Origin of the sequence: Streptomyces sp. NPDC006997, from assembly GCF_040635175.1 — a bacterium.
Classification (GTDB): domain Bacteria; phylum Actinomycetota; class Actinomycetes; order Streptomycetales; family Streptomycetaceae; genus Streptomyces.
In genome coordinates this window covers 1-56,033 of sequence record NZ_JBEYHH010000020.1, presented here as the reverse complement: position 1 = coordinate 56,033, position 56,033 = coordinate 1, and the positions used below count along the sequence as shown (strand labels likewise).

47 protein-coding genes and 8 pseudogenes (1 of these 55 running past the window's edge) are annotated in these 56,033 nt (G+C 74.1%); 22 read left to right on the top strand and 33 right to left on the bottom strand.

Going from position 1 to position 56,033, the window contains the following annotated elements; genetic code table 11:
* Positions 1-357, bottom strand: partial view of an ATP-binding protein gene (locus ABZ659_RS21075; RefSeq protein ID WP_360222056.1) — the 5' end (the start) only. It extends 1,938 nt beyond the left edge of the window; 357 of the gene's 2,295 nt are visible here — the first part of the coding sequence; the start codon lies at positions 355-357; the stop codon falls past the left edge of the window.
* 47 nt (positions 358-404) lie between these two features.
* On the bottom strand, positions 405-1,352 hold the full coding sequence (locus ABZ659_RS21070; RefSeq protein WP_360222053.1) for a cytochrome P450: 948 nt from the start codon (positions 1,350-1,352) through the stop codon (positions 405-407).
* A 404-nt stretch (positions 1,353-1,756) separates the two neighbouring features.
* On the opposite strand from ABZ659_RS21070, the pseudogene ABZ659_RS21065 reads away from it, so the two are divergent.
* Positions 1,757-2,080: pseudogene (locus ABZ659_RS21065) on the top strand (DUF2236 domain-containing protein); the annotation flags it as partial.
* Here ABZ659_RS21065 and ABZ659_RS21060 read toward each other — a convergent pair.
* Positions 2,053-2,202 (bottom strand): hypothetical protein, encoded by a 150-nt coding sequence (locus ABZ659_RS21060; protein ID WP_360222050.1) that lies wholly within the window; start codon positions 2,200-2,202, stop codon positions 2,053-2,055. The pseudogene ABZ659_RS21065 and the gene ABZ659_RS21060 sit on opposite strands and share 28 nt — an antisense overlap.
* 137 nt (positions 2,203-2,339) lie before the next feature.
* Here ABZ659_RS21060 and ABZ659_RS21055 point away from each other — a divergent pair, with 137 nt between their 5' ends.
* Positions 2,340-2,990: a CBS domain-containing protein gene (locus tag ABZ659_RS21055; protein ID WP_360222047.1), complete on the top strand. Its 651-nt coding sequence runs from the start codon at positions 2,340-2,342 to the stop codon at positions 2,988-2,990.
* A 1-nt stretch (position 2,991) separates the two neighbouring features.
* On the opposite strand, the gene ABZ659_RS21050 is transcribed toward ABZ659_RS21055, so the two are convergent.
* The 3 genes from ABZ659_RS21050 to ABZ659_RS21040 form a co-directional block, all read right to left on the bottom strand.
* Positions 2,992-3,678 carry a helix-turn-helix domain-containing protein gene (locus ABZ659_RS21050; RefSeq protein ID WP_360222044.1) on the bottom strand — a complete coding sequence of 229 codons (687 nt, stop codon included), beginning with the start codon at positions 3,676-3,678 and terminating at the stop codon, positions 2,992-2,994.
* Positions 3,679-3,689: 11 nt separating this feature from the next.
* A complete protein-coding gene (locus ABZ659_RS21045) occupies positions 3,690-5,360 on the bottom strand; it encodes an XRE family transcriptional regulator (protein WP_360222041.1) in 1,671 nt (556 codons plus the stop codon).
* Between the two features lie 196 nt (positions 5,361-5,556).
* On the bottom strand, positions 5,557-7,083 hold the full coding sequence (locus ABZ659_RS21040; RefSeq protein ID WP_360222038.1) for a hypothetical protein: 1,527 nt from the start codon (positions 7,081-7,083) through the stop codon (positions 5,557-5,559).
* Positions 7,084-7,246: 163 nt separating this feature from the next.
* Here ABZ659_RS21040 and ABZ659_RS21035 point away from each other — a divergent pair, with 163 nt between their 5' ends.
* The 4 genes from ABZ659_RS21035 to ABZ659_RS21020 are packed head-to-tail and all read left to right on the top strand — an operon-like array spanning position 7,247 to position 14,275.
* The gene (locus ABZ659_RS21035) at positions 7,247-10,141 is read left to right on the top strand and encodes an ATP-binding protein (protein ID WP_360222036.1); all 2,895 of its coding nucleotides are present in this window, start codon (positions 7,247-7,249) and stop codon (positions 10,139-10,141) included.
* A complete protein-coding gene (locus tag ABZ659_RS21030) occupies positions 10,138-11,172 on the top strand; it encodes a hypothetical protein (RefSeq protein WP_360222033.1) in 1,035 nt (344 codons plus the stop codon). Before ABZ659_RS21035 ends, ABZ659_RS21030 begins: the two co-directional genes overlap by 4 nt.
* Positions 11,169-12,800, top strand: a complete 1,632-nt coding sequence (locus tag ABZ659_RS21025; RefSeq protein ID WP_360222030.1) for a hypothetical protein — start codon at positions 11,169-11,171, stop codon at positions 12,798-12,800. The genes ABZ659_RS21030 and ABZ659_RS21025 overlap by 4 nt, the downstream gene beginning before the upstream one ends.
* Entirely contained in the window at positions 12,797-14,275 is a 1,479-nt protein-coding gene (locus ABZ659_RS21020) for a hypothetical protein (protein WP_360222027.1), read from the top strand. The genes ABZ659_RS21025 and ABZ659_RS21020 overlap by 4 nt, the downstream gene beginning before the upstream one ends.
* A gap of 21 nt (positions 14,276-14,296) precedes the next feature.
* On the opposite strand, the gene ABZ659_RS21015 is transcribed toward ABZ659_RS21020, so the two are convergent.
* The 10 genes from ABZ659_RS21015 to ABZ659_RS20970 form a co-directional block, all read right to left on the bottom strand.
* Positions 14,297-14,533 (bottom strand): hypothetical protein, encoded by a 237-nt coding sequence (locus ABZ659_RS21015; RefSeq protein WP_360222024.1) that lies wholly within the window; start codon positions 14,531-14,533, stop codon positions 14,297-14,299.
* 233 nt (positions 14,534-14,766) lie between these two features.
* Entirely contained in the window at positions 14,767-15,387 is a 621-nt protein-coding gene (locus ABZ659_RS21010; RefSeq protein ID WP_360222021.1) for a V-type ATP synthase subunit D, read from the bottom strand.
* Positions 15,388-15,391: 4 nt separating this feature from the next.
* On the bottom strand, positions 15,392-16,786 hold the full coding sequence (locus ABZ659_RS21005) for a V-type ATP synthase subunit B (protein WP_360222018.1): 1,395 nt from the start codon (positions 16,784-16,786) through the stop codon (positions 15,392-15,394).
* The gene (locus ABZ659_RS21000; RefSeq protein ID WP_360222015.1) at positions 16,783-18,531 is read right to left on the bottom strand and encodes a V-type ATP synthase subunit A; all 1,749 of its coding nucleotides are present in this window, start codon (positions 18,529-18,531) and stop codon (positions 16,783-16,785) included. The genes ABZ659_RS21005 and ABZ659_RS21000 overlap by 4 nt, the downstream gene beginning before the upstream one ends.
* Entirely contained in the window at positions 18,519-19,046 is a 528-nt protein-coding gene (locus ABZ659_RS20995; RefSeq protein WP_360222012.1) for a hypothetical protein, read from the bottom strand. Before ABZ659_RS20995 ends, ABZ659_RS21000 begins: the two co-directional genes overlap by 13 nt.
* Entirely contained in the window at positions 19,043-19,264 is a 222-nt protein-coding gene (locus ABZ659_RS20990) for a hypothetical protein (RefSeq protein ID WP_360222009.1), read from the bottom strand. The genes ABZ659_RS20995 and ABZ659_RS20990 overlap by 4 nt, the downstream gene beginning before the upstream one ends.
* Before the next feature lie 2 nt (positions 19,265-19,266).
* Entirely contained in the window at positions 19,267-19,692 is a 426-nt protein-coding gene (locus ABZ659_RS20985) for an ATP synthase subunit C (RefSeq protein ID WP_360222006.1), read from the bottom strand.
* Positions 19,689-21,128, bottom strand: coding sequence for a V-type ATPase 116kDa subunit family protein (locus ABZ659_RS20980; protein ID WP_360222003.1), 1,440 nt, complete (start codon positions 21,126-21,128; stop codon positions 19,689-19,691). The genes ABZ659_RS20985 and ABZ659_RS20980 overlap by 4 nt, the downstream gene beginning before the upstream one ends.
* Positions 21,112-22,038 (bottom strand): hypothetical protein, encoded by a 927-nt coding sequence (locus ABZ659_RS20975; protein ID WP_360222000.1) that lies wholly within the window; start codon positions 22,036-22,038, stop codon positions 21,112-21,114. Before ABZ659_RS20975 ends, ABZ659_RS20980 begins: the two co-directional genes overlap by 17 nt.
* Positions 22,011-22,505 carry a hypothetical protein gene (locus ABZ659_RS20970; protein WP_360221997.1) on the bottom strand — a complete coding sequence of 165 codons (495 nt, stop codon included), beginning with the start codon at positions 22,503-22,505 and terminating at the stop codon, positions 22,011-22,013. The genes ABZ659_RS20975 and ABZ659_RS20970 overlap by 28 nt, the downstream gene beginning before the upstream one ends.
* 183 nt (positions 22,506-22,688) lie before the next feature.
* Between ABZ659_RS20970 and ABZ659_RS20965 the strand changes: the two genes are divergently transcribed.
* The 4 genes and pseudogenes from ABZ659_RS20965 to ABZ659_RS20950 all read left to right on the top strand — a co-directional run bounded on the left by ABZ659_RS20965 (position 22,689) and on the right by ABZ659_RS20950 (position 24,607).
* On the top strand, positions 22,689-23,555 hold the full coding sequence (locus tag ABZ659_RS20965; protein WP_360221994.1) for a CBS domain-containing protein: 867 nt from the start codon (positions 22,689-22,691) through the stop codon (positions 23,553-23,555).
* Positions 23,556-23,791: 236 nt separating this feature from the next.
* A pseudogene (locus ABZ659_RS20960) lies at positions 23,792-23,953 on the top strand (TrkA family potassium uptake protein); the annotation flags it as partial.
* A pseudogene (locus tag ABZ659_RS20955) lies at positions 23,950-24,216 on the top strand (NAD-binding protein); the annotation flags it as partial. The pseudogenes ABZ659_RS20960 and ABZ659_RS20955, both read left to right, overlap by 4 nt.
* A gap of 181 nt (positions 24,217-24,397) precedes the next feature.
* Entirely contained in the window at positions 24,398-24,607 is a 210-nt protein-coding gene (locus ABZ659_RS20950; protein ID WP_360221991.1) for a TrkA C-terminal domain-containing protein, read from the top strand.
* Between the two features lie 4 nt (positions 24,608-24,611).
* On the opposite strand, the gene ABZ659_RS20945 is transcribed toward ABZ659_RS20950, so the two are convergent.
* On the bottom strand, positions 24,612-25,310 hold the full coding sequence (locus ABZ659_RS20945) for a DUF2202 domain-containing protein (protein WP_360221988.1): 699 nt from the start codon (positions 25,308-25,310) through the stop codon (positions 24,612-24,614).
* 154 nt (positions 25,311-25,464) lie between these two features.
* Here ABZ659_RS20945 and ABZ659_RS20940 point away from each other — a divergent pair, with 154 nt between their 5' ends.
* The 6 genes from ABZ659_RS20940 to ABZ659_RS20915 all read left to right on the top strand — a co-directional run bounded on the left by ABZ659_RS20940 (position 25,465) and on the right by ABZ659_RS20915 (position 30,792).
* Positions 25,465-26,160 carry a response regulator transcription factor gene (locus tag ABZ659_RS20940; RefSeq protein WP_360221985.1) on the top strand — a complete coding sequence of 232 codons (696 nt, stop codon included), beginning with the start codon at positions 25,465-25,467 and terminating at the stop codon, positions 26,158-26,160.
* A complete protein-coding gene (locus ABZ659_RS20935; RefSeq protein WP_360221982.1) occupies positions 26,150-27,583 on the top strand; it encodes a HAMP domain-containing sensor histidine kinase in 1,434 nt (477 codons plus the stop codon). Before ABZ659_RS20940 ends, ABZ659_RS20935 begins: the two co-directional genes overlap by 11 nt.
* 155 nt (positions 27,584-27,738) lie before the next feature.
* Entirely contained in the window at positions 27,739-28,191 is a 453-nt protein-coding gene (locus ABZ659_RS20930) for an OsmC family protein (RefSeq protein ID WP_360221979.1), read from the top strand.
* The gene (locus ABZ659_RS20925; protein WP_360221976.1) at positions 28,188-29,882 is read left to right on the top strand and encodes an aminotransferase class V-fold PLP-dependent enzyme; all 1,695 of its coding nucleotides are present in this window, start codon (positions 28,188-28,190) and stop codon (positions 29,880-29,882) included. Before ABZ659_RS20930 ends, ABZ659_RS20925 begins: the two co-directional genes overlap by 4 nt.
* Positions 29,883-29,938: 56 nt before the next feature.
* On the top strand, positions 29,939-30,295 hold the full coding sequence (locus ABZ659_RS20920; protein WP_360221973.1) for a thioredoxin domain-containing protein: 357 nt from the start codon (positions 29,939-29,941) through the stop codon (positions 30,293-30,295).
* 92 nt (positions 30,296-30,387) lie between these two features.
* Positions 30,388-30,792 carry a DUF302 domain-containing protein gene (locus tag ABZ659_RS20915; RefSeq protein ID WP_360221970.1) on the top strand — a complete coding sequence of 135 codons (405 nt, stop codon included), beginning with the start codon at positions 30,388-30,390 and terminating at the stop codon, positions 30,790-30,792.
* 49 nt (positions 30,793-30,841) lie between these two features.
* Here the strand turns inward: ABZ659_RS20915 and ABZ659_RS20910 are convergent, their stop codons facing one another.
* Positions 30,842-31,420 (bottom strand): hypothetical protein, encoded by a 579-nt coding sequence (locus ABZ659_RS20910; RefSeq protein WP_360221967.1) that lies wholly within the window; start codon positions 31,418-31,420, stop codon positions 30,842-30,844.
* Positions 31,421-31,784: 364 nt separating this feature from the next.
* Here ABZ659_RS20910 and ABZ659_RS20905 point away from each other — a divergent pair, with 364 nt between their 5' ends.
* A complete protein-coding gene (locus ABZ659_RS20905; protein ID WP_360221964.1) occupies positions 31,785-32,075 on the top strand; it encodes a DUF1876 domain-containing protein in 291 nt (96 codons plus the stop codon).
* Between the two features lie 45 nt (positions 32,076-32,120).
* Complete coding sequence (locus ABZ659_RS20900; protein WP_360221961.1) at positions 32,121-32,630, top strand: flavodoxin domain-containing protein; 510 nt, start codon at positions 32,121-32,123, stop codon at positions 32,628-32,630.
* A 29-nt stretch (positions 32,631-32,659) separates the two neighbouring features.
* Here the strand turns inward: ABZ659_RS20900 and ABZ659_RS20895 are convergent, their stop codons facing one another.
* From ABZ659_RS20895 to acsA, 5 genes and pseudogenes are all read right to left on the bottom strand, one after another.
* The gene (locus ABZ659_RS20895; protein WP_360222356.1) at positions 32,660-32,932 is read right to left on the bottom strand and encodes a phosphopantetheine-binding protein; all 273 of its coding nucleotides are present in this window, start codon (positions 32,930-32,932) and stop codon (positions 32,660-32,662) included.
* Positions 32,933-32,937: 5 nt separating this feature from the next.
* Positions 32,938-34,218 carry a 2-oxo acid dehydrogenase subunit E2 gene (locus ABZ659_RS20890; protein ID WP_360221959.1) on the bottom strand — a complete coding sequence of 427 codons (1,281 nt, stop codon included), beginning with the start codon at positions 34,216-34,218 and terminating at the stop codon, positions 32,938-32,940.
* A gap of 97 nt (positions 34,219-34,315) precedes the next feature.
* Positions 34,316-34,402, bottom strand: a pseudogene (locus ABZ659_RS20885) (biotin/lipoyl-containing protein); the annotation flags it as partial.
* Between the two features lie 28 nt (positions 34,403-34,430).
* Positions 34,431-34,646, bottom strand: a complete 216-nt coding sequence (locus ABZ659_RS20880; RefSeq protein ID WP_360222353.1) for a transketolase C-terminal domain-containing protein — start codon at positions 34,644-34,646, stop codon at positions 34,431-34,433.
* 52 nt (positions 34,647-34,698) lie between these two features.
* Positions 34,699-36,291, bottom strand: a pseudogene (gene acsA, locus ABZ659_RS20875) (acetate--CoA ligase); the annotation flags it as partial.
* Between the two features lie 672 nt (positions 36,292-36,963).
* Here acsA and ABZ659_RS20870 point away from each other — a divergent pair.
* On the top strand, positions 36,964-37,827 hold the full coding sequence (locus ABZ659_RS20870; RefSeq protein ID WP_360221956.1) for a universal stress protein: 864 nt from the start codon (positions 36,964-36,966) through the stop codon (positions 37,825-37,827).
* Positions 37,828-38,147: 320 nt separating this feature from the next.
* Here ABZ659_RS20870 and ABZ659_RS20865 read toward each other — a convergent pair whose 3' ends face one another.
* The 3 genes and pseudogenes from ABZ659_RS20865 to ABZ659_RS20855 all read right to left on the bottom strand — a co-directional run bounded on the left by ABZ659_RS20865 (position 38,148) and on the right by ABZ659_RS20855 (position 40,586).
* Positions 38,148-38,636 carry a hypothetical protein gene (locus ABZ659_RS20865; RefSeq protein WP_360221953.1) on the bottom strand — a complete coding sequence of 163 codons (489 nt, stop codon included), beginning with the start codon at positions 38,634-38,636 and terminating at the stop codon, positions 38,148-38,150.
* 25 nt (positions 38,637-38,661) lie between these two features.
* The gene (locus tag ABZ659_RS20860) at positions 38,662-39,126 is read right to left on the bottom strand and encodes an SHOCT domain-containing protein (RefSeq protein WP_360221950.1); all 465 of its coding nucleotides are present in this window, start codon (positions 39,124-39,126) and stop codon (positions 38,662-38,664) included.
* 114 nt (positions 39,127-39,240) lie between these two features.
* Positions 39,241-40,586 (bottom strand): annotated as a pseudogene (locus tag ABZ659_RS20855) (hypothetical protein).
* 681 nt (positions 40,587-41,267) lie between these two features.
* Between ABZ659_RS20855 and ABZ659_RS20850 the strand changes: the two are divergent.
* On the top strand, positions 41,268-41,909 hold the full coding sequence (locus ABZ659_RS20850) for an ion channel (protein ID WP_360221947.1): 642 nt from the start codon (positions 41,268-41,270) through the stop codon (positions 41,907-41,909).
* Positions 41,906-43,315, top strand: a complete 1,410-nt coding sequence (locus ABZ659_RS20845; protein ID WP_360221944.1) for a DUF2252 domain-containing protein — start codon at positions 41,906-41,908, stop codon at positions 43,313-43,315. The genes ABZ659_RS20850 and ABZ659_RS20845 overlap by 4 nt, the downstream gene beginning before the upstream one ends.
* A gap of 42 nt (positions 43,316-43,357) precedes the next feature.
* Here the strand turns inward: ABZ659_RS20845 and ABZ659_RS20840 are convergent, their stop codons facing one another.
* The 5 genes and pseudogenes from ABZ659_RS20840 to ABZ659_RS20820 all read right to left on the bottom strand — a co-directional run bounded on the left by ABZ659_RS20840 (position 43,358) and on the right by ABZ659_RS20820 (position 51,562).
* Positions 43,358-43,555 (bottom strand): hypothetical protein, encoded by a 198-nt coding sequence (locus ABZ659_RS20840; protein WP_360221941.1) that lies wholly within the window; start codon positions 43,553-43,555, stop codon positions 43,358-43,360.
* A 126-nt stretch (positions 43,556-43,681) separates the two neighbouring features.
* Entirely contained in the window at positions 43,682-44,215 is a 534-nt protein-coding gene (locus tag ABZ659_RS20835; protein WP_360221938.1) for a hypothetical protein, read from the bottom strand.
* 90 nt (positions 44,216-44,305) lie between these two features.
* Positions 44,306-45,088: pseudogene (locus ABZ659_RS20830) on the bottom strand (MFS transporter); the annotation flags it as partial.
* Positions 45,089-45,130: 42 nt separating this feature from the next.
* Positions 45,131-47,836, bottom strand: a complete 2,706-nt coding sequence (locus ABZ659_RS20825) for a LuxR C-terminal-related transcriptional regulator (RefSeq protein WP_360221935.1) — start codon at positions 47,834-47,836, stop codon at positions 45,131-45,133.
* Between the two features lie 381 nt (positions 47,837-48,217).
* Entirely contained in the window at positions 48,218-51,562 is a 3,345-nt protein-coding gene (locus tag ABZ659_RS20820) for a glycosyl hydrolase (protein ID WP_360221932.1), read from the bottom strand.
* A gap of 729 nt (positions 51,563-52,291) precedes the next feature.
* On the opposite strand from ABZ659_RS20820, the gene ABZ659_RS20815 reads away from it, so the two are divergent.
* Positions 52,292-53,677, top strand: coding sequence for an MFS transporter (locus ABZ659_RS20815; protein WP_360221929.1), 1,386 nt, complete (start codon positions 52,292-52,294; stop codon positions 53,675-53,677).
* Positions 53,678-53,722: 45 nt separating this feature from the next.
* Here ABZ659_RS20815 and ABZ659_RS20810 read toward each other — a convergent pair whose 3' ends face one another.
* Complete coding sequence (locus ABZ659_RS20810) at positions 53,723-55,696, bottom strand: GAF domain-containing protein (RefSeq protein ID WP_360222350.1); 1,974 nt, start codon at positions 55,694-55,696, stop codon at positions 53,723-53,725.
* 162 nt (positions 55,697-55,858) lie between these two features.
* Positions 55,859-56,033, bottom strand: a pseudogene (locus ABZ659_RS20805) (zinc ribbon domain-containing protein); the annotation flags it as partial.

The following is a 56,033-nucleotide window of genomic DNA, read 5'->3' as shown; positions in this document are numbered from 1 at the left end:
GGCGGCGAGTTCGGGAGCGAAGTGCGCGCCGAGCACGGCTGCGGCCTGCGCGAAACGGACGGTGCCGGTGCCGAGCTGCTCCAGCCGCTCGATGAGCCCGGGTCCCTTGACCGCCGCCGCGAGGTCCCGCATCACGGGCAGTTCCCCGGCGGTGCCCTTGGCCTTCCGCTCACCGAGTCTGATGGCCAGTTCGACGGCCTCGAACGGGCTGCCGCTGGTGGCCGCCCAGCACTCCTCGCAGAACGCGTCCTCGGCCTCCTCTCCCACCTGCTCCCGGACGATCCGCGCCACACCGGCCCGGGTGAGCGGCGCCAGGGTGTACGGGCGGTTCCCGTGCCGGGCGACCAGTGTCCGCAACGGGGAGGCCTCGGGCGGCAGTTCGTCGGGCCGGTAGGCGACGACGATCAGCAGCGGAAGGTCCTCGGTGCGGGAGGCGAACGAGGAGAGCCAGCCGAGGGACTGGCCATCGGCCCAGTGACGCGGCGGGTGTGGCCGAGCCGGGCCAGGTCGGCGTGGTCCGGGGCCCGGCCACCGGCGAGGACGTCGTCGACCTCCTCGTGCAGCCGTCGCTCGGCGTCGGGGTGGTCGGCGAGGAGGGCGAAGGCGGAGGCCAGGCACATCGCCGTGGTCTCGACGCCGGTGAGGAGCAGGGTGACGAGCTGGTCGTGGATCTCCCGCTCCCCCGGCGGCCCGACGCGCCCGCCGGTGTCGCCAGCGGCCTCCAGCAGGGTGGCCAGGAGGTCGTCGTGCGGAGGGCCGCCGCGCCCGCGTTCGGCGACGATCTCGGCGACGAGGGCGTGCAGCCGGGCCAGGGCGTCGCGGTAGCGCCGGTTGGCGGGGGTGGGCACTCTGAAGGGCGCGTCGAAGGGCACGACCGTGCGGACGAACAGGCCCCGTGTGACGGTGCCGAGGCAGTCGCGCACGGTGGCGGAGCGCTCGGCGTCCAGGGAGCCGGAGAACAGCAGGCGGCTGGTGGCCCGGGTCGTCAGCGCCATCATCTCCGCGGTGACGTCGACGCGTTGGCCGGGTCGCCAGGCGCGGGACAGGGCCCGTGCCTCCTGTCCCGTCAGCCGGGTGTGCCCGGCGACACGGGCGGGGCGGAACGCGGGCTGGACCAGTCTGCGCTGGCGCCGGTGGGCGTCCTGGCGGCAGGTGACGAGGCCGTCGCCCATCAGGGCGCGCAGCCGGTCGAAGAGGGGGCCTCCCTTGTCGTAGGTGTGCGGGTCCGTGAGGACCTGGCGGACCACGTGCGGATGGCAGGCCATCCAGGCGCGGACGGGGCCCAGCCGGATCTCGACGAGATCACCGCGCGCGGGAAGGGAACTCAGGAAATCCAGCGGGCGACGGAACAAGGCAATAGCATGGCTGGCGAGCGGGAATATGCCTGGCGCCGTACCCACTGTCCATATTCGCTGCGGCTCGGTCACGGCATCGGTCATCGGACACCCCCTGCCTCAGTCGACACACGGAAATCGGCGTTCCGCCACCGATACACGCTTGAATTCTTGTTCTGCCCAGTCCAACCCGGGTACGGCGCGTTGAATCCTCTGAGCGCGGGGGCGCACGGGTGCACGGAGAATCACGGGCGAACATCAGTCAACGGGAATGTGCACGGAATATTCCTTGACTTCTTCCGGGGTTCCGGCGCGGAATTCCGGCCGCCGCTTGGAGAGAGTTTCGAAGGTGACACGCAGCTCGGACTCGGGGTCCGCGCCCGGCCGCCGTTCCGGGTGCTGACGCTCACCGACCGGGCCCCGCGCTCGGCTTCCCCCGCCAGCCGCGCTGGCTGCGCACCGCCACCCACCGCGCCCTGCGGCTCCGCGCCGGGCTGATACGGCTGCTGCCGCCCCGCCCGGAGCGGCTGCCGCGTCGGCCCAGGGCGCGCAGCTACCCCTTCGGCTGGACCTTGGACGACCTCGGCCCGCACTGGTCCCGGTCCCGGCCGCTCACCCCGCTCCCGGACGAGCAGCCACCGGCCGAGGGGCAACCGGTCGAGGCGCGGCAGGCCGAGGGGCAACCGGTCGAGAGGCGACCGGTCGAGGCGCCGCCCGGTCAGGCGTCCGGCAGCGGCGCGAGGTAGCGGCGGGCGATGGCGCGGGCCTGGTCGTCGTCGTCCGTCTCGATGCAGCTCGCCGGGTAGGCGTCGTCCGTACCGCTGTCGCTCCGCGGCGGGCCGGTCGGTCCGGAGGGGTCTGGGCCCATCGGCCCGGCGCGGGGCCCGCTCAGCCCTGTGCGCCGGGGGCCGCGCCGCGGAACCTGGAGTGGAGGAGCCCGCGAGCGGCGCGGGGTCGCCATCAGGGCCGCTGTCGAGGTCCGCGACCGGTCGAGGAGGAACAGTGATGAAGGCCACCAGTATCGGCGCGGTCATGGTCGGCGACGTCGTCACGGCCGACCGGGACACCCCGCTCCAGGACGTCGTCCGCAGGCTCCGGGACCACCGTGTCAGCGGTCTGCCGGTGGTCGACGAGGACGACCGGGTCGTCGGTGTGGTCGCCGAGCGTGACCTCGTGCTGCGCGACCCGGACGGCGGGACGGCCGCGGGGGTGATGTCGGCGCCCGCCGTCACCGTCCACGCCGAGGCCCCGGTGCCCGAGGCCGCCCGGCTGATGGCCGAGCACGGCGTCAAACGGCTGCCCGTGGTCGACGAGGAGGACCGGCTCGTCGGCATGGTCACCCGCCGTGAGCTGCTCCAGGTGTTCCTGAGCACCGACGACGACATCCGGCGTGAGATCAGCCGGAAGGTCCTGACCGACGCCCTCGGCGTGCCCGCGCGGGCCGTCGACATCGCCGTGCGGGACGGCGTGGTCACGCTCACCGGCCAGTTGGAGCGGCGCAGCGACACCGCCGTGGCGGTCGGCATGACCAGCCGTCTCGGCGGTGTCGTCAGCGTGCTCGACCAGTTGTCCTACCGTGTCGACGACTCCCCTCCGCGCCCGGCGGAGGAGGCGGCGCCGCACGGTGTGACGGACGACCACGTCAGCGGGGTCTGAGTCAGGGGCCGGGGGTGCCCTCGATCAGCCGCCGCAGGGACGGCAGCAGGGCGTCGAGGTCCTGTCCGCTGCGGAAGGCGACGACGGTGGTGCCGCCGTCCCGGGTGGCCGTCTGTTCGGCGGGCCCCGGGAACAGCGCGAGCACCTCGCGCATCGCCTCGTCGACCTCCCGCACCGGGTCCGCGGACTCGTCCCGCAGCCACCGCCGCAGCACGTGGTTGTGGGCGGCGACGACCGCAGCCGCCATCAGCTCCGCCCGCAGCGAGGCGGAGGCCGTCGGGTCCCCCATCCACTCGGCGATGAACTCCCGGAACAGCCGCTGGTAGCGGGCCACGCTGGCGATCTCCCGGTCCCGCAGCACGGCGACCTTGCTGGTCAGCGCGTACCGCCGACGGGCCAGGTCGCCCTCCTCGACGTAGTGCAGCAGCACCAGGCGGACCGCGTCGGAGACGGCGACCAGCGCGGTGCTGTGGCTGGACGTCGCGAGCCGGTCCTTGATCAGCTCCAGCATCCGGTCGTGGTCGGGGAAGATCACCGCTTCCTTGGACCGGTAGTGCCGGAAGAACGTCGTACGCCCGACCCCCGCCCGTTCCGCGATGTCGTCGACGGTCGTCTGCTCGTACCCCCGCTCGTCGAAGAGGGCGAAGGCGGCGTCCGCGAGCCGGATCCGGGCGGGTGACTTGCTCATGACCGACCATCCTAGGTCGGCCCCGGGCGGTCGCCCGGCCGGACCGGTCGCCGGGGCCCCGGGACGTACGGGGGCAGGTGGGTCCACCAGCGGGCCCGGGAGCGGAGGGCCGGCGGGAGGCGGGGGTCGGCGGCGAGGAGGCGCAGCCAGTGGCGGTCGCCGCCGATGCCGAGGGCGTAGACCAGGTCGCCCAGGACGCGGACGCTGAGGTCGCTGCCCGCGTGGGCGGCGGCGCCGTGCAGGGACAGTGCCGTGGTCCAGAAGTCGTCGCCGCTGCGGCCGCCCGTGTGCGCGAGCGCGCGGGCGGCGGCGTCCGCCACGGCGGCCGGGACCCCGCCGCGCAGCACCACGCGCTCGGCCTGGCGGCGCTCCGCGGGTCCGCCGAGGATGCCCAGGGCGTGGAACAGCCGGACGGTGGCCTCGGTGTCCCGGCCGAAGCCCAGCCGGGTGATCTCACGGCCCACGGCCGTGGCGAGCGGCGCCCGGTAGGGGGTGGCGTACAGGAGCAGCAGGGCGTGCAGGCGGACGTCGAAGACCGGGTCGGTGAGCGCCTCCTCCAGCAGGACCGGCAGGGTCGTGTCGTGGAAGCGCCCGGTCTGCCGGGGCAGCAGCGACACGGCGGAACCGGCGATCCGGGCGACCAGCACCGCGAGGTGGCGTCGGGTCTCCGGCGCGACGCTCTCCGGTGGTGGGCCCGTGGCGTCGGCGCCGCCCGCCCGGGCGCGCAGGGACGGCGGCAGGCCGCCCGGATCGCGGGCGCGGGCCAGGTCGAGGACGGAGCCCGCGAGGACGCGGGTGTCGTGGAAGCGCGCGCCGGTCTCCCGGAGCAGTTCGGCCGCGTACCCGGCGACCTGCCCGACCTGGTCGGGCCGGAAGTGGCCGTGCCTGAGCTTGCGGACGCAGGCCAGCAGGGCGCCGTAGCGGGCGTCGTCGTTGGTGGGGTCCGCCAGTTGGGCCAGGACCGACCGGGCCGCGTCGGGGTGGGCGCTGCCGTCGAGCAGGCAGACCGTCTCGATGTAGGCCTGGTTGGTCGGGTCGGCGGCCCAGTCGGCGAGCGCCGCGATGGCCGCGGGGGCGCCGGAGGGGTGTCCCAGCAGGCGGTTGAACGCCTCGAAGCGCTGCCGCCAGGCGCGTCCGTCGGAGACCACGGTCTCGGTGAGCAGGCGGTGGGCGACGGCCGACCAGTCGCTGGAGCGCAGCCGCAGGCTGGAGCGGGCCGCGAGGTAGGCGGTCAGCTCGTCCCAGTCGGTGCCGGTCACGGTGTCGTGGCCGGTCACCGCGTCGAGCAGGTCGTCCACCCGGTGGCCGAGCGCGGCCAGGTGCCGCGGCGGGCGCGCGAGCGGGGCGCCCGGCGAGAGATAGCGGTTGAGGGTGTCGACGGCGCTGCTGAGGTGGTCGGGCGGCAGCGCGAGGAGTTCCTCGTAGCGGCGCACGGCGAGGTAGGGGACCTCGGTGACCGCGGTCTCCCACCGGGAGATCCTGCTCGGGTCGGCCTGGTCCGGCCAGCACCCGCCGCGGAAGGCGGCGGCGAACGCGTAGGCCCGGGTGGCCCATTCGGGAGAGGCGCCGTACAGCCGGTTGACCCGTAACAGCCAGGCCGTGCGGTGCCGCGCCGAGAGCCTGCCGCCGCCCGTCGGCGGGGTGACACCGCGGTACGGCCGTCCGCGGTCCGCGTTTACCACAGAACGCCCCCATGCGACGACCTTTGTTGCACTGTCCGCATCCGTGTGCAATCTACCGGCTGCTTGTCCGTCGTGCCCCCTAAAGTTCCTTTCGATCAACGACCTGAAGGGGGACGTACCATGATCGACACCGGCTCTGACGTCATCGGCCCCGAGGACCCCGACGACGCCTGTCACAGAAGGGCTTGACGGTCCGTCACAGCCGGCGGACGGCGGAGAGGTCACGGCGCGCCTGGGCCGCTCGGTCGCTCAGGTGCGAGGGGCGCAGCTCCGTGAAGAGGGACCGCCGTCCCCGGTTGGCGGTCTGGTCGAGCCACTCCAGGGTCCGCCAGGCGCACCGGACCTGGTCGTCCACCAGCCGGCCCGGGAGGCGGGGGTCAGCCGGGGCCGGGTCGGACGGCGGGTCGGGCAGCGACAGCAGCAGGTCGCCGTCCTGCGGCCCCCCGGCGCCGCCGCGTCGCGCGGCGAGGACCTCCTCGACACGTTCCAGGGCACGCTCGATACCGGCCCGCCACGCCCCGGTCGGTGTCCGGTCGACCGCCGTGAGTTCGCGGCGCGCCGCCCACCAGTCGAGGTAGCGGGGTGACGGGCGGACGTACAGCACCCGTGCGCGGGTGTCCCGCAGCAGGTCCAGCATGACGCGGCCGTAGTGCCGGTCGTCGGCGAACACGTACGGCCGGACCAGGACCACCGCGGGCCAGGGCTGGCCGAGCCGCTGCACCTCCTCCATATGGCGTGCCGTCACGGCCCAGCCGCGCAGTCGGCCGGTCCGGCGGTCGAGGGGGTGGCCCTGGACCACCCGCCCGCTGTGCACCTCGGTGGCCGAACTGACCGGCACGTACTCCCAGCCGAGCGCCCCGGCGACCAGGGCGGCGGTGGACGCGGCGGACCAGACGGCGCCGATCACCACCAGGGGCCGCCGGTCGGCGCCCTGCCAGGGGGAGGCGGCGGGGTGGTACAGGTCGGTGAGGCAGTTCTGGACCAGCAGGTGCCCCGGCCAGCGCCCGGCGACGGGGGCCCACAGGGAGGTGCCCGGCTCTCCCTGCCAGCTGTACTCCCCCGCGGCGCGCAGCGCCTCCCCGACGGTGATCTGCAGCTCGGCACGGACCCGGGCGTGCGCGCCGTCGGGGTCCGCGTCCGAGGGGCGGTACGGCAACCGGTCGGCGAAGCCCGCCCGCAGGGCGCGCTCCGTCAGGTCCTCCCACGCCAGCGGCTCGGCGCCGTCGGCGAGCCGGAACTCGCTCACCAGGGCCGTGGGCAGCGGGTAGTCGTCCCCGGAGACGAGGTGCGCCAGACCCGCCCGGAAGCGCACGGCCGCCCGGCGGTCGTCGTAGAGCGCCGCGACGGCGCGCACCGGAGCGGGCAGCCTGGCCTGCGGCAGGCGCCGTACGAACGCCTCCACCCCGCTGATCGCGGAGACCGCCGCCGCCAGTTCGGGCGGCCGTTCGTACGGGGCGGCCGTCAGCGCCTCACCGTGGGGCAGCCAGCCGATGTCCGCGAACACCCGCGCCGGGCTCACTCCGGCGAACTCCGCCAGGGCGCGCACGAAGCGGGGTGGTGGCATCCGGTCGCCGAGCATGTACTTCCGCACGGTCTCCGGCTTGTAGTCCAGGGCGGTCGCGAGCGCGCTGTCGCCGCAGGGCCGACCGCCCGCCGCCAGCACGGCCCGGCAGCCCTCCAACGCGGCTCTGAGGCGCTCGCGTTCCTCCCTGGTGTAGGTCACCGGTCCCCCCTCGGCCCCGTACGGAAATGGTGACACGAGCGTACGGATCGGACGTCCGCGGGGCCCGGGTCTTGGGGAAATCTGGGCCCTGCGACGCCGTTCCCCGGGGAGGAGACCGGACTGGTCCTTCCGGTGGGTCTGGGAACGGAGGAGGGAGGAGAAGATGACGCCGGACAAGGCCGCGGGGGGAGACATGACGAAGGGCGCCACGTCCACGGGGGCGGTCCCGACGGTGACCGAGTGGCCGGAGTGGCATCCGGACGGCACACCGGACAGCCACCGGTCGCTGGCCCGCTACGTCAGCGTCCAGGCCCTGTGGGACCTCGACCTGCTGGAGCACCAGGCGCACCGCTGGGAGGGCAGGCCGCTGGAACTGCTCGAACAGCTCTACACGCGTCTGCGGCGCAAGAACATCCCCTACAACAAGAGCCCGTGGAGCGCACGCGCCCAGCAGCGGGTCCGTGACCCGCAGGAGGTCGACCGCAGTTCGGGCACCTGTCTGGACCTGACGCTCATGCTGGCCGCCATGTGCGAGGCGGCCGGGCTGCGCCCGTACGTCACGGTCCTGGAGGACCACGCCCTGCTGCTGGTGCACACCGACCCCGCGGCGGCGGACGACGAGCTGTCCCGGCCACCCGTGACCCCGGTTCCCGACCACGAGCGGGGCGTCTTCCGCACCTACGGGCAGCGGCTGCGGGTGACGGGCGGCACGGCCGTCGACCCGGTCCACGCCTGCCACGGGGTCGACGCCGACTTCGCCACGGCGTGCCGGAGTGCGACCGCGCAGCTGGAGGGGGAGCACGACACCGTCCGCATGGTCGACGTCGTCGCCCTGCACGCGACGGGTGACGAGGACGTACGCCCTCTGCCCGTGGTCCGCGACGAGTCCAGGGCAGCGATCCACCGGCGGCTCCCGCCCCGGCCGCCGTTCGTCGAGTTCGGCGGGCGCGGCAAGCTCGTCGGGGATCTGCACGAGGCCGCGGCGCGGGGTGGCACGGTGGTGCTGCACGGGCCGCAGGGCGTCGGCAAGAGTATGCTCGCCCACCATCTCGCGGCGCGCGCCGGTGAGGGGCGCGGGTGGTTCCTGGAGGCCTTCGACCAGCGGACCCTGACGGCCTCGCTCGGTGACGCGGAGATCGACGAGCGGGGCCTGAGCGGCCAGGCCCGCGACAGCGGCGACCGCTCGCAGTACGCGGCCCTGGCGCTGGAGCGGCTGAGCGCCACCAAGGCCCCGTGGGTGGTCGTCCTGGACAACGTGGAGGTCGAGCCGGAGGAGCTGCACCTTCCGCGGGCCACCACGGCGGGCCAGCTGGTGGTGGTCACCACCACCAGGCCGGAGCCGGGCGGCACCACCGACTCCGCGTCGCCGGACGAGCGCGCCGTCCACCACATCGACGTGGCCCCGCTGTGCCCCGAGGACGCCGGCGGACTGCTCGACGCGGCGGACGCGCCCCTGAAGCTCCTGGAAGGGCGGCCTCTGCTGCTGGAGGCCAGTGCGCGCCTGCTGCGCACCACCGGCCTCGCCTGGTGGAGGAGCCCCGCGGCACAGCCGGACACGGTCGAGGAAGTGCCCGCGGCCATCTGGTCCGCCATGACCGGTGGCCCGGACGGCACCGCGGACGGACCGCTGCGGGACCCGGCCGCCCGGGACCGCCGACTGGCGACCGCCATGGCCTGGCTGCCGCCCTCGGCACTGAGCCCGGCGCTGCTGGCGCTGGCGCTGGCGGGCGACGGGCCACCGCACGAGGGCGACGGGCCACCGCACGAGGGCGACGGGCCACCGCACGAGGGCGACGGGCCACCGCACGAGGTGGCGGCCGGCCTCGACCGGCTGCACGACCTGGGGCTGGTCGACTTCACCGGCGGCCGGGCCACCATGCACCGGCTCTTCCGCGGCGCGGTCCAGGACCACTCCGCGCGGCACGCGGGCGCGGACACCGCCGTCCTGGTGGGCACGGTGTACCGGAACCTCTTCGACGCCACGCACACCGCCCGGCCGGTCCCCGCCGAACGGACCGTCCTCGCCTCGCCGTTCGACCTGGTCCTGGTCACCAGGGAGGTCAAGCGCGTCGCCGACCTGTTGGCGGGCGCGCCCTCGGGGCCGGACGCCTTCCGCGACCTGCACGCGCTCGGGGTGCTGGTGCAGCGGCAGGACACGGAAGCCGCGACGTACTGCTTCCACCGGGCCCTGGAGCGCGCCGACGCGGACGGCGGTGCGGGGGCCGGGGCCGAGTGGCGGGTCATGCGCTCCGACTGTCTGCGCGGCCGGGCGCGGGCCGTGCACAACGCCCGCGGCGCGTCGCCGTGGGGCACGGTCGGGGAGGCCGTCGCCTGGGCCGTCGAGGCGCGGAACCTGTGCGACGTCCCCGGCGCGGGCCTGCCCGAACGGCTGGCCGCCTCCCGTGCCGAGGCCATGCACGGCCTGCTGATCCGCAAGCAGGCCAGGGCCGAGGGCCTGTCGGCGCGGGAGCGGCTGGAGCTGCTCCGGGAGGCCGAGCCGCTGCTGCGGCGCAGCGCGGCCGAACGCGCCCGGCTCACCGACGCGGACTCGCCCGACGTGGACCGCAGCCGCTTCAACCTCGCCGGTCTGGAGGTCGCCCTGGCGCAGGTGGACCCCTCGGTCCCGCCCCGCGCGCATCTCGACGCGGCCGAGGCGCACTACGAGGCCGTACTGAGGATCCGCCAACAGCGCTACCACACACGGCACCTGGAGGAAGTGATCACCTGCGTCAACGGCCTCGCACTGGTGAACTTCTACCGCGCCGTGCTGCAGGACGACCTCACGCCCGCCGTACGCGTCCAGTACCTGATGGCCGCGCTGCGCCACGCGCGGGAGGCCCTGGAGGTCCGGCAGAGCCTGGTCGTCAGCGTCGAGGGGAACGTCCTCAAGAGCCTGGACGTGCTGGCCAAGGCCGCCCTCGCCCGCCTCGACGCCCAGCAACTGGTGCGGGACGCCACCCGGGCGCCCGACGCCTCCGAGAGGTTGTACCGCGTCTACCGGACCGAGTCCGGTGACGGCCGCTTCACCCCCGCACCCCAGGAAAGGGAACGCTCATGACCTCGTCCTTCCCCCGGCCCGCCCTGCCCGGCAGCGGCAAGGACCTGCTGTCCGACATCGACGCCTACCTCGACTCCGACGCCATGCGGGCGTTGGTCGACGCCTTCGGCGGCGACGCCGCGGAGCTGGCGGGGACGCCGGACACCCTGCTGGAGCGCGTCGACCGGCTCTTCGCGTTCACCGGGAGCGTCAACACCCGGCTGGCGGACGAGGAACGCCACCAGGCCGGTGAGCTGCCGATGACCCCGGAGCAGGCCGCCACCACCCTCGCCGCCGCCACCGCCCTCGGTCTGCGGGACACACCGTCGCCCCGCCGACGGGAGTACGACCACGTCCTCATGCTCGGCGGCCTGGTCCGGGCCTGCTTCAACCGCCCGGCCTACGCCGCCCAGCTCCTCGCCGACGGCACCGTGACCGCGGGGGCCGTCACCGCGCTGGGCGGCCACCGGCCGTTCGCCCGGGAGGCGCGCGACCCCAACGAACTGGAGTCCGTCATCGCCGGACGCCTCGGCCACCCCGAGCTGACCGAGGAGTACCAGGCGCTCGACCTCGGCACCCGGCTCGCGTTCGGCCTCGGCGACCCGGAGGGCGAGGAGGGCGAGGTGTCCCCCCTGCCGGGCCTGACCTGGGGGGTGCGGCGCTACCGCACCGCCGGGGGGCTGTCGGTGCGGGTGGCCGCCGCGCCCTCCACGGCGCCGGAGCGGCGCGCCCACACCGGAGAGACGTACGCCTTCTTCGCCGAGCGGATGGCCGCCCTGAAACCGGGCGCGCGGCTGCTGCTCGTCACCACGCCGATCTACCAGCCGATGCAGCACTTCACCGCGATCCGGATGCTGGCCCTCCCCTACGACGTGGAGGTGGAGACCGTCGGCGGCGACGTGGCGGACCGGGCGCCCGCGCTGCGCCAGCCGTTCACGCCGACGAGGTACCTCAACGAGGTGCACACCACCGTCCGGGCCCTGCGGGCGCTGACCGGGACGGCGTTGGAGCGGGCCGGGCTGCGCGCCCGGGACGGCGGGGCGACGCCGTGAACAGGAGTCTGCTCGAAGCGCTCACCCGTGGCTGGCTGCGGCTGCCGCCGGACGTACGCCTGGCCGTCCACCCCCTGGGCGGGACAGCGAAGGACGTGGTCAACAAGCGCCTCGCGGCCAGCTTCCTGGCGCCCCGGCTCCGGGACAAGCACCCCGAGCTGCGGTCGGTCCTGCGTGCCGGGCCCGACGACCAGCGGGAGTCGGACCAGGTGGCCGACGCCGTGGCCGGGCTCTTACCCGAAGTACGGCGGGACGGCCTGGTCCTGCCCGGCCTGCGCGACGCCCGCCACCGGGCCGGGGTGACCGTGTGGCGGCACGAGGAGACGCTGTACAGGCTGGCCAGGCAGTGGGACGGCGACCGCCCCCCGGCCCCCGAGGACTGCGACCGCGCGGTCACCCGGCTGTCCGGCGCGCACGACCAGCCGCCCCCGAACCACGCCGTCCTGGAACGGCTGCTGGCGGACCCGGACGTGGTCGGACGGCTCATCACCGTCGTGGACAGCCACTGGGCCGCGCACCCGCCCGCCCCCGGCCGCACCACCGGTCCGACGGACCAGCGCGCCGTGAACGAGCTGCTCGACTCCGACGTCACCAGCGACCTGGACGGGCTGTGGGAGTCCTACTCCAAGACCAGGCCCTGGGAGCGGCTACTGGCCGACGCCGAAGCCTTTGGGCTCTCGGCGACGGCGGATCCGCCCCGGCCGGGGGTGGCCGAGCGGCGCACGGGCCGGGGCACCCCGCTGCCGCGCCCGCTCGACAGGTCGCTGCGGCAGCGGCTCGGTCCCGCGGTCTTCAAGAAACCGGAGGACGCCAGCGAGGAGTTCCGCGACAGCACCACCCTGGAGGTCGCCCTGGCGGAGGCGGAACGCATGTGCGGACCCCTGGGCCTCTCCGACGACGACCGGCGGGCGGCGTTCACGCTGGGCGTGCACCTGGCGTACGCCGTCAACACGTCCGTCATCGACGAACGGCTGGCGGCACCCGGCCGGTCCCCCGTACACCGGCTGCCGCGCCGTATGGAGAAGCTGATCAGCGTGATCGTCGGGGAGCACTTCCTGGCCTACAACGCGCGCCGCCCGGGCGGACTGCACGGACGCGCGCGCCAGAAGCTGGAGGACGCCGACGTCCAGGTGGTGCCCCGGCTGTGGTCGAGGCTGCACACCGGCGAGGTCCGCGGGATGCCGACGTCCCCCGAGCGCTGTTTCGAACTCGTCAACAGCGCGATCCGGTCCTTCGTCCGCGAGGTCGGCTCCGACGGTCCCGCCCCCGACGAACCGGAGGTGGTGTGGCTGGGCGAGTGGGAGCCGAGGGACCCCGCCGCGGACGGCCCCACGGCCGCCCACGTCCCCGTGGGGGACCCGCGCGTGCACGACGCGGTCCTGTCCGTGTTCGACCACCTCGTCGGCGCGGACCCCTCCCTGGCGGACGGCGGCGCCTACCAGCTGGTCCGCTGGTTCCTGACCGCCTCGGACACGGAGGCCGTCCGCGGCTGGTGGCACCAGGCACTCAAGGCGTACGCCGACTCGCTGCCGGACGGCGGGCGGCCGGTGGTACGGCCCACCGTGGAACAGGCCCGCGACGTCGTCGAGACCTTCTGGTCGGACCAGGAAGAGGACCCGGAAACATGACCACGACCGTGAGCGTACGCATCGACACCGTCGGCACCGTCCGGCTCGGTCCTCCCCTGGAGGAGCGGCCGTTCTACGCGCCCCTGGAGCTGGCCGGCGGGATGCTGGTGACCGACCCCTTCGCCCCGGACGCCCCGCCGTACGCGGAGGTGGACGACCTCGCCGGGGCCGCCGACTGGCTGGCGGGCGTCTACGGCGCCGGGGCCGTGGCCGCCGCGCGGGCGGCGCTGGCCGGGGCGCGGACCGGGACGGTGTCCCGGCAGGACCCCGTGGCCGCCACCGTCCGGTCGGCCGACACCCCGTGGGCGCCGGGGCCGCACCACACGTCCGTGGCGCGGCTGGCGACCCTGCGCTGGCTGGCGAACTGGTCGCCGGACCCGCTCGATCGGGCGCTCCTCGACCTGGAGGCGGGGGGCCTGCTGTGGGACCTGGACGGGATCGTCCCGGACGCGTACGCGGCGGCGGAGAGGTGTCTGCGCGGGTCGGCCGAGCGGCTGCTGCCGCTGGCCGAGCTGCTGCGGCGCTGGTCGCCGCGGCAGGTGTCGGACGGTCTGGTCGCCGAGGCGGTCATGGACGCGCTGCTGGCGGCGGCGTCCCTGCTGGACGGCCATCCGCGGCACGCGCGGTTGCTCGAACTGGCCCGGGAGGAGGCCGCCCTGCGCGAGTCCGGGACGCGGATGTCCTGGCCCGAGGAGCGGATCCTGGCCAAGGCCCGGATCCACACGGCCCGTTCCGACGCCGGGCGCTGGATCGGCAGCGTCGACTGGGCGCAGGTCCCGGCGCGCGTCCTCGCCGCCGCGGAGAACACCGTGAGCTGGTGGACGCGGGACACCGAAGGCGGCGTGCTGCTGCGGGTGGAGGTGGCGGGAGGGCCCCGGGAGGCCCGGCCGGACGGGCTGGCGTTCCGCGTGTACCACCCGGACCAGCCCCTGCCGGTGGCACGGGGCAGGCTGACCCCGGCCCCGGGGCCGGGCGGGCGGAGGCTCCGCGGTGAGGCGCTGCTCGGTCCCCTGGCGCGGACCCTGGATCCGGCGGACATGGTGGTCGACGTGTTCGACCCGGCCATGGTGTCCCGCCCCCGGCTGGGCCGGGCCGCCGCCCGGGCCGCCCAGGAGCGCCGGGCCGTGCGCCACCTGGTCTCGCTGCGGCGGCACTGGTCCCTCCGCGACCGCGACGCGCTGCGGGACTGGGCGCGGTCCGGGGTACACGCCGCGCGGAGCCTGGACGCGACCGGCGCGGGCCCCGGGCCGGACCCGCTCGGCACCCGTGTACGGGCGCTCACGGTGGCCGCCGACGCCGCCGCGGCGTCCCTCGGCGCCCCGGCGGCGGAGCTGCCGGGGCGGGGCGGGGACATCCGGCTCACCGCGGGGGCGGCCGGGGCGCCCCGGCTGTGGGACCCGGTGTGGCGTCCCACGGTCGCCGAATGGCTCGCCGTCCGGCCGGACTTCGGGGTGGCGGCCACGGCCCGGCCGTGAGGACCCGGGCGCCGCCGCGGGTCAGCGCCGCCGCAGCGCCCGGTCGGCCACGGCGTGGGCCATGCCGCTGACGTGCAGCACGACGACCGCCCACAGGCTGGCGCTGTCGTGGGTGAACCGGCCGTCGGCGATGGCGAGGACGAGACCGCTGGTCCGGATCGCCGACATCACCCGCGCCGCCCGCGCGGCCTTCGGCAGTGTGAACGTCACCGCGCGCCCGGTACCGTCCGCCGACCGGGTCGTGTCATCGTGGGCCATGGATGCTCCTTCCACGGAGTCCCGGTCCGCCCACCGCTTCCTTCGGCTCTCACATCCGGGGAGCGGCGGGCGGACACCTGTTTACCCGTACTTCCGCTCCCAGCACCCGACCCGGAACAGGTCGTCCGCGCCGTCACCGGACGAGCACCCGCCCTCCACGCCGTCGGGCGTGACCGGTCGGACGTCGTCATCAGATCAGGACGGACGACGAGCCCTGCTGTCCCGTCGCCGCCTCACACGTCGTCCCGGGACCCACGCGCGGCCCAGCGCCTGCGGACGGCGTCCTCGTGTTCGCCCTGCTCCAGCGCCAGGTCCGCGTGGGCCAGGGCCGCCTCCAGCCGGGGAATCCAGTGGCGTCGCAGGGCCCTCACGCGCTGACGGGTGGCGAGGAGCTCGGCGCCGACGGCGCGGGCCGCCGCGCCCGCGGCGGCGTACTCGGCGGCTGCCCGTACGGCCTCCTGGTAGGCGGCCCCGGCGTGGAACAGCGCCGTGTTCGCGGGCGCGAGCACGTCCGGACCGCGCTCCGGAAGCACGCAGGAGGCGGTACGGGGGTGTCGTACGCCCATCGTGGACGTCCAGGCGGTCTCCAGCTCCGCGGGAGGCGTGGACGCCGTGGTCTCCAGCGCCTCCTCGCCGCCGAGGAGCAGTCCTCGGCGCAGCCAGAGTTCCGCCTCCCGCAGCCGCTCGTGCCAGCGTTCCCGCGCGGTGTGCTCCGCGCGCAGGAGTTCCTCGTGGCGGGTGCGCAGGATGCGCAGCTTCTGGTCGAGCAGGTCCGCCCCGCGCCGGGCGACCTCCAGGCTGCGGCGCAGTCGCATCCGGCCCGCCCGGCCGGGCGGAACGCGCAGTTCTGCCATGCGATCACCCGCCCTCCGGTGCCCGGTGGGCGTCGAGGAGTTCGGCCGGCAGCATGGCCAGCTCGCCGCGCGGCAGGGTGAGCAGCACCCGCCACGCGCGCTCCAGCGTCTGCTCCAGCGTGCGCAGTTCGCCCTGGCCCTGGTGCACGAGGCCGTGGGCGAACGCCTCGTCGAAGTCCAGGTAGCTGCGGTCGGTGCCGCTGAGCGCCGTCTGCCCGACGAGGTCGGCGAGTTCCCTGACCTGGCGGGCGCGGGCCAGCGCGGAGAGGAGCTGGGCGGCGACGTCGAGGTGGTCGTCGCGCGTGCGGCCGGGGCCCGCGCCCTTGCGCATCAGTCGGGACAGCGACGAGAGCGCGTCCACCGGCGGGTAGACGCCCTGGGCGTGCACCTGCCGGGAGAGCACGATCTGCCCCTCCGTGATGTATCCGGTGAGGTCCGGCACGGGGTGCGTGATGTCGCCCGCGGGCATGGTGAGCACCGGCAGCACGGTGACGGAGCCCGGCAGTCCGCGGATGCGACCGCAGCGCTCGTACAGGGACGCCAGGTCGCTGTAGAGGTAGCCGGGGTAGGCCCGGCGGGCCGGGATCTCGCCGCGGGCCGCGGAGACCTCGCGCAGGGCCTCCGCGTAGCTCGTCATGTCGGTCATCACCACCAGGACGTGGCGGCCCCCGGTGAACGCGAGGCGCTCGGCGACGGTGAGCGCGATGCGCGGGGTGAGGATGCGCTCGATCACGGGGTCGTCGGCGGTGTTGAGCAGGAGCACCAGCTCGCCCGCGGCGGAGCGTTCCTCCAGCGCGTCGCGTACGAAGGCGGCGTCGGCGTGGGTCACCCCCATCGCGGCGAACACCACGCAGAACGCCTCCCCTCCCGCCGTCGACTGGGCCGCGATCTGCGCGGCCAGTTCCAGGTGCGGGAGGCCCGCCGCCGAGAACACCGGGAGCTTCTGGCCGCGTACGAGTGTGGTGAGGGCGTCGACGGCGCTGACTCCGGTCAGGACCGGTTCGGCGGGCGGCTCGCGGCGCAGCGGGTTGACGGGGTTGCCGCCGACCGCCGTGGTCGTCTCGCCGAAGACGGGTGGTCCTCCGTCGAGCGGTTCACCGCGGCCGTTGCACACCCGGCCCAGCCAGCCGGGGCCCACGGGGACGCGCAGCGGCGCCCCGGTGAAGGCGGCGCGCAGCCGCGCCGGGTCCAGGCCCGCGGTGTCCTCCAGGACCTGCACCACGGCCGTGCCACGGTCGACCTCCAGCACGAGTCCGTGGCGCCGCTCGCCCGAGTCGGGGGTGAGCAGCACGAACTCGTCCCAGCCGACGCCCTCGACCTTGTCGACGACCGCGAGCGGGCCGCGCAGTTCGCGCACCGAGGTGTACTCGACGCGGCCCCGGTCCGGTGTGCCGTTCACGACACCTCCCCGAGTCGGGCGAGCATGGTCTCGCGCAGTGCCCGGACGGTCGCCGCGTCGTGCGGGCCCGCCTCCTCGCGGGCGCGCAGCACGGGTGAGAAGTCGACCTCCTCGATGCGGGCCGCGGGCACCCCCGCCTCGGCCAGCTCACGGCAGCGGGCGACGACCGCCAGTACCGCGTCGGTCAGCGCCATGGTCTTCTCCACACCGCTGTAGGCGTCCCGCTCGGACAGGGCGCTCTGCTGCAGCACGGCCTCCCGGACGAGCCGGCCGCCGAGGACGCTGACGCGTTCCTGGTCGGGCAGCGCGGTGATGCCGAGCAGGTCGACCAGGTCCGCGAGCCGGTCGGCCTCGGCGAGCAGTCCGGCCACCCGGGCGCGCCGGGCGGGCCAGTCGGGGGCGCCCGTGGCGGCGTGGTGGGCGCCGAGCGTCTCGGCGTCGCGGGAGAACGACCCGGCCCAGGAGACGGCCGGGTAGTGGCGGGCGTAGGCGAGGTCGCGGTCCAGGGTCCACAGGCAGCGCACGAAGCGCTGGGTGTGGGCGGTGACCGGCTCCGCCATGTCCCCGCCGGGCGGGGACACCGCGCCGATCACCGTGACCGAGCCGGTGCGGCCGCCGAGTGTGGTCACCGCGCCGGCCCGCTCGTAGAACGCGGCGATCGCCGAGGCCAGTCCCGCCGGGTAGCCCTCCTCGGCGGGCAGCGCCCCGGTGCGGGACGCGAACTCGCGCAGCGCCTCGGCCCAGCGGGAGGTCGAGTCGGCGATGACGACCACGCCCAGACCCATGTCGCGGAAGTACTCGGCGACCGTGACGCCGGTGTAGACGCTGGCCTCCCTCGCCATCATCGGCATGTTCGAGGTGTTCGCGATGATCACGGTACGGTCGGCGAGCCGTCCGCCGGTGCGCGGGTCCGTCAGCGCGGCGAACTCGTCGATGACGTCGGCCATCTCGTTGCCGCGCTCGCCGCAGCCGACGTAGACGATGACGTCCGCGTCGCACCACTTGGCGATCTGCTGCAACAGCACCGTCTTGCCGGTGCCGAAGCCACCGGGTACGGCGACCGTGCTGCCCAGGGCGACCGGGAAGAGCAGGTCGATGGCGCGCTGCCCGGTCCGCAGCGCCCTGTCGGCGGCCAGCCGCTCCCGGACCGGGCGGGGGGTGCGCACGGGCCAGTGGCCCGTCATCCGGACCGGGGTGCCCGCCACGGTCGCGACGACGGTGTCCTCGCCGTGGCGGCCGGGCGGGACGACGTTCTCCGCCGGTCCCGCGCGGCCGGGCGGGACCAGCACCCGCAGCGGCACCGGTCCGGCGTCCCGGATGTCGCCGAGGACGTCTCCCGGCGCGACGGCCTCGCCCTCCGCCACCCGGGGCGTGAACTCCCACGTGGCCGGCTGTCCGTCGCCCCCGGCGGTCACGGCACCGGGCTCCAGCCAGGCGCCGGCCGCCGACAGCGGGCGCAGCAGTCCGTCGAAGACGCCGCCCAGCAGGCCGGGGCCCAGCCTCGCGGACAGCGGCCTGCCCGACGGGCGGACGGACATGCCGGGTGCGAGGCCGCCGGTGTACTCGTACGCCTGCACGGTGACGACGGCGTCGCGGATGGCGACGACCTCCCCCGGCAGCCCGGTGTCGCCCAGGGCGACCAGGTCGTACATGGCGGTACCGGCCACGTCCTCGGCCTCGACGAGGGGCCCGGCGACCCGGAGGACGCGGCCGGTGCCGTGCGGGGCGTGCGTCAGGGTGCCCATAGCTCCTCCACCTCCGCGCCGACCCGGTCGAGGGCGCGCTCCGCGAACGCGGCGAGGCCGCAGTCGACGCGGCGTCCCGGGACTTCCCCGACGACGCCTCCGCCCGGGACGTCGGTGATCCTGGCGTCTGGTCCCAGCGACTGCCGTACGTGTGCCGTCAGCCGCTCGTGAAGGCGTGGGTAGGCGTCGGCGGCGCGCAGTTCCCCGACACCGCGCACGACCTGTCGGCGCAGTTCCTCCCAGCACTCCCGGCGGGCGGCGAGCTCCCGGGCACGGGCGGCCCGGCGGGAGCGGGCGCGTACCGCGCGCCGGGCCGCCGCGGCGTCGGCCCCGCCCTGCCGGCGGGCTTCGGCCAGGATCGCCGCGGCGCGGGCCTCGGCCTCCTCGAACACCGCGGCGGCGTCCGCGGCCGCGGCGGCCAGCAGGGCCTCGGCGTCGGCCCTGGCGTCCCGGAGCAGCCGGGTCCGTACCGGTTCGAGTCCGGCCGTGGTCCGGGTGGGCGTCGGGGTCCTCATGGGGGCATCACCGCGGTGAGCGGGTCCTCTCCGGCGAGCGGTCCCGGGCCCAGCGCGGCGGCCGCGGCGGGGGTGACGATGACGAGCCCCACGTCCGCCGGGAGTCCGCGCCAGGCGGCACGCACGGCCTCCGGGTCCTCCGCGGGGAACGCGACGACGCCGACCGTGCCCAGCCCGATGACGCGCAGCCGTTCCCCGATCGCCGCGATGTGCGTCATGGTCAGGCCTTTCCGATCAGGATGACGGCGACGACCAGGCCGTAGATGGCGATGCCCTCGGCGAGGCCGACGATGACCATGGCCCGGCCGAACAACTCGGGCCGTTCGCTCAGCGCCGCCAGGGCCGCGGCTCCCGTGTAGGCGACGGCGATCGCCGCGCCGATCGAGGCGCCCGCGACCGCGATGGCGGCTCCGATGAGGGCCGCAGAGCCGGAGCCGGAGCCCTGTGCGGCCACGGTCGTGGCCGTGTCCGCCTGCGCGGAACCGCCGCTCAGCGCGACCAGCAGGAGCGCCAGCGCTCCCGCGAACAGTGCCGCGTCCACCGCGAGGATCGACCGCAGGGCGGCCTTGCCGCGGTGCCGCAGCAGTCGGCGCGTGGCGGCGAAGGCCGCGACCAGCACCGGCAGTGCGATCAGCCAGGCAGTCATGTTGTCACCTCCGTGTTCCGTGATGTGAGCGCGTCCGCGGTCTCCGGCTGCGTGGGGACGTGCCAGGGGCGGAACGGCCGGCCCTCGGCGTCGAAGACACGGGAGAACAGCTCGTAGAACTCCAGTCGCAGGGCCTGTACGCCGGCCACCAGCGCCTCCAGGGCGAAGGCCAGCGCGTTGCCGAGGGCGAAGAGGAGGACCGCGCCGACGACCGCCGCGGGCCCGGATCCGGCCAGGGCCGTGGTGCCCTGCCAGACGATGGCGCCCAGTGCGGCGTGGGTCAGTCCGAACGCGGCGAGGCGGGTGAAGGAGACGGTGTTCGAGCCGATCCGGACGACCACGTCGAAGAGCTGGACCCCGGTCTGCAGGACGCCCGAGGCGCCGCCTCCCGACGCCGTGAACAGCCCGGTGCCGGCCAGCCCCAGCCCGGCGAGGGCGAGCAGCGAACCGCTCACCGCGAGGGCCGGCGTGCGCAGGGCGATGCCGCCCGCGAGCACCGCGAAGCCGAGGAAGACCGTCGCCCCGGCGATGCCGGACGACGCGTACAACGCCCGGCCCGGGCCGCCCTCCCGCCAGCGGTTGACGATGCCCGCCGCGTAGGCCAGGGCCAGCAGGACCGCGCCCAGGGCGACCGCGCCGCCGAGCAACCGCACGGGGTCGTCCAGGGGGGCCAGCCACAGGACCGGCAGCACCCCCGTGGGGCCGAAGAACTCGCCGTAGGCGACTCCGGCCAGCACGCTCGTCACGCCCGCCCCGGCCAGGAAGGGCCACAGGGGGCGCAGGGACGTCCAGCGGCGCGGACGGCCGGAGCGCAACAGCAGCGCTCCGAGGAGCAGGAGGGCGCCGTGGCCGGCGTCGCCGAACATCATGCCGAACATGACGACGTAGGCGAGGCCGGCGGGCACGGTGGGGTCCACGTCGGTGTACGGGACGGTCCCGTAGGTCCGGACGAGCGGCACCAGGGAGCGCCGTACCGTCCCGGTGTCGTACAACCGGGTCGGCGGGTCGACTCCGCGCGGTGCCGGCAGCGGCACCACGGCGCCTCCGACGTCCGCCAGTCGGCCGCCGAGCCGTGCCACGTCGGCCGCGGGGCACCATCCGGCCAGCGCGGCCACCCGGTCGTGCCGTACCGCGGCGTCCCGGTACGCCTCCAGCTGCGCCTCGCCGGCCAGCAGGTCGGCCCGGCCCTCCCGCTGGAGCGCGTCGAGGTCGGGCGGTACGGGGGAGAGCAGGGCCCGGACCGGACCGGCGCCGAGCGACTGGAGCCGCCGGGCGGCCGGTCCCGGCGCGCCGTGTCCGGTGCCGTCCGGGCGGTCCAGTTCGACGCGGCCGGAGTCGGCGACGCGTACCAGGGCGTCCCTCAGGGCGTCGCGCGGGGCGACCACGGCCACCCGCTGCATACGCGCCGGGGTCAGGGAGTCAGCCCACGAGTTCATCGAAGGCCTCCCGCGCCCGTCCGCCGAACGCGGCGCACTCCAGACCGGCGCGGATCCGCCACGCGTCGACGCCCAGTACCGCGACGGCGCCCACGACGGGCGACACGTCGAAGCGTGCCGCGCCCAGCATCGACAGGGCGTCCCGCTCGACCGCCTGCCACCAGCGGGCCTCCGCGCGCCACAGCTCCGTCGGCCGTTCGACTCCCGCCAGCGCCCAGCGGGCCGTCGACGGCAGCCGGGCACGGAAGTCACCGAAGGTCAGGGCCTGCACGGCGGCCGTGCCGAGCAGCCGGGTGGCGTCCCGCGTGGCGGGCCCGGTCAGGGGGCGGCCCGTCAGGTGGACCTCGCGGGCCACCAGCAGCGCGGCCTCGCCCGCCGCCCAGCGGGCGGCGGGCGGCACGCTCGCCGCGGTGCGGGCGGCCGCCGACAGGCGCATCCCGGTGATCACCGCCGCCGGGGTGTCGGCCCCGGGATCGCCCCACGGCGAGGAGGCCAGCACGGCCCGCACCGCGGCCGGGGAAGTGGTCCGGGACAGGCGGGGCCAGGCGGTCGACAGCGCGCCCAGCCGGTAGGGCGGGGGCTGCGGCGGGCCGGACAGGGCCCGCAGCCGGCTGCGGGTGTTCGCGATCTCGAAACCCGACGCGAGCAGACGTACGGCGGTGGCGCCGGGCCGGGGCTGCCAACCGGCGAGCACCCGCAACTGCCACACCAGGGCGTCAGAGACCGCCCGCTGCGCCTCGGCGGCCCCGGCCGCCACGTCGAGTCCACGCCGGTAAGGAGTGTCCGCCAGCGCGCGCAGGGCGTCGGAGAGGCCGGGCCCGGCTGCCAGGCGGTGTGCCGTGTCGGGCCCGGCGTGCCCGGCGGCCATGGCCCTGGCCCGGGTCACTCCCGCGACCCATCCCGCGCCCATGGCGCCTCCTGACGTGCTCCGGGCGGTGGCGTGCCCGCCAGAGCGGTGAGCTCGTCGGCCACCTGGGCCACCAGGCGCGCGGCCAGGGCCGGAGTGCGCTGCCGGGCCCGCTCCCGCAGCTCCTGCACGGCGCGTCGTGCCGCGACGTCCTCGCGGGCGGCCTCGGTGACGGCCTCGTCCCCGAGCCGCGCCGCCGTCTCACGCCGGACCTCGAGGGCACGGGCCCGCGCCGCCCGCATGGTCCGGTCGGCCCGTTCCGCCGCGGCACGACGGCGCTCCGCGGCCTCGCGGACGGCGGCGGCACGGATCGCCGCGGCTTCGCGGGCGGTGTCGTCCAGCAGGGTGAGCGGGGGCTGCAGTTCGGCCGTCAGCTCGGCGGACCGGTCGGCGGGAACGGCCCCGCCGACCGCCGGGCCAGGCGAACCGGCTGGACGGAAGCGCGCGAGGAACTCGCGAAACCCAGGCATGGAGTCCTCCCGGATCGGTTCCGGTGCTCACTGCGACCTCACTCCACGCTACCGAGGCCGCCTCGGACCCCGCAGGGGTCCTTCGACCTGAGGAAGGGGCCGGGCGGCCCTGTCCCGCCCGGCGGGGCGGGGGGATCATCACGATAGGAGCCATGCGTCCGCAACGCTTCGTGGGAGGTTGCCATGGACGACCGAGAGGCTCAGGAAGCCGGCAGGGCGTCGGAGGAGGCACGTCACGCGGTGCCGAGCTACGCCCCCCAACCCGCCGAGGAGTTCCGCCAGGACCTGATGGTGCGCTACCTCCAGGCCATGACCTCCAGCTCGGCGACGGCGGCGACCGCCGAGCCCGACACCGGACACGTCGCCGCCAGCACACCCGCGCCCGCCGCCGCGCGGGCCACCACCCCCGCGGACCTCCAGGTACGCCATGTCATGCGGCGAGCGGTCACCGCAGTCACCGCCGACACGCCCTTCCTGGACATCGCCCGGATGCTGGCCCGCCGCCGGATCGGAGCCGCGCCCGTGGTGGACGACTCCCAACGCGTCATCGGGGTGATCGCGGAGTCCGACCTCCTCGCCCGGGCGGCTTCCCTCGCCTCCTCGGGCGAGCGTCCCGGACCGTTCGCCAAGCTGCTCGGCCGCCGACAGCCCGCCGCGGAGTCGGGCGGCACGGCGGCCACGCTGATGTCGGCACCGGCGCTCACGGTCCACCCCTGGACCCCGGTCGTCGACGCGGCGCGCACGGCCGCCCGTTCCCGGGTCCGGCAGATCTTCGTGACCGACCCGCGGGGCGGCCTCGTCGGCGTCGTCAGCCGCAACGACCTGCTGCACGCCCTCGTCCGGGACGACGCGGCGATCCGCGAGGAGGTCGTCGGCCACGTCCTCCGGGACGAGCTGGGCCTCCCGCCCGGGAGCGTGGACGTGCGGGTGCTGAACGGCACCGTCACGCTCACCGGGAGACTGGACTCGGAACTGGTTCCACGGCTGACCGAGGCGGTGGCGGGGATCGCCGACGTGGTCGAGGTCGTGGACCGCCTCACCGTCGTCTGAGCCCCTCGGGCGAACCAGGCGGCCCCGGGCGGCCTCGTCTCCCGGAGCGGAGGACGGAGCGCGGGGCGTCCCGGGGCCTGGAGGTCCCATGGCAGGTCACCACGGGGCGGGCACTCCGCCCTCCCCCGCCCGACCGGCGGCGGCCGCGGCCTCGCCCCTCGGGGATCCGGACCCGCGGGTGCGGCGGCTGCGCCGGGTTCGGCATCGCCCTGATGGCCGCCATGGGCGACCTGGAGGTCGACGGCGAGATCCGGATCGTCGAGGTGACCCGCGGCGGCCGGTCGTTCCTGCCCACCCGCCACACGCCCGCCGAGACGGGCGACCTCGTCACCTTCGCCGTCGCCGCCGACGCACTCAGCCGACTGCGCGGCTTCCTGGACAAGGAGCTGGACACATGAGGGTCATCGTCGCCGGTGCCGGACGCCTGGGCACCCAGATCGCCCATGTCCTGGGCGCCGCCCGCAGCCAGGTCACGCTCGTCGACCGGGACGAGGACCGTATCGCCGCGCTCACCGGCCACGTCCCCGCCGACCTGTGTGTCGGCGACGCCTGCGAACCAGGTGTCCTGGAGGACGCGGGCGCGCACGCCGCCGACCTCGTCGTCGCCACCACCGGCGAGGACGAGGACAACCTGGTCGTCAGCCTCCTCGCCAAACGCCAGTTCGGGGTCGCCCGGGTCATCGCCCGGGTCAACGACGACGAGAACGCCTGGCTGTTCACCTCCCCACTGGGGCGTCGACACCGCCGTACCGGCCGCGGCGCCCCTCGTCTCCCTCATCGAGGAGGCGACGAGCGCCACCGACACCGTCGCGCTGCTGCGCCTGAGCAAGGCGGGTGTGAACGTGATCGAGACGACCATCACCCCCCAGTCACGCGCCGCCGGCCGCACCCTCACGGAACTCGCGGTCCCCCCGGGCATCGTGGTCACCACCGTCGTCCGCGACGGGAACCCCGTGCCCCCGGTACCGGACCTGGAGCTGCGGGAGGGCGACGAACTCCTCGTCGTGTCCCACACGGCCACGGAGGGCGAGGTCCACGCCGTCTTCCAGTGACGTCCTACTCGTCGGCGAGCCAGTGCCCGAACGCCGTCAGATGCCGTTCCGAGGCGGCGAGCAGGTGGGTGTACACCTGGCGCGTGTCCGGGGCGGTGAGTCCGGACAGCGCCTTGGTCAGCGCGGCGACGTCGTCCGTCTCGACCGTGCGGCCCGCCTCCAGGGCCCCGGACAGGCTCTCCGTGCCCTGCTCCAGGAGCCGGTCGTAGGTGGCCTGGACGGCGGGGTCGGTGAACTCACCGGCCGCTTGGCGGGCGGTCGGGTCCGCGACGTCGTACCGGTCCAACAGGGTGCGTACGGCGGTCAGGTGCCGCGTCTCGGCCCGCGCGACGTGCGCGAAGACACGCGCGTCGTGGCGTTCGGCGAGCGCCGCGTAGAGGGCGTGGGCGAGTCTCTCCTCCTCGGCCGTGTTCGCCAGCGTGGTCTTCCGCGCGGCCGTCAGCGTGCCCCGGGCGGCGGTGACCGCTCCGCCGCACGTCCCGTCGTGCCGCCGGACACCGCCCGTGCCGTCCATGCCGTCCATGCCGTCGCCGTGGTGGTGTCCCGGGTGCTGAGCACCCGTCAGCCCGCTCCCGGCCAGGGTCCGCGCGGCCACCGGCGCCGCGCCGCCCGTACCCGCGGACACCGGGCCGGCGGCCAGCACTCCGCCGAGGGCGAGGGCGCCCGCGGTGACCAACGTCGCGATCTTGGTGTTGCGCTTCATGACGGACCTCCTCCGTTCCCCGCACCACCCACCGTCGTCCCGGGCCCTGCAGGCACCGTGCGGTGTGTGTGGAGACCGGATGGAGACGACCGGCCGGGGGTCCGGGCTGTTCGGCCCCTCCCCGGGGCGGGCGCGCCCCGGGTAGACGTGGGACATGGTCACCACGGTGCTCGTCGTGGAGGACGAGAGGGAGATCCGCGAGCTGCTGCGCCGCTACCTGGAGCGCGCGGGTTACGGCGTGCTGACGACCGGTTCGGGTGCCGAGGCGGTCCGGCTGCTCGGTGAACCCGGGATCGCCTTGGCGGTGCTGGACCTCGGCCTGCCGGACGTGGACGGGGACGAGGTGCTGCGCGAGGCCCGTGAGCGCGGGCGGGTGCCGGTGGTGGTGCTGACCGCGCGGACGACCGTCGAGGACCGCATCCACGGGCTGCGGCTCGGCGCCGACGACTACGTGACCAAGCCGTTCAGCCCCACCGAGGTGGTGCTGCGGGTGGGCGCGGTGCTGCACCGGGCGGGGGGTGCGCCGACGGGGGCGGCGCGGACCGTGTCGTACGGCGGTGGACGGCTGCGCGTCGACGAGGCCCGGCACGAGGCGACGCTGGACGGGACGCTGTTGGAGCTGACGCCGACCGAGTGGGGTCTGCTGACGGCGCTGGCCTCGGTGCCGGGGCGGGTGTACTCGCGCTACGAGTTGGTCAACCGGGTGCGCGGCTACGAGTTCGCCGGGTACGAGCGGACGGTCGACTCGCATGTGAAGAACCTGCGGCGCAAGCTCGGGCCGGACGGTGCCGGCGTCGTGGTGACCGTGCTGGGGGTGGGTTACCGGCTGGGGTGGTCCCGTGACCCGTGAGCCGCGTCGGGCGCGCCCCGGTGTTCGGCCGTCCGGTGGGCTCGGCCCGCTCGGGCGACGGCTGTTCGCCGCGTTCGCCGTGGTGGCGCTGGCGTCCGTGGCCCTGCTGACCGCCGCGGCGCTCGTCGGCGCCGACCGCGGGGTCAGCAGCGCCCACCGGGCCGACCGGCAGCGCACCGCCTCCCGGGTGGCCGCGGCCACCGCCGACGCCTACCGTGCCGCGGGCGGCTGGTCGACCGCCGACCTGTCGGCCGCGCGGTCCCTCGCCGCCGGGGCGGGGGCCGTGCTCACCGTGAGCGACGCGGACGGCGGGATGATGTCCGGTGGCTCCGGCTCCGGGTCGGCGGACGACCACGGCATGTCCGGTCCGGGGCGCGGGCACCGGGGAGGGGACGCGGGGTCGGGGCCCGGCGCGAGCGCTCCGGTAGTGGTCGACGGCGGCACGGTCGGCTCCGTACGCCTCGTCTTCCCGCCCGGCTCCGAGTCGGCGGGCCGGTCCGCCGCCTGGGGCTGGGTGGCCGCCGCGGCGGTCGGCGCGCTGGCCCTGGCGCTGGTCGTGAGCTGGTTCGTCACCCGGCGTCTGACGGCCCCCGTGGTCCGGGTCGCGTCGACCGCCCGTGCGCTGGCCGCCGGGGACCGGGACGCGCGGGCCCGCGTCGACGCGCCCGGTGAGCTGGGTGACCTCGCCCGAGCCTTCGACGCCATGGCCGACGACGTCGGCCACGCCGAGCGGGCCCGCCACCGGCTCGCCGCGGACGTCGCCCACGAGTTGCGCACGCCGCTGACCTCGTTGCGGGCGGGGCTGGAGGAGCTGCGCGACGGCTACGCCGAACCGGCGCCGGACCGCCTGGCCGCCCTGCACGACCAGGCGCTGCGGCTGGGCCGCGTCGTCGACGACCTCGGCGAACTCGCGGACGCCGAGTCGGCCCGGCTGTCCCTGCGCCTGGCGGAGGTGGACCTGACCGCCCTGGCCGGTGCCGCCGTCGCCGCCCGGGAGGCCGAGCTGCGCGCCGCCGGACTGACCGTACGCACCGTGCCCGGCCCCGCTCCCCTGCCGGTCCGCGCCGACGCCGACCGGCTGCACCAGGTGCTCGGCAACCTGCTCAGCAACACCGCCCGCCACTGCCGTCCCGGCGACAGCGTCACCGTCACGACGTCCGCCACGCCCTCGGAGGCGCGCGTGGAGGTGGCGGACACCGGTCCCGGCATTCCCGCCGACGAACTGCCGCACGTCTTCGACCGCCTGTGGCGCGGGGCCCGCGCCCGCGCCGGGAGCGGCATCGGCCTCGCCGTGGTCAGGGAGCTGGTCACCGCCCACGGCGGCACGGTCACCGCGACCCGTGGACCGGACGGCGGCACCCGGATGACGGTCCGGCTGCCGAGGGCGGCGGCACCGACGCCACACGCGGCACGAACACCCTGATGAAATACCCTCCAGGGTATGCCAACGTCGCAGGCGGGCGCGGGGGCCGAACGGCCCCCCGCGCACCCCGTCGGCCCCTCGCCCCGCCCCGCGCGCGGTGGTCGACTGGAAGACGGAACACCGGAGCAGTCGACACCAGTGAGAAGGGCCCGGCCATGACCGGCAGCACACCCCAGACCCTCGACCCGCACCGCGACGAGCCCGCGGAGGCGCACCGCCTGGAGGTCGTCCACGTACGCGGCGACGCCTACACCGTGGACGTCCGCGAACACCGCCTCCAGGTCGACCAGCCCCTGGGAGCGGGCGGCACGGACACCGCGCCCACCCCCACCGAGCTGTTCGCGGCCTCCCTGGCCACCTGCGTGGCGTTCTACGCGGGCCGCTTCCTCCACCGGCACGGCCTGCCCCGCGCCGGCCTGCGCGTCCGCACGGAGTTCACCCTGTCCACCGACCGCCCGGCGCGCGTCACCGCCCTGCGCCTCGTGGTCGTCCCGCCGCCGGAGCTGCCCGAGCAGCGGCGCGCGGCCCTGCTGGCCGTGGCCTCGCGCTGCACGGTCCACAACACCCTCCACCAGCCGCCCGACGTCGACATCGAGCTGGAGCCGTGAGGGTGCCCCCGGAGCCGGTCGTACGGACCCTGCTGGAGCGCGTCCGGGGCGGCCTCATCGGCGACGACGAGGTGGTGGACGGGCCGTACGGGCCGAAGCGGCTCGTCTACGCCGACTACACCGCGTCCGGACGGTCCCTCGACTTCATCGAGGACTTCGTCCGCGAGCAGGTCCTGCCGCGGTACGGGAACACCCACACGGAGAGCTCCAGCACCGGGGCGCAGACGACCCGGCTGCGCGAGGACGCCCGCCGCGTCATCCGCGACGCGGTCGGCGGCACCGAGGACGACCTGGTGATCTTCTGCGGCGCCGGGGCCACCGCCGCGGTCAACAAACTCGTCGGCGTCCTGGGGCTGCGCGGCCCGGACCACCTCCCTCCCGACGAGCGGCCGGTGGTGTTCGTGGGCCCCTACGAGCACCACTCCAACGAGCTGCCGTGGCGCGAGTCGGTCGCCGACGTCGTGGTCGTCGACGAGGACGCCGACGGCCACATCGACCTCGCCGCGCTCGAAGCGGGGCTACGGCGGCACACCGGCCGTCCGCTGCTGATCGGCAGCTTCTCGGCCGCCTCCAACGTCACCGGCATCCTCACCGACACCGACCGCGTCGCACGCCTGCTGCACGCGTACGGCGCCCTGTCCTTCTGGGACTACGCGGCCGCCGCCCCGTACGTCCCGATCCGGATGGCCGGGAGCGCGCCGGGCGCCGGGGACCACAAGGACGCGCTGTTCCTCTCCCCGCACAAGTTCGTCGGCGGCCCGCAGACGCCGGGGGTACTCGCCGTACGGCGGGAACTGGTGCGCAACCGGGTGCCCACGGCTCCCGGCGGCGGCACCGTCGCCTTCGTCGACCCGCGCGGCCACCGCTACCTCGACGACCCGGTCGCGCGCGAGGAGGGCGGCACCCCGGCCATCGTCGAGTCCATTCGGGCCGGACTGGTCTTCGCCCTCAAGCAGGCCGTCGGCACCGACACCATCCAGGCCGCCGAGGAGCGCCACTGGCGCCGCGCGCTCGCCCGCTGGGACCGCAACCCCCGTATCGAGGTCCTCGGCAACCACCACGCCCGTCGCCTGTCGATCGTCTCCTTCCGGATCCGCCACGGCGAGCACGCGCATCTTCACCACAACTTCGTCGTCGCCCTGCTCAACGACCTGTTCGGCATCCAGGCGCGCGGCGGCTGCTCCTGCGCGGGTCCCTACGGGCACCGGCTGCTCGCCATCGACACCCGCACCTCCCACGCCCTGCGCGACGAGGTCACCCGAGGCTGCGACGGCATCAAGCCCGGCTGGGTCCGCGTCAACTTCAACTACTTCATCAGCGACACCGTCCGCGACTACCTCATCGACGCGGTCGACCTGGTCGCCGCGCGGGGGCACCGGCTGCTGCCCGACTACCGCTTCGACCCGCACACCGGACAGTGGCGCCATCACGGCGGCCCCGTCGACCCTCCCCTGCGCCTGACCGACGTACGCTTCGGCGCCGACGGACGGCTCACCGCCGGGGGCGGGCCCCACCGCCGGCTGGGCGAGGAGGCGCTGGCCGGTCAGCTCGCCCGGGCCCGCGAGACGCTGGCCGCCCGCCGCGAGCGGCTCGACGACGGCCCGACCGGACTGCCCGCCGACTTCGAGCACATGCGCTGGTTCCCGCTGCCACCCGTCTGCGTGGAACAGATCCACCCCGGCCCCGGTTGAAGCGAGCAGACGCAAATACCCCCGCGCGGGTATCCATCAGGGAACGGAGAGGACCCATGCCGACCGTGGAACTGACCAAGGACAACTTCGACGAGGTCGTCACCGGATCCGAGATCCTGCTGATCGACTTCTGGGCCGCCTGGTGCGGACCGTGCCGGATGTTCGGCCCCGTCTACGAGAAGGCCGCCGCGCGCCACCCGGACATCGTCTTCGGCAAGGTCGACACCGAGGCGCAGCCCGAACTCGCCGGGGCCTTCCGGATCTCCTCCATCCCCACCCTGATGGCCGTCCGCGACCGGACCGTCCTGTACGCGCAGCCGGGCGCGCTGCCCCCGCAGGCGCTGGAGGATCTCATCGGGAGGATCCGCGCCGTCGACATGGACGACGTACGCGGGAAGGCGGAGGCAAGCTGACACCTGGGGTGCCCGCGCCGCCGGAGGACTCCAAGAGGCCGGGCCGGACACCCACCCCCCGCACATGCAACCGACCGAGAAAGGCCCCCGCCATGCGCTACGACCGCACAGTGCACCTCGACAGCGACTTCGCCACCGCCCTCGCCCGCACCCGCGACGCCCTCGCCGCCCAGGGCTTCGGCATCCTCACCGAGATCGACGTCACCGCCACCCTCAAGGCCAAGCTCGACCGCGACATGGAGGACTACGTCATCCTCGGCGCCTGCAACCCGCCCCTGGCCCACCGCGCCCTGGAGACCGACCGCTCCATCGGTCTGCTGCTCCCCTGCAACGTGGTCGTCCGCCGCGACGGCGACCGCACCGCCGTACAGGCCCTCGACCCGAACACGATGGTCGCCCTCACCGAGATCGACGCCCTGCGCCCGGTCGCCGAGGAGGCCACCCGCCGCCTGGACGCCGCCCTGGCCTCCCTCACCGCGCGCGGGCCGGAAGGCTGAGCGGGCGACATCGCCCCGGTACGCGAACCGGGAGACCCGGTCGGCCCGGTCAGCCGATCATCTTCTTCCGCCACCGGGGCTCGACCTTCTCCCACGCGACCTCCCACTCCCGCCACCGCCTCCGGTCCAGGCGGGTGCGTACGAGCCAGCCACAGCCCACCGCGGTGGCTCCGACGGTCAGCCCCACCGCGACGCCCACCAGGTCGGACTGCAGCCGTGCCTCCGCGGCGGTGGGCGGCTCGGCCACCAGCCTGCCGGAGCGGTCGGTCCAGACGGTGACCGGGGTGCCCGGCCGGCTGCCGGTCCCGACCCGCGCCAGGCCCGTGTGCGTGACCCCGTCGGAGTCCGTCCAGCGGGCCTTCGCCCATGCCTGCTGGCCGCCGTCCGTGGCGGGCACGTTCTCGGTGAGCACGGCGGGCACGGGGTGCACCGCCGCGCGCCGGGCGGCCAGGTTCTGCTCCATCCACGCCCCCGTCGCCTGACCCGCGAACACACCGCCCACGAGGACGGCGATCCAGGTGGCCAGCACCACCCACGCCTCGACCCGGTCGCTGCGGCGCCGGAGGGGGTTGTGCCGCCACCGCCAGAACCGCACCTTCTTCACGCATGTACGACGTGTCTCCGCCATCGGTCGACAACTCCTCGCACCACTCTGCCGACAGCCCGACCTCATACGTAACGTCTCACGCCGGGCGAGGCGGGAGGAGAGGCCGATGAGGCACGCTCACCGGGCCGTCCGGGCCTTTCTCCATGCCGTTCGGACCTTCCCCCTGCCGGACCGGGGTCCCGCCGGACATGGTGGGCCGAACGGCCCATGGCCAAGGGCTCCCCGGCGCGTCACGCTGGTAGCGGAGGGAGGAAGCGGACCGAGAGCGGCCGGAGGACCGCTCCCCCGGCCCCCCGCCCCATAAAGGCAGTAGAGGAGGCGCCGGTCCCGCGCCTCCCACCCGCCCGGCCCCGTGCGGACGCTCACCGGCACCCTTCGAACGGGAATGATCACCATGGAAGCCAAGCAGTGGACCGTCCAGATCCACATCACCGAGGAAGGCGACGACACCCACGCCCGTGCCGTCCTGACCACGCGGGACACGTCAACCGTCACCGGCAGGGGCGTGGCCCGGCGCAACCCGGTCGACCGCCCTGTTCCGGAGATCGGTGACGAACTCGCCGCCAGCCGCGCGCTGGAGGATCTCGCCAGCCGGCTCCACGACGTCGCCGCCGACGACATCGTCCAGTTGACGGGCCCCGTCGACACCCGGCGGCCCGCTCCCGGGGGACGGTGACCGAGGGGCGCCGTCCCCGCACATCGAACAGGCGGAGGTGACGAGATGCGCGTCCTGGTGGGATACGCCACCGCCCACGGCTCCACCCGCGAGATCGCCGAGCGACTGGCCGCCAGGCTCGGCGCGGCCGGGCTGAAGGCCGAGGCGCGGGCCTTGGAGGCGGTCGACGACGCCGACGCGTACGGGGCGTTCGTCCTGGGCAGCGCCGTGCACGGGCAGGCCTGGCTGGACACGGCCAGGGACTTCGTCCGCGACCATGCCGACGTCCTGGCATCCCGACCCGTGTGGATCTTCAGCGTCGGGATGCCCGGGGCCCTGCGCGGGCCCTGGCGGCGCATGGCGGCCGAGGAGATCCCGGTCATCGTCGAGGCCCTGCCGGGGGACCTGTCGTACCGGGACCACCGGCTGTTCTCCGGTGTCGTCTCCCGGACCCAGCTGCCCCGCACCGGGCGCTTCCTGTTCCACCTGGTGGGGGGCCGGTTCGGCGACTACCGCGACTGGGACGCCATCGACGCGTGGGCGGCCGGGATCGCCGCCGAACTGACCCCCACGTGACCGCGGACAGCGCGGGCACCGGGGACGGCTCAGGGTCCCAGCGGCCCCTGCCCGGTCCGGGCGACCAGGAACTGCGTACTGTCGGCCAGGGTGGTGAGTTCCGGGTAGTCGTCCTCTTCGATGCGCACCCCCGTGCGCTCCGAGAGGATCTCCACCAGGCTCAGGAAGTCCAGCGAGTCGAGTTCCAGCACGTCGCGGAACTTGTCACCGGGCCGGACACGGGTGAAGTCGGCGTCCGGGACGATCTGCGCGAGGGACTCCTCGACGACGGCCAGTGCCTCGGTGCTGTTCAGGGGCTTCATCTCGTTCACCACTCCTCCGGGTGCTGCAGCAGTCGGTCCACGGCCGTGAGGTAGCGCGCCCCGACCGCGCCGTCGCTGGCGCGGTGGTCGGCGGACAGGGTGGCGGTCACCACGGGGCGCACGCCGAGGAGGCCACCGGTGGCCCAGGGCCGCTCGACGACCGCGCCGAAGCCGACCAGGGCCACCTGGGGCGGGTGGATGACGCCGAACACCGCCTCCACCCCCTGGTCCCCCAGACTGGTGACGGTGAGGGTCGCCCCGGTCAGCTCGCTGCCGCGCAGCCGTCCCCTGCGGGCCCGCTGGACGAGGTCCTTCAACGCGGTCATCAGTTCCTCGGGCTTCAGGGTGTCCGCGTCGTGGATCACCGGGGTGACCAGTCCGCCGTCGCGGAGTGACACGGCGACACCCAGGTGCGGGCCGCCGCCGGGCGTGAAGGCGCCGTCCCGCCAGAAGCCGTTGAGCTGCGGCACCTCCCGGCCCGCGAGGGCCGCCGCCTTCAGCAGCAGGGCGGCGGGGACGAGGCGGTCCGTGGGCGGGCGACCGCGGTTGCGACGGCGGAGCCAGTCCACGGCCGCCGCGAGATCGATCGTGGTGGACAGGTAGTAGTGCGGGATCTCCTTCTTGGAGCGGCTCATGAGGTCGCCGATGGCACGGCGCATGGCAGCCGCCCGCTGGTCCCCGTGACTCTCGGGGAGCGGCACCGGTGTCGGTGTCGGCTCTGCCGGCCGGTTCCGAGCCGTGGCCAGCGGCTGGGGCGCGGCGCTGTCCCGGGCCCGTACGGCCTCGTGCACGTCCGCCGCGCGGACCGCTCCGTCCGTGCCGGTTCCGGGCAACGCCGACAGGTCGACGCCGAGTTCGCGGGCGAGTCGGCGGGCGTACGGGGTGGCGCGGACCCGTGGCGCGGGGGCGGGCTCGGCGTGCTCGACGTCGGCACGGGTGACCCGCCCGCCGCGTCCGGTGCCACGCACGGCCGTCAGGTCGACGCCCCTCCGCGCGGCGAGATGGCGTACCAGCGGACCGGCCTCGGTCACCGTCGCGGCCGGTGGCTCCGGCCGCGGCACGGCGGGAGCGGCCTGAGCGCGGGCGGACGCCGGGACCGCCTCCGGCACCGGCACCGGCTCCGGCTCCGGCTCCGACCCGGCCGACGTCGCCGGGGCGGCTTCGGACGGCGTCTCCGGGGCCGTGCGAGCGGCCGGCCGCGGTACGGCGCCGGGCTGCGGTGCCGCTGGTACGACGCCGGGTGGCGGTGTCCGCGGTGCCTCGACCGGTACCGCGCTCTCGATCACGGCGAGCGGCGTCCCCACCGGCACCCGCGTTCCCGCGTCGACGAGCAGCCGCCCCCACGGTCCCCGACTCGAAGCACTCGACCTCGATGGCCGCCTTGTCGGTCTCCACGACCGCCACCACGTCGCCCCGGCTCACCCGGTCCCCGGGGCCCACCAGCCACTCCTGCAGGGTCCCCTCGTCCATGTCGGCGCCGAGTGAGGGCATCGTGAACTCAGCCATCGCCGGTCACCGCCCGACGTGCGGCCGCGACGATGTCCGCGACCTGCGGCAGCGCGGCCTCCTCCAGCCTGCGCGCGTACGGGATGGGCACCTCGGCGCTGCACACCCGCTCGACGGGGGCGTCGAGGTCGTAGAAGTCGTGCTCCGTGACGCGTGCGGAGATCTCGGCGGAGAGGCTGCCGGTGCGCCAGCCCTCGTCGATGACCACGGCCCGGTGCGTGCGGGTGACGGAGTCGTCGGGTCGCGGCGGTCGCCTCGAAACCGGGCCGCAGCGTCACGAACGCCTTGATGATGTCGCCAGCGACGGGGTCGGGCCGTCCGATCACCCCGGCCTCGGCCACCGCCGGGTGCTCCATCAGGGCGCTCTCCACCTCGAACGGGCCGACCAGGTGTCCCGCCGACTTGATCACGTCGTCGGCGCGTCCGACGAACCAGTACCAGCCGTCCGCGTCCCGCCGCACCAGGTCACCGGTCAGGTACCAGCCGCCCGCGAACGCCGCCGCGGACCGGTCCGCGTCGTTCAGGTAGCCGCGGAACATGGACGGCCAGCCGGGCCGCAACGCCAGCTCGCCCTCGACGTCGGGCCGGGTCAGCACGGTGACGCGGCCGTCGGTGACCTCGGCGCGCCCGTCCTCGCCGCGCCGCAGCACCGCCGCCTCCACACCGGGCAGCGGGCGGCCCATCGAGCCGGGCCGGATCTCGCAGCCCGCGAAGTTCGCGATCATGATGGCGCCGGTCTCGGTCTGCCACCAGTTGTCGTGCACCGGCAGCCCCAGGACGTCCCGTCCCCACACCACGGCCTCCGGGTTCAGCGGCTCGCCGACGGACGCGACGAAGCGCAGCGCGCTGAGGTCGAAGGAGGCCGGAAGGTCGTGCGAGCCGGTCCGGGGAGTCGTGCGCATCAGCATCCGCAGCGCCGTCGGAGCGGTGTACCAGACGCTGACGCGCTGCTCGGCGAGGATGCGGTACCAGCGGCGGGCGTCGAAGTCGCCCTCGTCCACGACCACCGTCACGCCGTGCGTCAGCGGGGCGACGATCCCGTACGACATGCCGGTGACCCACCCGGGATCGGCCGTGCACCAGAACACGTCGTCCGGATGCAGGTCGAGGGCGTAGGCCGCGGTCGCGTGGTGGGCGACGGCCGCCTCGTGGACGTGGACGGCGCCCTTCGGGGTGCCGGTGGTGCCGCTGGTGAAGTGCAGCAGGGCCATGTCGTCGGGTGAGGTCGGCGGGATGACGAAGGTGTCCGGCGCGTCGGCCGTCAGCGCGTCGTACGAGACCGTGCCGGGCAGCTCGTGCGCGCCCGCGCCGACGATCAGCACGTGCCTCAGCCCGGTCAGTCCGCGGCGCTGCCCGGCGACCTTCCTGCGGTACAGGTCCGCCGTGGTGACGAGCACGCGCGCGCCGCTCAGCCGCAGCCGCTGCGCCACCGGGTCGGGACCGAAGGCGGAGAAGAGCGGGCACAGGACACTGGTGTTCTTCAGCGTGCCCAGAACCACGGTGTACAGCTCGGGACAGCGCCCCAGCAGCGTGACGACCCGGTCGCCGTGGCCGATCCCGAGCGTACGCAACACGTTCGCGAACCGGTCGCTGGAGCGGGCCAGCTCGCCGTACGTCACGGAGGTCACGGAGTCGTCCCGGCCGACGCAACGCAGCGCGACCACCGCCCCACGGCCGGTTTCCACGTGCCGGTCCACGGCTTCGTAGGCCATGTTCAGTCCGCGGCCACCGGGTAGTCCGCGGAGCCTGGCGCGCTCGCCCGACCAGGAGAAGGCCGCGCACGTCTTCTCGTAGTCGTCCAGGTTGGGCGGCACCCGCGGCGGAGTGTCCTTGCGGATCGTCTGCCAGGGCATGACGGCTCCCTTCCTGAGGGTCCTCTTCCACCATCCGTCGGAGCGGCGCCGCACGCACGGGGCCGAACGGCCCCTGGTCCGGCCGGGCAGGTGTGCTCCGCGCCGCGTCCGGCGAACAGGTGGAGCGCGGGGGCGAGGACGGTCGGCCCCGGCGCGCGGGCCGACACGGCACCGGGTTCGGGCCGGTCGCCCCATGGCCCCGCGGCGGGCGACGGAGGAGGCTGCTGTTACACGCGATGGTCCGAGTGCGGGCGGTACACCGCACAGGACGGTTCAGGAGATGAGGATCATGGACCGGACCCAGCTGACCAGGCACCCGCGGCCACCACGGCGCCCGGACCCTCCCGACCTGCGGACCCCTTCGGGGCGGCTCCTCCGGTACTGAGGGGTCCGGCCAGGCCGGCGCGGGCAGGGGCGGCCGTCGGTCGCCGGGCGGTGCGGCTCGTCTCGTACGGAACGGCGCCGGGTGGCTCGTCCGGCGGCGGAGACCACGGTGACCAGCGGCCCTCCGGGACCGCGCGTGCCCATCCGCCGGGTTCCGTTGGGCCGTTCGGCCCCAGCCGGGGGTCCGGGGAGCCCTCGCGCCCGCCGACGTGCCCCCGGCACGGTGGGGAGGCCCCCTTGAGAACCGTCCGGGCCCTTCCGCCCCGCCTGCTCGGAGGTACCTGACCGATGTACCAGCCAGTGACCACCGGAATCGACGGCAGCGCCGCGAGTCTCGCTGCCGCCGCCTGGGCCGCCCGGGAAGCCGAACTCCGCGGCACCCCGCTGTGTCTGGTCGCGGCCTGGCCCGCCGCGGACGGCTCCGCCGACGGCACCGCGGAGGCGGCCGCGCGCCGCCGCTGGGCCACCCGGTCCCTCGAACTGGCCGCCGACCGGCTGCGCCACCGCCACCCCCGGCTGGACATCCGCACCCAGTTGTCGTCCGCCCCACCGCTGCGGGCCCTGCTGGCCGCCGGTGGCGCGGCGGACCTGCTCGTTCTCGGCTCCCGCGGGCTGGGGTGCATGTCCGCCCCGCTCCTGGGCTCCACCGGAGCGCAGGCCGCCGCCCGGGCCGACTTCCCGATCACGCTCGTCCGCCCCGCACCCGACCCCGGCGAACCGCCGGACGGACCGGTTCTGCTCGCCCTGGACGCCGAGCGACACCCCGACGACACCGTCACCGCGTTCGCCTTCGAGGCAGCGGCGCTGCACGGGATCCCGCTGCGTGCCCTGCACGTCTGGACGCCGTCGGGCCCGGCCCGCTCCTATCCGGTCGTGCCGCGGCGGCACGGCCACGCGGCCCGCGCCAGCCACGCCGAGCGGGAGCTGACCGAGTACCTGCTGCCCTGGCGGGAGAAGTTCCCGAACGTACGGGTCGAGGAGCTCTGCTTCCAGGATGTCCCCGCCGGCGCCGTGGCCGCCGCCACCCGGCACGCCGCCCTCGCCGTGCTCGGCCACCGGGTACGGCCCGCCGCCGGCCCCGGACTCGGCGCGGTCGCCCAGGTCGCCGTGCGCGAGGCACCCTGCCCCGTGACGCTGGTCCCCCACTCGTGACAGGTGCGCACGCATCCGATCCCGCACATGACAGAGCCCCCCGGGTCGATCCCCTCCCGTGCACCTCGCGCGACCCGTGACGCGGGAGCGGCCGAGCCTCGCATCGCCATCCGGTATCAGGCGGCAAGCGGGAGAAGGGGGAAGTCGTGGTGTCGCCCAAGGGCAAGGCGACTGCGGGGCGTGAAGCCCGGTACGTCGTCCATCGGGACGAACATCCCGGCGCCCGTGGCGGGCACCGGGAAGCGGCACCGTCCAGGACGAGCCGGCGGGTCTCACCCGTCGGCCCTCCTGTCCCGCCGCACGTCCTGACCGCCGTGTACTCAGACGGGCCCGCGCGGGTACGAGGTCCCGTCCGGCGGGCGACCCTCGGACACGGGGCCTTCCTCGGACAGGTCGAAGAGATCGCCGCGCTGGACGACGGAGAGGGCCCAGATGACGAAGCCCGAGATGGCGATCAACACGACCGACCACACCGGGTAGTACGGCAGGGAGAGGAAGTTGGCGATGATGACGAATCCGGCGACGACGACGCCGAGGACGCGTGCCCAGGTCGCGGTCCTGAGCAGTCCGGAGCTGACGATCACGGCGACCACACCCAGAGCGAGGTGGACCCAGCCCCAGCCGGTCAGGTCGAACTCGAAGACGTAGTTGCGTGTCGTGACGAAGACGTCGTCCTCGGCGATGGCCATGATGCCCCGGAAGATGCCGAGCAGGCCGACGAGGAAGAGCATCACCGCCGCGAAGGCCGTCAGGCCGGTTGCCCATGCCTGCTTGGCCGTGTGGGCCGGCCGGGTGTGTGTCGCTGTCATCTCGGACCTCGTTTCGTGCGGGTGGTCAGCGACCAGGGGTGCGGGAGGCGGCCCCCGGGTGGTCCGCCGGACCGTGGCCGGTCAGGACCAGTTCCTTCGCCCTGCGGAACTCCTCGTCCGTGATGTCGCCGCGGGAGCGGATCTCCGACAGCCTGGCGAGCTCGTCGACGCTGCTGGTCCGGCCGCCGGCCGCGGTCTGCCTGATGTAGGCGTCGAACTCGTCCTGCTGTGCGCGCGCCTGCGCGACCTCCCGGCGACCCATGTTCTTGCCGCGGGTGACCACGTAGACGAAGACGCCCAGGAAGGGCAGCAGGATGGTGAACGCCAGCCAGCCGGCCTTCGCCCCGCCGCTCAGGTCGTCGTCGCGGAAGATGTCGACGACGACGCGGAAGAGCAGGATGAACCACATGATCCACAGGAAGAACAGGAGCATGGTCCAGAAGACGCTCAGCAGGGGGTAGTCGTACGCCAGATACGTCTGCGCGCTCATGTCTCTCCTCCGTCCTCGGCGCCCGCACGGCCGCCGTCGCGTGCTGCCTTCAGCGTGGCCACGGCAAGGGCCGTGCGACCTCACCCGATGCGGGTGAGCGTGCGGCGGCGGGTCTCATGGGGCCGCGCCTTCCGTCTCCCGGTCGGCCGGCCCGGCTGCCGCCGCGAGGATCGCCAGGACGACCAGGACGGCTACGGCGATGCCGAGAACGAGGGACACCGCTCCGGCCGTGGGGTGGTTCCAGAGGACGAGCGCCAGTGCTCCCGCCGCGATGACGCCACCGGTGGTCCATGCCCGGTGGTCCGTCAGCCAGCGTCCGGTGGATCCGGTGCGCAGTCCGGCGCGTCCCAGCCCCCGGCCGGCGGCCGTCGTGCTCCGGTCCGCCGCCGCGCGGAGGGCGCGGGCGGGGCGTCCGGGGCCGTACAGGTAGGCGACCAGAGCGGTGACCACCGCCACGACCAGCACGGTGCGCGTGCTGTCGCGCAGGAAACGGACGAACGTGTCGTAGACGGCGGCGGCCGCGTCGGCGGGCAGCGCGTCAGGCGGGACCGAGTCCAGATAGAACCGTCTGACGACCGCCAGCGCGACGAGCGTCACCACCATCATCAGGCCGACACCCGTCGCGGTGACCATCACCATCACCCGGTGTGCTGGATGGGTCCACACGGCGAGCGCGGCGAGTACGACGGTCAGGACGGGCAGCCAGGTGCCGAGGATGTCCAGCAGCCGCATCGCGTCCTGCGCCTTGCCCAGTTCCTCCGTCTGGAACAGGGCGATCGTCCGGTCGGTGTCCGGGATGGCCGAGGGCTGGTCGAAACCCGCGTCGACGAGCCGCTGCCGTACCTGGTCGACGACCTCTCCCACATCCAGTTCGACGGTGTCGCCCTCGGCGCGCAGGGCACCCGCACGGTCGCCGGTGAGCATGGTCACCACGGCGGCGTGCGAGCGCCGGTTCGCGTCCTCCCACACCTGCTGGAAGGCGTCACTGGTGATCACGCGGGTGACGGCACGGTCCACGACGGTCCTGACCGCGGCGCGCAGCGGAGCCTCGAGGGACTCGGCCCCCGCCACGACGCGGGGCGGAGCCCCGGCGTCCCGGAGAGCCCGGACGAGGGAGTCCGTCACCGCCGCTACGTCGACGTTGTCCACCACCCGGTCCGTGAGCCGGTTGATCACGACCTCCTGCACGGCCGGCTCGGCGCCAGCGGCGCGACGGTCTCCACGTACCGGTCGGTGTCGGAGACCGTGTCCTGGACCCAGGCCGCGACGACGGCCAGCGGCGCGAGCAGCAGGGCCAGCAGGAGGAAGACCGAGGAGCCGGCCTGGCGCAGCCGCCGGTGGCGCACGGCCGCGTGACGGCGCAGGCGCTCGTACTCCGCTCGTTCCTCGGCGGTCATCACGTACTTCTGGCGCGGTGGTCCGCCGGAGTGCGGCGGGTCCGGGGTCGCGGCCGGGTCCATGAGGGCTCCTTTCCGCGCGCGCCGCGCCGGTGACGACGGTCGTTGATCGGGATGACGGTCGGGGAGGCAGCCGAAACGAAGCACGCGTGCGGTGTCAGGCCGTCGCGGCGAGGGCGTCCGGCTCCGGGGGTGCGCCTTCCGGCGCGCGGCCCGCCACGCGAGGGTGACCACCGCCTCGGCCAGGCCGAGCAGGACGGGCGGTCCCCGCGACGACGCGGGATCGCTGTCACCAACCTCCGCGGACAGAACACGTAGGACCGCCAGGACGTGCGGGGTCGCCTCTGGTCACACCAGCACCTGGACGCCCTGGCACCGGCGTCACGGCGGTCGGCACCGGGAGCCGGTTCCCCGCACGGCCGAGCCGCGCCAGGGTGTCCGCGGAGTCTCCCGTCGGACCCGGGGCCGCCCCGCCGGGCTCGGGGTCGTGCCCGGCGGCCGGTGCCGGACCACGCGGCATGGTCATGGCTCCTCCTCGCGTGATCAGCCGTCGCCTCGCAAGCCGACGGGCGGGGTGAGAGGGCGGTGCGCGAGCACCTGGCCGCTCCAGGATCACGCCCGCCGCCAGGGGACCGGGTCACCCACCGCGGGTGAGCCGTCGGCCCCGCCGTGGCGGTGGGCTGGAAGTCCCCCGGTGTCCGGCCCACCCGCCTACAGGGGCCGGACCGAGCGAGAAGGCACGAGATGAGCGATCCGGACGACGCCCGGACGGACCGGGCCCCGCCAGGGCCGGACGCGGACCGGCCGCGTCGGCGGCACCGCCCCCGCTGGTGGGCGGCGTTCGTCGCCGTCGCCCGTGCCGTGTTCATCACGGTCGGCCTCCTCACCGCCTACTACGTGCTGCCCCTGGACGAGCGCGATACGGGCGGCGCGTCGGTGCTGCTCGTGTGCGGCCTGTTGGCGGTGCTGCTGGTGTTCGGGTGGGAGATGCGGGTCATCGCGCGCTCACCGCACCCGCGACTGCGAGCCGTCGAGGCCCTGGCCGCCACGCTGGTGTTGTTCCTGGTCCTCTTCGCCAGCGCCTACTTCCTGCTGGACGACTCCACCCCGGGCTCCTTCAGCGAGCCGCTGACCAGGACGGACGCCTTGTACTTCACCCTGACCACCTTCAGCACGGTCGGCTACGGGGACATCACCGCCCGCTCCCAGACCGGACGCGTGCTGACGATGCTGCAGATGGCGGGAGGGCTGCTGCTCGTCGGCGTCGCCGCCCGGGCGCTGGCGAGCGCGGTCCAGGCGGGGCTGCGTCGGCAGCGCCGCGCGCCGTCGGCGACTGCGCGTTCCGGTGCCGACGCCGGGACGCCGGACGAGGAGTCGGAACCATGACCGTGCCGAGCGCTTTCACCGCGTCCCTGCCTCCGGACCAGCGAGCGGCGTACGGCAGGCACGCACGCCGACGGGCACCGCGTTCGTCGCACGGCTGGTACGAGACCGCGCGGCAGCGACCCGACCCGGTCGACGTGGTGGAGCGACAGTCGGCCGACCGGGTGGCGGAGTTGGTGCCGATCCGCTACGGCCGCATGATGGAGTCACCGTTCCGCTTCTACCGCGGCGCTGCCGCGATCATGGCGGCCGACCTGGCCCCCCTGCCCGGCACCGGGCTCCAGGTGCAGCTCTGCGGGGACGCCCATCCCTTGAACTTCCGGCTGCTCGCCTCGCCGGAACGCCGCCTGGTCTTCGACATCAACGACTTCGACGAGACCCTGCCCGGACCGTTCGAGTGGGACGTCAAACGGCTGGCGGCCGGTTTCGTGACGGCGGCCCGGGCGAACGGCTTCTCGGTCAAGGAGCAGAACGGCACCGTGCGCGCCTGTGTGAAGGCGTACCGGCAGCGGATGCACGAGTTCGCCGGCATGGGCACCCTGGACATCTGGTACGCCCAGGACGACGCCGACCGGATGCGGGAGCTGATCGCCTCGGCGAGGGAGGACAAGGCGGCACGCCGTACCGCCAAGGCCGCCGATCGGGCCCGCACCCGGACCCATCTGCGGGCCTTCGCCAAGCTCACCCGGGTCACGGCCCACGGCCGGCGCATCACTCCCGACCCACCCCTGGTCACTCCGGTCGACCAGCTGATGGACATCCCTGCCGAGGAGGGCCGCGAGAGGGAACTCCGGACCCTGCTGGACGGGTACGCGCGGACCCTGCCGTCCGAGCGCCGCCACCTGCTGCGCCACTACCGTCTGGTGGACATGGCCCGGAAGGTGGTGGGCGTCGGCAGCGTCGGTACGCGCTGCTGGATCCTGCTCCTGCTCGGCAGGGACGACGACGATCCGCTGCTGCTTCAGGCCAAGGAAGCGCAGGAGTCGGTGCTGTCCGCCCACACGGGTGGCGACCGCTACGACAACCAGGGGCGCCGGGTGGTGGCCGGACAGCGCCTGATGCAGACGACCAGCGACATCTTCCTCGGCTGGACACGCGTCGTGGGCCTCGACGGGCGAGGCCGGGACTTCTACGTGCGCCAACTGTGGGACTGGAAGGGCATCGCGCAGCCGGAGACCATGGGGCCGGGCCTGCTCGCCCTCTTCGCCCGGCTGTGCGGGGCGTCCCTGGCGCGGGCCCACGCCCGCTCCGGCGACCCCATCGCCCTCGCCGCCTACCTGGGCCTCGGCGACCACTTCGACCGCGCGCTCACGGAGTTCGCCCAGTCGTACGCCGACCAGAACGAACGGGACTTCGCGGCGCTGGCGGACGCCTCCCACTCCGGCCGTGTCAGGGCGGAGCGGCGCTGAGCCACACCGCCGCCCAAGGGCCGGACAAGGGCAGGGCTCATGTCACTCCGGAAGCTGCCGCATCTCCACGACCCGGAGTCCCAGTGACTGGCAGCGTGCCAGCAGCCCGTACAGGTGCGCCTCGTCCACGACAGGGCCGAACAGGATCGTCTGGCCGGACATCTCCACGTGGCCCAGCTCCGGAAACGCCTTGGCCAGCGTCTCCGACAGATGTCCCTCGATGCGGATCTCGTAGCGCACGAGTTGTCCCTCCACGGACTGCTTCGGTCCGGCGGACGGTGCCCTTACCCCCGATCGTCCGCCTCCGCGCCCCGTCGGACCTCACCCCGTACAGGTGACCGCCGCCCGGCCGGCGGACGCCAGGGATCAGTGCTTCAGAACGATCTTGAAAGAGATGATCAGCAGTCCGAGCACCAGGTTGACCGACGCGGTGGCGGCCATGAGCCGCGGCGAGGCACCGGCGCGGTGCGCCGCGGCCACGGACCAGCCCACCTGGCCGGCCACGGCGACGCGGAGCGCCAGCCAGAGAGCACCTCGCACGTCCAGTCCCAGGAGCGGGCTGACGGCCACCGCCGCGGCGGGCGGAACGGTGGCCTTGACGATCGGCCACTCGTCACGGCACACGTCCAGCGCGACCCGGCGGTCCGGAGCCCGCTGCGCCAGGCGCGCCCCGAACAACTGGGCGTGCACGTGCGCGCCCCAGAAGACGACCCCGGTCAGCAACAGCAGCAGTACCAGCTCGGCGCGGGGGAACGCGCCCAGGGAGCCCGCGCCGATCACCACGGAGGCCGCGAGCATGGATCCGTAGACGCCGCCCGTGTAGTCCGCGTGGGCCCGGCGCGCGGCCCGGCGCTCCGCGCGGGCCCCGGCCGGGCCGGTCGTGGCTCTGGGTCTGGACACCGGTGACTCCTCCCGGACTCAGCGCGCCGGTCCCGTTCACCCCGGCCGGTGGCCCCCGGCGTCCGGCCGCGGGCGACGGCCTTCCCCGGCGCTCGGCAGGTGCGGGGTGACCAGGAAACTGGCGACGGCTATGCCGCCGGTGGCCAGGATCGCCGCCTTCAAGCCGTCCAACTGCGCGGAGGCGTAGGAATCCGTGACGGCGTCGACCTCGGACGGCGGCAGCCCGGCGCCCTCGGCCGCCGAGCGCAGCTGATCGGTGGGGACGAAGGTGATCCCGGCCTCAAGGGCGACGCCGACCTGTTCACGGGTCTGCTCGGAGAGCTGCGGGTTGTCTTCCACCTGCGTGGTGAAGGCCTGGGCCAGCGAACCGATCAGAATGGACCCGATGAGCGCGGTGCCCAGCGCGGAGCCCAGGTTCTGTGCCGTGAACTGGAGCCCTCCGGCCTCCCCGCGTTCCTCCTCGCCGACGCCGGACTGGACGACGTTGCCCAGCTGCGAGGCGAGCAGGCCGACGCCCACGCCCAGCAGGGCCATGGCTCCGGCGAACTGCCCGTCGTCAATGACCGGGTCGATGGTCGCCAGCAGCCACACGATGGCCGCCGCCAGGGTCGCCAGGGCCAGCCGCACCACCAGGCGCGGCCCCCACAGCCGTCCCAGCGCGGACGCGGACAGCGAGGTCACGAGCATGGTGGCGGACACCGGGAGCAGACGCAGGCCCGTCTCGAAGGCGTCGAACCCCTGAACCACCTGCAGGTACAGCGGGATCGCGAAGAACAGCCCCAGCAGGATGAGGTTCTGGCTCAGCAGCGTCATCAGGCCGGACCGCAGGACAGGTCTGCCCAGCAGGGACAGGTGCACGAGGGGATCGGCGCCCTCGCCTGTCCTTCGGAGCCGGACGGTCTCACCGGTGCGCGTTCACAGCAGCCGGAGGTCGCGTGCGCGGCGCACCGCGTCGCCTCGACGGTTCACCGCCAGCTTTCGGTAGACGCTCTTGAGGTGCGTCTTCACCGTGTTCACGGACACGTGGAGGTCAGCGGCGACCTCCTCCGTCGACAGCATCCGGGCCACCCGCTCCAGGACGTCGCGTTCGCGCCCGCTCAGCTCCACCGCGACGAGCGGTGTGGGCGGCGGTCCCGCCGGAAGCCGCGCCCCGTGCCGTGGTGGGTCGGTCCTGAGCCAACCCGCTGCCAGCTCGTGGAGCGGAGCCATCGCCAGGAGAGGCCGGATCCACGCTCCCGTGTCGAGGAACGGACGTCGCAGTCGCTCCCGCCTGGCGTCGAGGAGGGCATGGGCCACGAGTCGGCGGGCGGTGGCGGTGTCTCCTGCCCTCTGCGCGGCCTGAGCCCTCACCAGCGCCGCCCGCACGGTCACCCCGGGCCCGGCCCGGCCCTCGGTGCGGATACTGTCGAGCAGGTCGACGGCCTCCCCGGTACGGCCCGCGGCGGCGTGGATCGCCGCGGCCTCCACGGCACACGTGGGCTGGTCGCCGGACACGCGCCGGAGCGCCTCGGTGGCTTCCTCCGGCCGTCCTTCGGCCAGGTACGCGGCGGAGGCGACGAGCGCTTCATGGCCCGCCGCCCAGGGTGAGGCCACGGCGGTGGCGACGTCCGGGTCCGCCGCTTCGACGGCGGCTCGGGCCTTGCCCCTGACCAGCAGGAGGCGGGCTGTGACGAGGGCTCGTCCCGCCGCCGTCACCGGATCACGCGTTCCCGGGAGGGACCGGTCCGTCTCGTCGAGGAGGGCCTGGGCCCGGCCCAGTTCATGGCGGTCGACGGCCACGGCGGCCAGGACCAGCTTGCCGATGCCGGAGGCGCACGACGGGGGGAGGCCGGCCCGCTCCCCCTCGGCCACCGCCGCCAGCGCCCGGCGCTCCGCCCGGCCGGGCCAGCCGTTCAGATAGTCGAGCAGGGCAAGGTGTCCCATCGACTCCTCCCGGGGCCGCACGGTGGAGACCCCCCCGGGGGCGCCGACCGCGGCGGTCAGGGCAGCGCGCGCCTCCTCGAAGGACCCCGCCCACAGACGGACCGATCCCAGATGGGTCAGCAGCAGGGCGGAGACTTCGGGATGTTCGTCCAAGAGGTCCGCCGGGACCACCGGCCGCAGCTCGTCGGCCGTCCGGGCGGCCCTCTCGGCCTGCGGGGGACATCCGGTCAGCCGGGCGGCCAGCGCCTCCAGCAGCGCACAGCCGAGCTGCGCGGCCGCCCGGTCGGACACCGTGTCGGGCGCCGGTTCGGACGCCTCGGGAGCCAGCCGCTCCTCGGCGTGGCGCAGGTGCGCCAGACCACGGCGTAGGTCGCACTGGGCCAGGTCGCGGGCCGCACGCACGAGGTCCGCCGCGGGGCTCCTGGCCTCGGGCTGCATGTGCGAGAACAACCGGACCAGGTCGCCCGAGCGCAGGCCGGTGAAGAGCTGGCCGATCGCCAGGTCGGCTACGACGGCTCCGGCAGCGAAGTCCCACTCACCCGCGGCGGCGCTGTGGGCGAGTGTCTCCGGCAGGAACCCGTGTCGACGCAGCCACCGGGCGGCCCGCCGGTGGAGTTCCTGTTCCAGCCCGGGCAGGCGCACGCGCTGATGGGCTCGGAGTATCTCCGCGAACAGCGGGTGGAGCCGGTACCACGAGTGCCCGAGGTGCTCGACGAACGCGTTCGCGCGGTGCAGCCCGACGAGAAGGGGCGCCGCGTCGGTCCGGCTGGTCAGCGCGTCGGCCAGACCAGGGCAGAAGCGTTCCAGGACGCTGACACGCAGCAGGAGGTCCTGTGTCTCCTCCGTCTGCCCCCTGAGCACTTCGGCGAGCAGGAAGTCCGCGATCGTGCTCTGGTCCGCCTCGAACTCCTTCAGATAGCGCTCCGGGTCGGCGCTCTCCCGAGCGGCCAGGGCGGACAGGCGCAACCCGGCTGCCCAGCCCCGGGTACGGTCCACCAGTGCCTGCGCGGCGTGGACCGGGAGGCTCAGACCGTGCAGCTCCAGCAGCGCCACGGCCTCCTCCGGGGTGAAGGCCAGCTCGGCGGCGCGGATCTCCGTCAGCTCACCGGCCGCCCGGTAGCGGTGCAGCGGCAGCAGCGGTTCGGTGCGGGTGACGAGAACCAGGTGCAGCGCCCGCCCGGCGTGGTGCAGGACGAAGGCGAGCTGCTCCGCGATGTCGGGAGCGGTCACGCGGTCGTACTCGTCGAGCACGACGACGACGGGCCGGTCATGATCGTTCAGTTCGGCCGCGAGCGCCGCCAGCAGTCGGTCGTCCACCCGGGACGCGTCCGCCGGGAACCCGACCAGGCCGGGCGTCAGCACACCGCAGGCCTGCAGGGCCTGGATGAGGTACGCCCAGAAGACCCCCGGGTGCCGGTCCCCCACTTCGACGGTGAGCCAGGCGACCGGCTGCCGCAGGCCGGCGGCCCAGTCGGCGGCCAGCAGCGTCTTGCCGGCCCCGGCCGAGCCGTTGAGCATCGTCAACGGCGTCCGCAGAGCCTGGTCGAGGTGATCGACGAGCCGCTGCCGCCGCAGGAATGTGGCGGGCCTCGCGGGAAGGGCGAACCTGGTGCGCAGGAACAGGTCTCCCGGGGGATGCGCGAAAGGAACGGTCGGAAAGACCGGTCCTTGAGCTTCTTCCCCGTAGGTCTCTGCCACGCGCTCATCACCCCTGTCCGTCAGGGTCACGTCGTGAGGAGTACTCCCGGGCGGTACTCCCTTACCCAGCATCCCAGCCCCCCTGCCCCGGCGCGCGCCGAAGATCCGCGTACCGCGGATCGGTCCGTGCCCTCCACGCACGAAGCCCGGTAAGCCCCGCGGCCGGCAAGGGCCACAGCGACGACCCCGGCCGTGCGTACCTGCGACGCCGTGGCGTCCGGCACTCGATTCGGGAGAAGACCGACAGCCGGGCCGCCCGCCCGCGCGGTCGCGGGCCGCGGTTCCGGTGGCCGGTCGAAGGCCCCGGAAGGACCGTCTTCCGGACCTTGCCGGACGAGCCCGGCCCGTGGATGCGGATCACGGGCCGGGCTCGTCCGGTTGTCAGGCGAAGGGAACGGTCAGGACAGATCCCCTGCCGACCTGGAGGGTGGAGGCGCCGTTGCCGAGGGCGCTCCAGACCTCGACGCGGATCGTGCCGCCGTTCAGGTTGCCCAGGTCGCCGGATGCGGAGAGCACTCCCTGACGGGCGGAGCTGTAGTCCTCCCAGCCGGTGATCGGGTCCGAGGCGAAGTAGCGGAACGTCTCGACACGGTCGAAGGTGCCGTCACCCGTCAGGTCGTAGGAGACCCGGGCCTGCTGGGCGTAACCGACGTGGGTGCCGGCGTCTACCTTGAACGTGAAGGCCGTTCCGACCCCGGCCTTCAGCGTGCCGTTGACGTTCTTCACCTCGTAGACGAGCGGGTTGTAGGGGGTTCCGTCGCGGTTGGCGCCGTCCGCGGAGCGGATGGTGTCCGAGGAGCCGGCAGCAGCCGCCTGGGTGGCCAGCTGGCCGCCCGAGCGCAGGTAGAAGGTGTCACCCGTGACCGGCGGGGGGCCGGAGGTGGTGACCGTTACGGTGCCGCTGGACGGGCCGACCTGGTCGGCCGTGTCGCGGGCCTTGACGCTGAAGGTGTACTCGGTCCCCGCCGTCAGGCCGGTGACGGTGTGGGTGGTGCCGGTGACGGTGGCGACCTTGGTGGTGCCGCGGTAAACGTCGTAGTCCTTGACGCCCCTGTCGTCGGTCGCCGCGCTCCAGGTCAGCTTGACGGAATTGTCCGTGATGTCGCTCGCGACCGGGGTGCCGGGCGCGCCGGGTGCTTCGTCGCGCGGGGGCGGGTTGCCCGTGGTGGTGACGGTCACGGTGCCGCTGGACGGGCCGACCTGGTTGGAGGTGTCGCGGGCCTTGACGCTGAAGGTGTACTCGGTCCCCGAGGTCAGGCCGGTGACGGTGTGGGTGGTGCCGGTGACGGTGGCGACCTTGGTGGTGCCGCGGTAGACGTCGTAGTCCTTGACGCCCTTGTCGTCGGTCGCCGCGCTCCAGGTCAGCTTGACGGAATTGTCCGTGATGTCGCTCGCGACCGGGGTGCCGGGGGCGCTGGGCCTGTCGTCACCGGGGGCGCCGCACAGGGTGCCAAGCTCGGTGTCACCGCCCGCACCGGACGCGGTGGACCTCGCCGGGACGTTCAGGACCCCGCCGTCCGAGAACAGCACGGAGCACTCTTCGGCCGTGTAGTTGTGGGCCGCGTAGGTCTTGGTGCCGCTCTTGTCGAAGACGACCGCGGTGGGCGAGTTGGCCGTGACGGTCATGTCCGGCGAGCCGATGGCGTTCATCGTGGCGACCCAGTGGTAGGTGTGCGCCTTGGTCTCGCCGGCTTCAGGGACGTAGCCGCCGTTCCACTGGTTCCAGTAGCTCATGGCCTTGGCCGGGTCGTAGAGCGCCTGGACCTGCCAGAAGATGTCCTTCCACTCGACGGCCGGGCCGCCGTTCTCCTTCTCCATCTCGGTCACACTGCGGTTGAGCATGGCCTTCTCGCGGGCCAGGTGCAGGGAGCCGCCCGTCATCGGGAGGAAGTTGATGCCGTGGATCTCCTCGGGGTTGGCGGTCCACCAGGTCGCGTAGGCGCCGCCGCTGCTCCAGACCATGCCGACGACGTCGTGGGTGAAGTCCTGGGGGTAGACCTGCTGGTCGGCGTCGAACCAGTACTGCGCGATCGACTCGGACTCGGTCATCATCATGTAGACGCCCTGGTCACGCAGCGCCTTGTTTCCCGTCGCCGAACCCCACATGATCAGGCCGGCGCTGAGGTTGATCGACTCCGAGGACGACTCCTGGTTGTTGCCCGCGGCGAAGGACTCGTGGCCGGCGGCCCAGCTGTGGCCGGCGTAGACGTCGAAGCCGCGCAGGAACGGATACTTGCCGTCGTCCCTCGCCGGGTTGGCGGCGTCCTTGATGAGTTCCTTGACCATGCCGCCCCACTCCGAGTCGGCGGCCCACTGCGGGTCGTACTGTGCCACGATCGCCGCGGCCATCACGTAGTACGAGTAGTGGAAGTGGTGGTCGTTGAGCTCCTGGTCGCTGCCGTAGGAGGCCGGGTAGCCGATGAGGGTGCGCCAGTCCTTGTCATAGGAGAACTCGGATGGGCCGCCGACCGTGAACCATTCCTCCATACGGCCCTTGATCAGCGTCAGCAGCTTGTCGCGGTTGGCGGTGTCGCCGGCCTGCTCCGCCAGGGGAACGAGCATGGCGAGCTTCCCCAGGGCCTTGCCGGTCCAGTAGGTGTCGAGCGCGCCGCTGAAGGGGTCGCCTTGGGTCAGCACGTCGTTGATGTAGCCCTTGAGCTTGGTCTTGTCGACGCCGACGGCGCTCGGCAGGCCGGGCAGCACACCGTTCACCTTCTGGGTCGTCGTGAAGGAGGTACCCTCGCGGACCTTCATCTCACCGCGGGAAGAGACGTAGCGGTAAGCGGTCAGCGGGTCGCTGGTGTGGAGCCACTGATGGCGGTAGAGCGCCTGGAAGGTGCCGGTCTCGGTACCTTCCTTCGCCTCCGTGGTGAGGGAGTAGGTCGCGGAGACCTCCCCGTCCCCCTCGCGGTACTCCCAGTCCACCTTCGAGCCGGTCACGAAGCTGAAGGCGTACTTCTCGAAGTCGGCCAGCGCCTCCTTGCTCGGGAGGACCGCCAGGGAGAAGTAGTCCTTGCTGCCGAGGTCGGCGCGGATCTCGTTGCCCGAGACGGTCCAGTCGCTGCTGCTCGGCGCGAACAGCGCGTAGTCGTGGCCGGAGATGGTCACGCCGAGCACGTTGCCCTGATCGGCGAAGACGGTCGGCGGGGCGGCGGCGCTGATCTGCGCCACGCCTCCGGTGCCCTCCGCGTACACGTAGGGCAGGCCGTGGCCGATCGTCGCCCTGAGGCTCCGCACACCGTCGTTCCAGTACGGACTGACGGTCCAGTCGCTCCACCCGTCCGCCTTCGCGTCGGGTGAGTTGAGCCCCGCGAGCCCCAGGGTCAGGTCTGCCTTGTGCGGGAACTCGTACTGGCGTCCACCGCCGACGATCTGGTGTGTCGTCGGATAGCCGACCTCCAGGCCACCGGAGACCGCCTTGTAGGTGAGGGGGTGGCCATACATGTTCTCCGACCACGGGTTGCTGGAGAAGCGCTGGAAGGCCAGCGAAGTCCACCAGTCGTTCGTCGGGACCGGGGTGTCCGCCATGGCGGGAGTCACCTTGGGCTTGACCGCCTGGCCGCCGTTGTTCGACGGCCCCTGCCGACCGGCCGGACGAGCGTCGCTGTAACTGCCCTTGCCGACATCGATGGTCGCGGCCGAGGCCACACCACTGCTCACCGTGCCCAACGCGGTGACGGCAAGCGCCACCGCGGTCAGCACGGACAGGTTTCTGTGAGATCTCATGCACAGCCCTTCTGAGAGCGCTCTCAAGTCGCCGACAACGTAGAGCCGCCCGCGGAAGCGGTCAATGTTTTGAGTCAAAACTCTTTCCGGCAGGCATCGCCCTTCACGTGGTGAAGGCGCTTGGCCTCAAGCGGGACTTCCTCTCCGGGACTACTTCCAGGAACCCGCTAGGGCATACCGGGCAAAACACCCAGATCACGCGCCTCTGAGAGCGCTCTCACGCACCCCGTGCCCAACCGAAGCCCCGGAGGTCACCTTGACCCATGCCAGAGCCGCCAAGAGAACCGCCATGCGAACGACCAGAGGTCCCGCCCTCTTGACAGGGCGCACACATCCTTAACGCACTGGCGTTGCACTTCCCAGGACGCAACCTGCCACGCAACGACTCTGAGTCGATCAATCCCGGATGCCCGAGTTCAACGGAGCGTAGTCAGCACCAAGTCAGCACGGGACAGGTGAGGACGGGTGATGACGTGGGATTTCAGTCAGCACCAAACCAGCACGGGAGTCAGCACGGCACCATCAAATCGTGCTGAACTGCGCGTCCCGGGCGGCACTCGTGCCGATCACCATCGATCCCCTGAGACGCCTTTCCATGAGTCGGCATGGTGGCCGCACGCATAGCTGGCCTCCGAACTATGTTGTCCCGCCACATGTGCGCCTGACCTGCGGATTCCTACGGTATGGCGACACGCAACCGTCCCCGCACATCCTCAGGAAGTGGTGCCGATGTCGTCGCCCGCAACCGCTCCACCAGCACCGACTAATCTCAAGCGCATCGTCGCCGCGTCCCTCATCGGCACCACCATCGAGTGGTACGACTTCTTTCTCTACGGCTCCGCCGCGGCGCTCGTCTTCAACAAGCTGTTCTTTCCGGACTCCGACCCGCTCGTCGGCACGCTGCTGTCCTTCCTGACGTACGCCGTCGGCTTCGCGGCCCGGCCGATCGGGGCGTTGGTCTTCGGGCACTTCGGGGACCGGCTCGGCCGGAAGAAGCTGCTGGTGCTGAGCCTGTTGATGATGGGCGGGGCGACCTTCGCGATCGGGCTGATGCCGACGCACGCCACGATCGGCAGCGCCGCGCCGGTGCTGCTGACGGTGCTGCGTCTCATCCAGGGGTTCGCGCTCGGCGGTGAGTGGGGCGGCGCCGTGCTGCTGGTCTCCGAGCACGGGGACGCGCGGCGGCGCGGCTTCTGGGCGTCGTGGCCGCAGACCGGCGCGCCCGCGGGCCAGTTGCTGGCCACCGGCGTGCTGTCACTGCTGACCGCCGTGCTCTCGGACGCTGCGTTCGAGTCCTGGGGCTGGCGCGTGCCGTTCCTGCTCTCCGGGGTGCTGGTGATCGTCGGGCTGTGGATCCGGCTGTCGGTGGACGAGTCGCCGGTGTTCCGGCAGGCGCGGGAGCGGGCCGAGGCGCGCAAGGCGGAGCGTGCGGCGGAGGCGGAGAAGCTGCCGCTGGTCTCGGTGCTGCGCCACCACTGGCGCGATGTGCTGGTGGCGATGGGCGCCCGGATGGCCGAGAACATCAGCTACTACGTCATCACCGCGTTCATCCTCGTCTACGCCACCAACGAGACCGGTCTGTCCAAGCAGACCGCGCTGAACGCCGTCCTCGTCGCGTCGGCCGTGCACTTCTCGGTGATCCCGCTGTGGGGCGCGCTCTCCGACCGCATCGGGCGCCGCCCCGTCTACCTGATCGGCGCGGTCGGCATCGGCGCCTGGATGTTCCCGTTCTTCATGCTCATCGACACCGCCAGCTTCGGCAGCCTGGTCTTCGCGGTCACCGTGGGCCTGGTGCTGCACGGGGCGATGTACGCGCCGCAGGCGGCGTTCTTCTCCGAGATGTTCGCGACCCGGATGCGCTACTCGGGCGCCTCCATCGGCGCGCAGTTCTCCTCGGTCGCGGCCGGTGCCCCGGCCCCGCTGATCGCGACCGCGCTGCTGGACGACTACGGCAGCTCCACCCCGATCGCCCTGTACGTCATCGCGGCGGCGCTGTTGACCGTCGTCGCCATCGGGGCGGCGAAGGAGACCCGGCACCGCGACCTGTCGGATGTCGGACCGGCCGACGAGGCCGACTCCGCCGCCGTCCGCAAGGCCGACGCGCACTCCCTCTGATCCTCCGACAGGACCCTGGCCCCGTACGCCGTCCGCGTGCGGGGGTCAGTGGCGTCCGGGGACCGACAGGCGGTGCAGACGCAGGGCCAGTTGGATCTCCAGGGCGCGGGCTGGGCTCTGCCAGTCGTCGCCGAGGAGTCGGCCTATGCGTTCCAGGCGCTGGGCCACGGTGTTGACGTGCACGTGCAGCTCGTCCTTGGTGCGGGCCGGGCTCATCCCGCAGGCGAAGTAGGCGTCCAGGGTACGCAGCAGATCGGTGCCGCGGCGCTCGTCGTACGACGTCACCTGGCCGATGGTGCGTTCCACGAACCCGGCGATGTCCCGGTCGGTGGCCAGCAGCAGCCCGAGGAAGCCGAAGTCCTCGGCGGCGGCGCCGTCCCCGCCTCGGCCGAGCAGCCTCAGGGCGTCGAGGCAGCGGCGGCCCTCGGCGTAGGCGGCGGTTACCGCCTCGGGGTGTTCGGCGAGGTCCGCGACCGGCGCGGACGCGCCGACGGTGACCTCCTCGTGCACCGCCGTGCCGAGTTGCCGGGCGGTGCGGCGGGCCACGGCGGTGGCGGTGTCGCCGGAGGTGAGCGGGAGCAGCAGGACGGTGCCACCGTCGCGGGCGGCGGCCAGGCCCTGCCGGGTGGCCGCGAGGTGGGAGGCGGCGGACCACAGGCGGCGGCGGGCGTCCGCCTCCTGCTCGGCGTCGGCGGCGGTGCCGTCGAGGCGGGCGGCGAGCACGACGTGGGTGGCGTCGAGGTCGGCGCTCAGCCGGGTGGCGCGTTCGCGCAGCAGGCGCGGGTCGCGGTCACGGGCGTCCAGCAGGTCGTCGAGGAGTTCGCCGCGGACCCGCTGCTCGGCCTCGGCCGCGGAGCGTCTGGCGAGCAGCAGCAGGGAGGTGACCATCGCGGCCCGCTCCAGGGTGCGCTGGTCGACGGGGTCGAGGTTGGGGTGGCCGCGCAGCACCAGCGCGCCGAGGAGTTCGCCTCCCGCGGCGACGGCGGCGATCCAGCCGTCGCCGTGCCGCACCGCGTGGCCCTCCGCGCGGGACGCCTCCAGCGCGTCGGGCGGCGCGGCGGCGGCCTCGGTGAAATCCACCGTGCCGTCGAGGACCTCGGCGACCGCGGCGGCCACGTCGTGGACGCCGCCGCCGCGCAGCACCAGTTCGGCGAGCCGGTCGTGCACCTCGGAGGCTCGTTCGATGACGCCGCTGCGGTCCTGGATGATCTCGTTGGCGCGCTCCAGACCGGCGAGGGCGGAGCGGGTCTCGGTGAGCAGGTTTGCGGTGTCGATGGCGGCGGCGGCCAGCGCGGCGAACGAGCCGAGCAGGGCGATCTGCTCCCGTTCGAAGACCCGGGCGCGGCGGTCCGCGGCGTAGAGCACGCCGATGACGTGGTGGCCCAGCATCAGCGGGACGCCGAGGATGGCGACCAGTCCCTCGTCGTGGACCCCGGAGTCGATGGCCGTGGTGTGCTGGAAGCGCTCGTCCTTGAAGTAGTCGTCGGTGACGTACGGCCGGGCGGTCTGGGCGACGAGACCGCCGAGCCCCTCCCCCATGCCGAGCCGCAACTGCTGGAAGCGGGCCGCGACGGAGCCCTCGGTGACCCGCATGTAGGTGTCGCCGCGCTCGGGATCGTTCAGGCTGAGGTAGGCGACGTCGGTGCCGAGCAGGGAGCGGGCGCGCTGCACGATCGCCTGGAGGACGGCGTCGAGGTCGCGCAGCCCGGCCAGGTCGTGGGCGGTCTCGAAGAGCGCCGACAGCTCGGCCTCCCGGCGGCGGCGCCCCTCCAGCTCGGCGCGCACCCGCAGCGCGAGCAGCTTGGCGTGTTCCAGGGCGGCGATCCGCTCGGCCGGGTGGCCCCCGGCGCGGGCGAGCAGTACGGGCTGTTCGTAGGCGTCGGCGGCGGCGCCCCGGACCAGCAGCTCCAGATACGGCACCTCGGCGCCCTCGGCCAGCTCCGCCGGACCGGCCGGCTCTGCCGGACCGGCCGACTCTGCCGCCAAGCGGTGCGCGGACTGCGCGTGATCACGGGACATGGTCACAGGATTCCTCTTGACTTCCTCCTCGCCCTGAAGGGCGAGGATTCCCCTAGGGGGGGTTCGGCCGGTCGCCCGGCTTACGGGTTCCTGCTTCACAGACCGGCTGGCGCCGAGGTCTCCACAGGCTGACACGGCATGCCCTGCCGCGTTTTTGATGTTGACGGCCGCGTTGACGTCGGCGTGGGCACGGTATCCGCAGCCTGCGGCTTTGCACGCGAAGACCGATTGGCTCTCTCGGTTTCCTTCGGTGACGAAGCCGCAGGCGGAGCACCGCTGCGACGTGTACGCGGGGTTGACCTTCACTACCACGCTTCCGGTGTAGCGGGCGGCGTTG

Bases quoted from the DNA above. Each gene is read 5' to 3' on its own strand.
- ABZ659_RS21060 (WP_360222050.1), bottom strand. From the start codon at position 2,202: ATGGGCCCAGACCCCTCCGGACCGACCGGCCCGCCGCGGAGCGACAGC.
- ABZ659_RS21055 (WP_360222047.1), top strand. From the start codon at position 2,340: ATGAAGGCCACCAGTATCGGCGCGGTCATGGTCGGCGACGTCGTCACG.
- ABZ659_RS21050 (WP_360222044.1), bottom strand. From the start codon at position 3,678: ATGAGCAAGTCACCCGCCCGGATCCGGCTCGCGGACGCCGCCTTCGCC.
- ABZ659_RS21035 (WP_360222036.1), top strand. From the start codon at position 7,247: ATGACGCCGGACAAGGCCGCGGGGGGAGACATGACGAAGGGCGCCACG.
- ABZ659_RS21030 (WP_360222033.1), top strand. From the start codon at position 10,138: ATGACCTCGTCCTTCCCCCGGCCCGCCCTGCCCGGCAGCGGCAAGGAC.
- ABZ659_RS21020 (WP_360222027.1), top strand. From the start codon at position 12,797: ATGACCACGACCGTGAGCGTACGCATCGACACCGTCGGCACCGTCCGG.
- ABZ659_RS21015 (WP_360222024.1), bottom strand. From the start codon at position 14,533: ATGGCCCACGATGACACGACCCGGTCGGCGGACGGTACCGGGCGCGCG.
- ABZ659_RS21010 (WP_360222021.1), bottom strand. From the start codon at position 15,387: ATGGCAGAACTGCGCGTTCCGCCCGGCCGGGCGGGCCGGATGCGACTG.
- ABZ659_RS21000 (WP_360222015.1), bottom strand. From the start codon at position 18,531: ATGGGCACCCTGACGCACGCCCCGCACGGCACCGGCCGCGTCCTCCGG.
- ABZ659_RS20995 (WP_360222012.1), bottom strand. From the start codon at position 19,046: ATGAGGACCCCGACGCCCACCCGGACCACGGCCGGACTCGAACCGGTA.
- ABZ659_RS20990 (WP_360222009.1), bottom strand. From the start codon at position 19,264: ATGACGCACATCGCGGCGATCGGGGAACGGCTGCGCGTCATCGGGCTG.
- ABZ659_RS20985 (WP_360222006.1), bottom strand. From the start codon at position 19,692: ATGACTGCCTGGCTGATCGCACTGCCGGTGCTGGTCGCGGCCTTCGCC.
- ABZ659_RS20980 (WP_360222003.1), bottom strand. From the start codon at position 21,128: ATGAACTCGTGGGCTGACTCCCTGACCCCGGCGCGTATGCAGCGGGTG.
- ABZ659_RS20975 (WP_360222000.1), bottom strand. From the start codon at position 22,038: ATGGGCGCGGGATGGGTCGCGGGAGTGACCCGGGCCAGGGCCATGGCC.
- ABZ659_RS20970 (WP_360221997.1), bottom strand. From the start codon at position 22,505: ATGCCTGGGTTTCGCGAGTTCCTCGCGCGCTTCCGTCCAGCCGGTTCG.
- ABZ659_RS20965 (WP_360221994.1), top strand. From the start codon at position 22,689: ATGGACGACCGAGAGGCTCAGGAAGCCGGCAGGGCGTCGGAGGAGGCA.
- ABZ659_RS20945 (WP_360221988.1), bottom strand. From the start codon at position 25,310: ATGAAGCGCAACACCAAGATCGCGACGTTGGTCACCGCGGGCGCCCTC.
- ABZ659_RS20940 (WP_360221985.1), top strand. From the start codon at position 25,465: ATGGTCACCACGGTGCTCGTCGTGGAGGACGAGAGGGAGATCCGCGAG.
- ABZ659_RS20930 (WP_360221979.1), top strand. From the start codon at position 27,739: ATGACCGGCAGCACACCCCAGACCCTCGACCCGCACCGCGACGAGCCC.
- ABZ659_RS20920 (WP_360221973.1), top strand. From the start codon at position 29,939: ATGCCGACCGTGGAACTGACCAAGGACAACTTCGACGAGGTCGTCACC.
- ABZ659_RS20915 (WP_360221970.1), top strand. From the start codon at position 30,388: ATGCGCTACGACCGCACAGTGCACCTCGACAGCGACTTCGCCACCGCC.
- ABZ659_RS20910 (WP_360221967.1), bottom strand. From the start codon at position 31,420: ATGGCGGAGACACGTCGTACATGCGTGAAGAAGGTGCGGTTCTGGCGG.
- ABZ659_RS20905 (WP_360221964.1), top strand. From the start codon at position 31,785: ATGATCACCATGGAAGCCAAGCAGTGGACCGTCCAGATCCACATCACC.
- ABZ659_RS20900 (WP_360221961.1), top strand. From the start codon at position 32,121: ATGCGCGTCCTGGTGGGATACGCCACCGCCCACGGCTCCACCCGCGAG.
- ABZ659_RS20895 (WP_360222356.1), bottom strand. From the start codon at position 32,932: ATGAAGCCCCTGAACAGCACCGAGGCACTGGCCGTCGTCGAGGAGTCC.
- ABZ659_RS20870 (WP_360221956.1), top strand. From the start codon at position 36,964: ATGTACCAGCCAGTGACCACCGGAATCGACGGCAGCGCCGCGAGTCTC.
- ABZ659_RS20865 (WP_360221953.1), bottom strand. From the start codon at position 38,636: ATGACAGCGACACACACCCGGCCGGCCCACACGGCCAAGCAGGCATGG.
- ABZ659_RS20860 (WP_360221950.1), bottom strand. From the start codon at position 39,126: ATGAGCGCGCAGACGTATCTGGCGTACGACTACCCCCTGCTGAGCGTC.
- ABZ659_RS20850 (WP_360221947.1), top strand. From the start codon at position 41,268: ATGAGCGATCCGGACGACGCCCGGACGGACCGGGCCCCGCCAGGGCCG.
- ABZ659_RS20845 (WP_360221944.1), top strand. From the start codon at position 41,906: ATGACCGTGCCGAGCGCTTTCACCGCGTCCCTGCCTCCGGACCAGCGA.
- ABZ659_RS20820 (WP_360221932.1), bottom strand. From the start codon at position 51,562: ATGAGATCTCACAGAAACCTGTCCGTGCTGACCGCGGTGGCGCTTGCC.
- ABZ659_RS20815 (WP_360221929.1), top strand. From the start codon at position 52,292: ATGTCGTCGCCCGCAACCGCTCCACCAGCACCGACTAATCTCAAGCGC.
- ABZ659_RS20810 (WP_360222350.1), bottom strand. From the start codon at position 55,696: ATGTCCCGTGATCACGCGCAGTCCGCGCACCGCTTGGCGGCAGAGTCG.